Annotated in this window: 49 protein-coding genes and 7 tRNA genes (2 of these 56 cut by a window edge); 29 read left to right on the forward strand and 27 right to left on the reverse strand. The window is 40.9% G+C overall.

Features of this window, described 5'->3' with window-relative positions; all coding sequences use genetic code 11:
- Both DS2_RS05625 and yfbV read left to right on the forward strand, forming a co-directional pair.
- A protein-coding gene (locus DS2_RS05625; protein WP_035013691.1) for a VolA/Pla-1 family phospholipase crosses the window boundary here: on the forward strand, nt 1-1,040 show its 3' portion. 1,429 nt of this gene lie to the left of the window's left edge; the window shows 1,040 of its 2,469 coding nt (coding positions 1,430-2,469); its start codon lies beyond the left edge, outside the window; the stop codon is at nt 1,038-1,040.
- Between the two features lie 148 nt (nt 1,041-1,188).
- The gene (yfbV, locus tag DS2_RS05630) at nt 1,189-1,635 is read left to right on the forward strand and encodes a terminus macrodomain insulation protein YfbV (RefSeq protein WP_035013692.1); all 447 of its coding nucleotides are present in this window, start codon (nt 1,189-1,191) and stop codon (nt 1,633-1,635) included.
- On the opposite strand, the gene DS2_RS05635 is transcribed toward yfbV, so the two are convergent.
- From DS2_RS05635 to cmoA, 6 genes are all read right to left on the reverse strand, one after another.
- The gene (locus DS2_RS05635; protein ID WP_051479647.1) at nt 1,632-2,036 is read right to left on the reverse strand and encodes a response regulator; all 405 of its coding nucleotides are present in this window, start codon (nt 2,034-2,036) and stop codon (nt 1,632-1,634) included. The two genes, yfbV and DS2_RS05635, sit on opposite strands and share 4 nt — an antisense overlap.
- Nucleotides 2,036-4,666, reverse strand: a complete 2,631-nt coding sequence (locus DS2_RS05640; protein WP_035013693.1) for a hybrid sensor histidine kinase/response regulator — start codon at nt 4,664-4,666, stop codon at nt 2,036-2,038. The genes DS2_RS05635 and DS2_RS05640 overlap by 1 nt, the downstream gene beginning before the upstream one ends.
- A complete protein-coding gene (locus DS2_RS05645) occupies nt 4,663-5,727 on the reverse strand; it encodes an ABC transporter substrate-binding protein (protein ID WP_035013694.1) in 1,065 nt (354 codons plus the stop codon). The genes DS2_RS05640 and DS2_RS05645 overlap by 4 nt, the downstream gene beginning before the upstream one ends.
- 83 nt (nt 5,728-5,810) lie before the next feature.
- Complete coding sequence (locus tag DS2_RS05650) at nt 5,811-6,221, reverse strand: hypothetical protein (protein ID WP_035013695.1); 411 nt, start codon at nt 6,219-6,221, stop codon at nt 5,811-5,813.
- A gap of 21 nt (nt 6,222-6,242) precedes the next feature.
- Nucleotides 6,243-7,202: a tRNA 5-methoxyuridine(34)/uridine 5-oxyacetic acid(34) synthase CmoB gene (cmoB, locus tag DS2_RS05655; RefSeq protein ID WP_035013696.1), complete on the reverse strand. Its 960-nt coding sequence runs from the start codon at nt 7,200-7,202 to the stop codon at nt 6,243-6,245.
- A gap of 3 nt (nt 7,203-7,205) precedes the next feature.
- Nucleotides 7,206-7,937 (reverse strand): carboxy-S-adenosyl-L-methionine synthase CmoA, encoded by a 732-nt coding sequence (gene cmoA / locus DS2_RS05660; RefSeq protein ID WP_035013697.1) that lies wholly within the window; start codon nt 7,935-7,937, stop codon nt 7,206-7,208.
- Nucleotides 7,938-8,161: 224 nt separating this feature from the next.
- Between cmoA and DS2_RS05665 the strand changes: the two genes are divergently transcribed.
- The 20 genes from DS2_RS05665 (at nt 8,162) to DS2_RS05760 (ending at nt 28,679) form a co-directional block, all read left to right on the forward strand.
- A complete protein-coding gene (locus tag DS2_RS05665; RefSeq protein ID WP_051479648.1) occupies nt 8,162-9,316 on the forward strand; it encodes an efflux RND transporter periplasmic adaptor subunit in 1,155 nt (384 codons plus the stop codon).
- Nucleotides 9,313-12,432 carry an efflux RND transporter permease subunit gene (locus DS2_RS05670; RefSeq protein WP_051479649.1) on the forward strand — a complete coding sequence of 1,040 codons (3,120 nt, stop codon included), beginning with the start codon at nt 9,313-9,315 and terminating at the stop codon, nt 12,430-12,432. Before DS2_RS05665 ends, DS2_RS05670 begins: the two co-directional genes overlap by 4 nt.
- Before the next feature lie 93 nt (nt 12,433-12,525).
- Nucleotides 12,526-14,298 carry an aspartate--tRNA ligase gene (aspS, locus tag DS2_RS05675; RefSeq protein ID WP_035013698.1) on the forward strand — a complete coding sequence of 591 codons (1,773 nt, stop codon included), beginning with the start codon at nt 12,526-12,528 and terminating at the stop codon, nt 14,296-14,298.
- 57 nt (nt 14,299-14,355) lie between these two features.
- Entirely contained in the window at nt 14,356-14,877 is a 522-nt protein-coding gene (gene ruvC, locus DS2_RS05680; RefSeq protein ID WP_035013699.1) for a crossover junction endodeoxyribonuclease RuvC, read from the forward strand.
- 8 nt (nt 14,878-14,885) lie between these two features.
- Nucleotides 14,886-15,503, forward strand: coding sequence for a Holliday junction branch migration protein RuvA (ruvA, locus tag DS2_RS05685; protein WP_035013700.1), 618 nt, complete (start codon nt 14,886-14,888; stop codon nt 15,501-15,503).
- Between the two features lie 2 nt (nt 15,504-15,505).
- Nucleotides 15,506-16,525: a Holliday junction branch migration DNA helicase RuvB gene (ruvB, locus tag DS2_RS05690; protein WP_035013701.1), complete on the forward strand. Its 1,020-nt coding sequence runs from the start codon at nt 15,506-15,508 to the stop codon at nt 16,523-16,525.
- Entirely contained in the window at nt 16,525-16,932 is a 408-nt protein-coding gene (ybgC, locus tag DS2_RS05695) for a tol-pal system-associated acyl-CoA thioesterase (RefSeq protein WP_035013702.1), read from the forward strand. Before ruvB ends, ybgC begins: the two co-directional genes overlap by 1 nt.
- A complete protein-coding gene (gene tolQ / locus DS2_RS05700; protein ID WP_035013703.1) occupies nt 16,922-17,617 on the forward strand; it encodes a protein TolQ in 696 nt (231 codons plus the stop codon). The genes ybgC and tolQ overlap by 11 nt, the downstream gene beginning before the upstream one ends.
- Nucleotides 17,618-17,623: 6 nt before the next feature.
- The gene (gene tolR, locus DS2_RS05705; RefSeq protein WP_035013704.1) at nt 17,624-18,049 is read left to right on the forward strand and encodes a protein TolR; all 426 of its coding nucleotides are present in this window, start codon (nt 17,624-17,626) and stop codon (nt 18,047-18,049) included.
- Entirely contained in the window at nt 18,049-18,948 is a 900-nt protein-coding gene (gene tolA, locus DS2_RS05710) for a cell envelope integrity protein TolA (protein ID WP_051479650.1), read from the forward strand. The genes tolR and tolA overlap by 1 nt, the downstream gene beginning before the upstream one ends.
- Before the next feature lie 18 nt (nt 18,949-18,966).
- Nucleotides 18,967-20,310: a Tol-Pal system beta propeller repeat protein TolB gene (tolB, locus tag DS2_RS05715; protein WP_035013707.1), complete on the forward strand. Its 1,344-nt coding sequence runs from the start codon at nt 18,967-18,969 to the stop codon at nt 20,308-20,310.
- 46 nt (nt 20,311-20,356) lie between these two features.
- A complete protein-coding gene (gene pal, locus DS2_RS05720) occupies nt 20,357-20,911 on the forward strand; it encodes a peptidoglycan-associated lipoprotein Pal (RefSeq protein ID WP_035013709.1) in 555 nt (184 codons plus the stop codon).
- Nucleotides 20,912-20,933: 22 nt separating this feature from the next.
- Nucleotides 20,934-21,725 carry a tol-pal system protein YbgF gene (gene ybgF / locus DS2_RS05725; RefSeq protein WP_035013710.1) on the forward strand — a complete coding sequence of 264 codons (792 nt, stop codon included), beginning with the start codon at nt 20,934-20,936 and terminating at the stop codon, nt 21,723-21,725.
- Nucleotides 21,726-21,917: 192 nt separating this feature from the next.
- A tRNA-Lys gene (locus DS2_RS05730) sits at nt 21,918-21,993 on the forward strand.
- Nucleotides 21,994-22,016: 23 nt separating this feature from the next.
- A tRNA-Lys gene (locus DS2_RS05735) sits at nt 22,017-22,092 on the forward strand.
- 21 nt (nt 22,093-22,113) lie between these two features.
- Nucleotides 22,114-22,189 (forward strand) — tRNA-Lys (locus DS2_RS05740).
- Nucleotides 22,190-22,210: 21 nt separating this feature from the next.
- A tRNA-Lys gene (locus tag DS2_RS05745) sits at nt 22,211-22,286 on the forward strand.
- A 380-nt stretch (nt 22,287-22,666) separates the two neighbouring features.
- The gene (locus DS2_RS05750) at nt 22,667-24,424 is read left to right on the forward strand and encodes a sodium:solute symporter family protein (RefSeq protein WP_419177434.1); all 1,758 of its coding nucleotides are present in this window, start codon (nt 22,667-22,669) and stop codon (nt 24,422-24,424) included.
- Between the two features lie 4 nt (nt 24,425-24,428).
- The gene (locus DS2_RS05755; protein WP_035013712.1) at nt 24,429-26,873 is read left to right on the forward strand and encodes a GH36-type glycosyl hydrolase domain-containing protein; all 2,445 of its coding nucleotides are present in this window, start codon (nt 24,429-24,431) and stop codon (nt 26,871-26,873) included.
- Nucleotides 26,874-26,912: 39 nt separating this feature from the next.
- Nucleotides 26,913-28,679, forward strand: a complete 1,767-nt coding sequence (locus tag DS2_RS05760) for a glycoside hydrolase family 9 protein (RefSeq protein ID WP_035013713.1) — start codon at nt 26,913-26,915, stop codon at nt 28,677-28,679.
- Between the two features lie 17 nt (nt 28,680-28,696).
- Here DS2_RS05760 and DS2_RS05765 read toward each other — a convergent pair whose 3' ends face one another.
- Both DS2_RS05765 and DS2_RS05770 read right to left on the reverse strand, forming a co-directional pair.
- Entirely contained in the window at nt 28,697-30,094 is a 1,398-nt protein-coding gene (locus tag DS2_RS05765) for an ATP-binding protein (RefSeq protein WP_051479651.1), read from the reverse strand.
- Nucleotides 30,087-30,773 carry a response regulator transcription factor gene (locus DS2_RS05770; protein WP_035013714.1) on the reverse strand — a complete coding sequence of 229 codons (687 nt, stop codon included), beginning with the start codon at nt 30,771-30,773 and terminating at the stop codon, nt 30,087-30,089. Before DS2_RS05770 ends, DS2_RS05765 begins: the two co-directional genes overlap by 8 nt.
- A gap of 183 nt (nt 30,774-30,956) precedes the next feature.
- Here DS2_RS05770 and DS2_RS05775 point away from each other — a divergent pair, with 183 nt between their 5' ends.
- The gene (locus tag DS2_RS05775; RefSeq protein WP_035013715.1) at nt 30,957-31,868 is read left to right on the forward strand and encodes a hydrogen peroxide-inducible genes activator; all 912 of its coding nucleotides are present in this window, start codon (nt 30,957-30,959) and stop codon (nt 31,866-31,868) included.
- A gap of 68 nt (nt 31,869-31,936) precedes the next feature.
- Here the strand turns inward: DS2_RS05775 and ruvX are convergent, their stop codons facing one another.
- The 6 genes from ruvX to DS2_RS05805 form a co-directional block, all read right to left on the reverse strand.
- Nucleotides 31,937-32,380, reverse strand: coding sequence for a Holliday junction resolvase RuvX (gene ruvX, locus DS2_RS05780; protein WP_035013716.1), 444 nt, complete (start codon nt 32,378-32,380; stop codon nt 31,937-31,939).
- Nucleotides 32,381-32,434: 54 nt separating this feature from the next.
- Entirely contained in the window at nt 32,435-32,992 is a 558-nt protein-coding gene (locus DS2_RS05785) for a YqgE/AlgH family protein (protein WP_035013717.1), read from the reverse strand.
- Between the two features lie 85 nt (nt 32,993-33,077).
- Entirely contained in the window at nt 33,078-33,995 is a 918-nt protein-coding gene (locus tag DS2_RS05790; protein ID WP_035013718.1) for a LysR substrate-binding domain-containing protein, read from the reverse strand.
- 72 nt (nt 33,996-34,067) lie between these two features.
- A complete protein-coding gene (locus DS2_RS19690; RefSeq protein WP_051479652.1) occupies nt 34,068-35,396 on the reverse strand; it encodes a response regulator in 1,329 nt (442 codons plus the stop codon).
- The gene (locus tag DS2_RS05800) at nt 35,397-35,729 is read right to left on the reverse strand and encodes an Hpt domain-containing protein (RefSeq protein WP_035013719.1); all 333 of its coding nucleotides are present in this window, start codon (nt 35,727-35,729) and stop codon (nt 35,397-35,399) included.
- Nucleotides 35,722-38,472 carry an ATP-binding protein gene (locus DS2_RS05805; RefSeq protein ID WP_035013720.1) on the reverse strand — a complete coding sequence of 917 codons (2,751 nt, stop codon included), beginning with the start codon at nt 38,470-38,472 and terminating at the stop codon, nt 35,722-35,724. The genes DS2_RS05800 and DS2_RS05805 overlap by 8 nt, the downstream gene beginning before the upstream one ends.
- A 247-nt stretch (nt 38,473-38,719) precedes the next feature.
- Between DS2_RS05805 and DS2_RS05810 the strand changes: the two genes are divergently transcribed.
- Nucleotides 38,720-40,441: a putative bifunctional diguanylate cyclase/phosphodiesterase gene (locus DS2_RS05810; protein ID WP_035013721.1), complete on the forward strand. Its 1,722-nt coding sequence runs from the start codon at nt 38,720-38,722 to the stop codon at nt 40,439-40,441.
- Between the two features lie 30 nt (nt 40,442-40,471).
- Nucleotides 40,472-42,523 (forward strand): ATP-binding protein, encoded by a 2,052-nt coding sequence (locus DS2_RS05815; RefSeq protein WP_051479653.1) that lies wholly within the window; start codon nt 40,472-40,474, stop codon nt 42,521-42,523.
- An 18-nt stretch (nt 42,524-42,541) separates the two neighbouring features.
- Here the strand turns inward: DS2_RS05815 and gloA are convergent, their stop codons facing one another.
- The 12 genes from gloA to DS2_RS05875 all read right to left on the reverse strand — a co-directional run bounded on the left by gloA (nt 42,542) and on the right by DS2_RS05875 (nt 51,521).
- A complete protein-coding gene (gene gloA / locus DS2_RS05820; RefSeq protein WP_035013723.1) occupies nt 42,542-42,940 on the reverse strand; it encodes a lactoylglutathione lyase in 399 nt (132 codons plus the stop codon).
- Nucleotides 42,941-42,948: 8 nt separating this feature from the next.
- A complete protein-coding gene (nth, locus tag DS2_RS05825; protein WP_035013724.1) occupies nt 42,949-43,584 on the reverse strand; it encodes an endonuclease III in 636 nt (211 codons plus the stop codon).
- Nucleotides 43,585-43,600: 16 nt separating this feature from the next.
- A complete protein-coding gene (locus DS2_RS05830) occupies nt 43,601-44,296 on the reverse strand; it encodes an electron transport complex subunit E (protein ID WP_035013725.1) in 696 nt (231 codons plus the stop codon).
- Nucleotides 44,293-44,916, reverse strand: a complete 624-nt coding sequence (gene rsxG, locus DS2_RS05835; protein WP_035013726.1) for an electron transport complex subunit RsxG — start codon at nt 44,914-44,916, stop codon at nt 44,293-44,295. Before rsxG ends, DS2_RS05830 begins: the two co-directional genes overlap by 4 nt.
- 15 nt (nt 44,917-44,931) lie before the next feature.
- Nucleotides 44,932-45,987, reverse strand: coding sequence for an electron transport complex subunit RsxD (rsxD, locus tag DS2_RS05840; RefSeq protein WP_035013727.1), 1,056 nt, complete (start codon nt 45,985-45,987; stop codon nt 44,932-44,934).
- On the reverse strand, nt 45,987-47,888 hold the full coding sequence (rsxC, locus tag DS2_RS05845; protein WP_035013729.1) for an electron transport complex subunit RsxC: 1,902 nt from the start codon (nt 47,886-47,888) through the stop codon (nt 45,987-45,989). The genes rsxD and rsxC overlap by 1 nt, the downstream gene beginning before the upstream one ends.
- A 26-nt stretch (nt 47,889-47,914) precedes the next feature.
- Nucleotides 47,915-48,478, reverse strand: a complete 564-nt coding sequence (gene rsxB, locus DS2_RS05850) for an electron transport complex subunit RsxB (protein WP_035013730.1) — start codon at nt 48,476-48,478, stop codon at nt 47,915-47,917.
- On the reverse strand, nt 48,475-49,056 hold the full coding sequence (rsxA, locus tag DS2_RS05855) for an electron transport complex subunit RsxA (protein WP_035013731.1): 582 nt from the start codon (nt 49,054-49,056) through the stop codon (nt 48,475-48,477). Before rsxA ends, rsxB begins: the two co-directional genes overlap by 4 nt.
- A 120-nt stretch (nt 49,057-49,176) precedes the next feature.
- Entirely contained in the window at nt 49,177-51,096 is a 1,920-nt protein-coding gene (locus tag DS2_RS05860; RefSeq protein ID WP_035013732.1) for an EAL domain-containing protein, read from the reverse strand.
- 146 nt (nt 51,097-51,242) lie between these two features.
- Nucleotides 51,243-51,319 (reverse strand) — tRNA-Asn (locus tag DS2_RS05865).
- A 24-nt stretch (nt 51,320-51,343) separates the two neighbouring features.
- Nucleotides 51,344-51,420 (reverse strand) — tRNA-Asn (locus DS2_RS05870).
- A 24-nt stretch (nt 51,421-51,444) separates the two neighbouring features.
- Nucleotides 51,445-51,521 (reverse strand) — tRNA-Asn (locus DS2_RS05875).
- A gap of 942 nt (nt 51,522-52,463) precedes the next feature.
- On the opposite strand from DS2_RS05875, the gene DS2_RS05880 reads away from it, so the two are divergent.
- The 3 genes from DS2_RS05880 to DS2_RS05890 are packed head-to-tail and all read left to right on the forward strand — an operon-like array spanning nt 52,464 to nt 56,917.
- Entirely contained in the window at nt 52,464-53,786 is a 1,323-nt protein-coding gene (locus DS2_RS05880) for an MATE family efflux transporter (RefSeq protein ID WP_051479654.1), read from the forward strand.
- Between the two features lie 8 nt (nt 53,787-53,794).
- A complete protein-coding gene (uvrB, locus tag DS2_RS05885) occupies nt 53,795-55,813 on the forward strand; it encodes an excinuclease ABC subunit UvrB (RefSeq protein ID WP_035013734.1) in 2,019 nt (672 codons plus the stop codon).
- A gap of 27 nt (nt 55,814-55,840) precedes the next feature.
- Complete coding sequence (locus DS2_RS05890; protein ID WP_035013735.1) at nt 55,841-56,917, forward strand: AI-2E family transporter; 1,077 nt, start codon at nt 55,841-55,843, stop codon at nt 56,915-56,917.
- A gap of 36 nt (nt 56,918-56,953) precedes the next feature.
- Here DS2_RS05890 and bcp read toward each other — a convergent pair whose 3' ends face one another.
- On the reverse strand, nt 56,954-57,430 hold the full coding sequence (bcp, locus tag DS2_RS05895; RefSeq protein WP_035013736.1) for a thioredoxin-dependent thiol peroxidase: 477 nt from the start codon (nt 57,428-57,430) through the stop codon (nt 56,954-56,956).
- Between the two features lie 214 nt (nt 57,431-57,644).
- On the opposite strand from bcp, the gene dapA reads away from it, so the two are divergent.
- A protein-coding gene (gene dapA, locus DS2_RS05900) for a 4-hydroxy-tetrahydrodipicolinate synthase (protein ID WP_035013737.1) crosses the window boundary here: on the forward strand, nt 57,645-57,671 show its 5' portion. It continues 858 nt past the right edge of the window; the window shows 27 of its 885 coding nt (coding positions 1-27); its start codon is at nt 57,645-57,647; its stop codon lies beyond the right edge, outside the window.

A 57,671-nucleotide genomic window follows, 5' to 3' on the forward strand; every position in this document is an offset into this window, starting at 1 on the left:
TTGATATGGTTTTGCATGGTGAGCGTGGTTTTGATATCACTGGCGATGGAGAACTTGATGTCGTTGCCAGTAGTGACAAGGGGGCTGTCGCTTATATGAATTTACAGAATGGCCGCGCGATGCGAGACAATATGCGCCAGAGTATTGTGGATTTACTGAGACTGCGCGCCGCAATTGCCAGTTTAGCTGGGCAGGAATTTGATGGACATAAATTAGATGTGAGTAATGTTTCGTTTGTCGGCCATAGTTTAGGTGGCATTGTAGGTGCAAGTTTTACCGCAATCGCCAATACCGACTTTGCGACGCTTGGTTCACAAGAGTTAACTCAAGCAGGGGCCGATGCGTTATTCAAGGTTAAAGCAAGCGTATTTGCTAATGCTTCTGGTGGGGTTGGCAACTTTTTATTAGATAGTGGTGCATTTGGCCGATTTATTAAAGGCAGTGTATTACTGGCTGGTTTAACTGGCGATGATGCACAACTGGCTCGGCTTGCTCAGGGATACCTGCAACATCTAACTACGAATGGCGCTAATCCAGCTGCACTGAGCGCAACTGATCACAATCAATATTATGATGCCTATCTAGCGACACTAGATTCAGCTGAGGAAGCGTATTTAGCTGGTGTCATTACTCAGTATGTGTTTGCAATACAAACCCTGTTAGATGAAGGCGACCCAAATCGTTATGCTGCTTGGTTGACTGCAAGTGGAACGCCAGTTTTACTAACAGAAATTTATGGCAATGGCCAAGACCCAGCGACTTGGGATCAAGTTATTCCTCCATTTGCGAGTAACTCACCAACAGCAGGTACCGAGCAATTCGCTCGATTACTTGGAATTTCTGCTGTTACGGCAGACATCAGCGGCGACAATCCTGTATCTGGTTTAATTCGCTACAACACAGGTGGACACAGTTCGTTATTAGACCCATCGGTTAATGCAAGTGTAACAACTGAGATGCAAACCAGTATTGCGACCTTCTTAATGTCTGGGGGAACCGAACTAGACATTAAAGAAGATTCAACTGTGGTTGTGAAGTAGCATAGTGACATTCAAAGTGCCAAACTAAGGTCGGTCGATCCTAACTAAGTTTGGCACTTTTACGACTTTTACCACAAATAACCTTGATCCTGCCCAAAGATGACATATTATAAAAGTTACAGCGCAGCTGTTTATGAGGTAATCCAATATGTTGTCCAATTTATTTCATGATGTCGTTACAGGGCACCAGTACAGTAAAAAGTGGCCTGTTAAACCCCAGCTATACGCAATTTTCCCTGAGTGCAGAGTGATTAAAGCAACTCAGTTTGCCGTGATGGTATTGCCAATTATTGCAATTGCCTCGTTCTGTTTGCAGATAGTCGTGTTAGGCTATGAGTTTATGCCACAAGCTTTAGCTATGGCGTGTTTAATTCTCAGTATGCCGCTACAAGGCTATTACTGGTTAGGAAGACGCGCGCAGCAACCGTTACCGGTCAGTTTAGTTAATTGGTATGGACAACTTGAGGGCAAGCTGCTCGAACGTGGCGTAACGGTTGAAACTAACTCAGCAAAACTAAAATATGCGGATATGGCTACTCTCCTAAACTTGGCGTTTAAAGAGCTAGAAAAAGGCTGGTGGCAAGAATGGTTTTAGCCAACAAACTTACAGCCCATGTTTTTTAGAGTGACGAATAGTTTTTTGGGTTGAAAAGGTTTTACCAAAAAACCTTTTGCACCAAGCAGCATAGCTTTTTTTACATTGTCAGCTGTGGAATGCGCGCTAATGATAGCGACTTGTGCTTTGGCGTCTTTAGCAAGTAGTTGTTCGAATACCTGCAGGCCGTCTTCTTCATCAAGCATAATATCAAGAAATACCAAATCTGGTTGTTCAGATGCATATTTACTTAACGTTTCATCTGCACAATCAGCTTCGACAAAACGGCTAAACCCCATTTCTAACAGCATTTGGCGTAAGTAATCACGCATGATCCGACAATCATCAACTATCATTACTTTTTCACCGCGAAGAGGGGTTATTTTTTTGCTGTCGTTCATTAAGCTTCCTTGAAATTTGGTTTTTCAATGAGTAGTTTGATAATAGCCAACTTTTCTTCTACCAGATTCATGTTACAAGAATTCGCTGCTTGTTCAAGTTGAGCAGCTGGCATGGTTAACTGGTGATTACCGAAACTAGCACTGTTGCCTTTAAGCGTATGTGCAATAAGCGCCAGCTTTTGAAAATCTTGGTTGCCTGCTGCGCTTTGCAACTCTGTCAATTGACTTGGCAGTTTGCTGGTGAACTCATCAGCTAATTGCTGGACGCCTTGGCTATTTTTAAGGGTAGCTGCAATTTGGTCGAAGTCAATGGATTCACTGTCTCGAGCTTGATCTAGTAAATATTTTGCTAAGATTTCTAATAGCGCTGCAGAATCAATAGGTTTAGCGATATGACCGTTGCAGCCCTGTTGCAAATAGTGAGTTATTTCTTCACGCATCACATTAGCTGTAACGGCAAGAATAGGCTGCTCAAAGCCGGTTTGTCGGATAAGTTGCGTGGCCTCTAATCCGCCCATAATCGGCATTTGCATGTCCATCAGGATTAAGTCATAGTCATGCACTAGGCTCTTTTCTAATGCCTCTTGGCCGTTATTAGCGATATCTATCTTTATGTTTGTTGGTTCTAGTATCAGCTGGATAAGACGTTGGTTGTCTGTATTATCTTCAGCTAACAGAATACGAGCAGATGAAAAATCGAGTTTGGGTTTAGCTTTGTTGTTTGTTTGAGGTACAAGCTCAATGTTAGTAAGATTATTGACTGTCTGTTCAGACAAGTCCAATGTTAGGGTAAATATAGAGCCTTGGCCTTCTTGACTTTTTACCGTTATTTTACCTGCTAAACATTCAGCTAAAGATTGGCTGACCGCTAAACCTAACCCTGTGCCGCCATAATTTCGAGTGGTGCTAGAGTCCGCTTGGATAAATGGCTTGAATAACTTTTGCTGCACTGAATCAGACAGACCAATGCCAGTATCTTGTATACTGAATGATAGGTTTTGGCTAAGGGGATTATAATCGATAGCAAACTCAACACTCCCTTGGTTGGTAAACTTAGCCGCGTTGGAGATTAAATTCATCAAAATTTGTTTTAATCGTGTCGGGTCTGAGTTAAATGTTGCAGGCAGTGCTGGGGCTAATCTGACGTCAAATCGAATCGACTTTTGTTGGCATAATTTTTCGCCGATGTTAGCTAACTCAGTTACCATTTGACTTAAATCGATTGCAATAGATTCAACCTCTAATTTGCCCGATTCAATTTTCGATAAATCTAAAATATCGCTTAGCAGTGACATTAAATGGTTACTGCTGCTTAAGACTTTTTGCAACAGTTCTTCTCTTAGTTGGCCATTATTTTGATGGAGTAGGGCTTGTTCGGTAAAGCCACAAATAGCGGTCAACGGGGTTCTAATTTCATGGCTCATATTTGCCAAGAAGCGGCTTTTGAGCTCACTGGCTTGCTCTGCGATGATTCTTGCTTGGGTCAGTTCCTCGTTTGCACTTTGCAAAGCAAGTGTACGAGATTCTACTTTTTCTTCTAAGTGATCTTTGTAATCTTCTATGCTATTGCGTGCCTGTTTGATTGAATTGACCATACGGTTGAATGATTCAAATAAACGGCCCATCTCGTCTTTACGATTGTTCGGCAGCCGCATCGCTAGTTTGCCAGAGGCAATTGATTTACTGGCAGCATTTAACTGGGCAATAGGCTTTAGTATCAGTTTTTCTAGTGCAAAAAATGCTAACCAACTGGTTAGCAACATCGAGATTATAATAGTGTATAACATCACATAAGAAATATGTTTTGTAATGGCTAGCTCGTTAGACGGCACCGCGGTGGCTAATATAAACTCATCCCTTATAGACTTCTTTGCAATGATAAGATCTTGATCGTTAAAATAGGTTTGCAGTAACTTACTAGCGTTATTTTGCAATTGGTTGTGTAAGTATTTCGGCAGTTGCTTGCTCGGGTAATTAAAACTGGCAACTAAAATCTCACCATTATGATCCGTAAGAATATTCAGCCCGTTGTCACCAACTGTGTTGTGAATGACATTGTGAATCGTTTCAGGGTTAACTTGAATGAGCAAATAGCCCCAATGCGACGCATCTGCTTGCTTTAACGAGCGTATCGCATACAAATTGGGAAACAGTGACTGGCGATTATCAAAAATAAACTGAAATTCCACATTCGGCTTTAACTTTTTAAACCAAGGGCGATTGGTTAACCATTGGTCGTTCATTGGACTGAAATCAGCCGCTAAGCGTGCATCAATGAGTCCATCTGCTCTAACGAGTTGTATTTCAATTATCTTAGGGTATGACTGAATGTATTGGGCAAAGTTGTCTAAAACTTGTGGCAGCAACAGTGCATACCTTTGTTCGTCTTCAGAGCGTTTAATGTATTCGAACAAGCTTGAGTTTTTGCTGAGTAACTCTAAAACCGAATGTGTATCTGCAAAGTAATGTTTTAAGGTAAAGGCTTGTTGTTCTGCCTGATTATTTAGCCGATTGTTAAATTGGTGGCGGTTGTTGTCGACCGACATATAAATAGCGTACAAACCTATCCCTGCAATAGGTAACGCAACCAGTATTAGTATGAGTGCAACTAATTTTTGGCTCAATTTCATGGTTTGTCCTGCGCCAGCTGCTTATGTGCGAATACAAGTTGTTTGTAAGTTATTTGAAAGTAACGCTCGGTGCTGGGCGCAATAACTTGGTTCAATTGCACGTTTTTTGATAGTTTAGGATATAGAGTGTGATTTTGTCGAATCGACAGCGGCAGTTGTTTATACGCTGTTAAATTTGGCGTTGGATACTGTAATTGTTGTGCCAGTTCCAACGCATTTTTTGGCAAAAGTAAAAAATTAATAAATTGGTGTACGCTGTTTTTGTGCCTGCTTGCTTTGCTAATGGTTAAGCAGTCTAACCAAGCATTGGTGCCATCTGTTGGTTGAATAAATTCAAGGTCAGGATTGAGCGATTTGAGGTATAGCGCATCACCATTGTAGGCCATTGAAATCCATATTTGTTCATTGTTTAGTCGATTTTCTTGTTCAAGGCTCAAAGCGCTAAAACTGTTAATGTGTGCCAAGTGCTTGTGGATCAGTGTGGCTGCCTGGTTAATTTCTTGCTGTTGATTGGAATGACTATTAAAGCCTGCGGCAATTAGCGCCATGGGGAGCAGCGTGCGCGAATCGTTGAGTAAATTTACTTTGCCAGAATATTGGGGCAACTGATTGAAAAAAACTCGCCACGAGGTGGGTGGTGAGGAGATGTATTTTTTATTGTACAGTATGCCGATGGTGCCCCAAAAATATGGGATGCAATATTGCCCAAATTCGTTTGCTGCTTCATGCCACTTTGGTGATAGATGTTGTATGTTTGGTAGTTTGCTTTGTTGATAGGTCTCTAGCCAGCCTAGTTGAATATACATCGGCAGCCTGACTCTGCTGGTTAATATAACATCGTAACCATGTCCGCGGCTTAAATTAAGTAACTTGTCTCTTGCGTCATCAGAATCATAATAGACTTGTTTTACTTGAATATTTGACTGGCGATAGAACTCATCTAATACAGACTGAGAAATATAATCAGGCCAAGTCAATAGCGTTATCTCTGCCGCCCGCAATGAAACCAAGCTGGTCAAGATAAATGTTAGTGCGACAGTGACAACTCGTTGCTTGAGCATAACGTCCAATTTGTTTGAAATTTAACTTGTTTGTTCAGTATATATAAGAATCAGTAAAGTTATAAATTTGTCCGATTATTTTTTTATTGGGTCACATTGCTAATCGCAAGCTCAAAATAGCGACGAACATTAGTATTTACATCGACAACTAGCTTTTGGTAACAGATGCCTGGAAATGCAAATGTATGACCAGAGAATGCCAACATAACAGTTGGAGCACTTGGGTCAGAGTTATCATAAATCCATTCCCCCCCGATATGCTTACGGAAGGTTTCACCCATATACGCCCCCAACATATTGCAAATGACAAATATAAAATCTTGTTTGCGGTCGGTTTCATCTTTTAACTTGGCAATGCTCCACAAAATAGCTTTGTCGATTTGCGCTATGCTCTCGACAGAGTAATCAAGCTCAACCGCATATTCTTCGTTAATATATTTCACCGCATCGTGAGCTGATTCTTCCATTAATTTAGTTATTTCAGCTTGGTTCATTGTTGTTATTCCTATGTCAGGTTATTTGTTTGCAATTATAACGGCTCGAATCGGCGCTGGGTAACCTTCTATGGTTTTACTTCTGTCTGCTGGGTCTAAAAAGTCAGCTAAAGATTCATTTTCCATCCATTGTGTTTTTCTTTGTTCATCCAGTGTGGTGACCGTCTCATCGACAACTCTAATATTTTTAAAGCCAATACGGCTCAGCCAATGACAAAGTGCCTTGCTACTTGGGATAAACCAGACATTGCGCATTTTTGCATATCGCTCGCCTGGTACTAATACTGTGTGTTCATCACCTGGAACAACAATAGTTTCTAGTACTAGCTCTCCACCTGATTTTAGTTGGTCTTTTAGCTGTTGTAAAAACTCAAAAGGATTTCGCCTATGATATAAAACCCCCATAGAGAATACAGTGTCAAAAGCATGACTAGCTGGTAGCTGTTCAACGCCTAGCGGCAACAGGTGAATACCTGGTTGTTGTGCATATTTTTGTATTGCTTGGAACTGCACAACAAATAGTTGTGAAGGGTCCGCACCGACAACAAATTTAGCACCTTCGCCTAACATTCGCCACATGTGATAGCCATTACCGCAGCCGACGTCCAGCACGGTCTTATTAGCTAAGGGCTGGATATGCGGTAATAGTCTGTCCCATTTCCAATCACTGCGCCATTCGGTGTCTATATCTAAATTGAACAACTTAAATGGGCCTTTGCGCCACGGCATAAATTGTTTTAATAATACTTCTAAACGTTTTTGTTGGCCGGTGTTTAACGTATCGCTCGAATCAATTTCAACTCCTTGTTTCAATTCAACGACATCGGCAGCGATTGTTGGAAGGTTTTCAATGGTTTTTTGCCAATTTTTGAACTCCCCATGGAGCGCGTTTTTATGCCAGTCGGCTAATACTGTTGGCATGGTTTCAATCCAGCCCGAAAGCTGGTTCGTTAGTATATCTTGATAAAATTGGTTAAACATGGACTAGTCTTTAATTGCAATGATGGAACAAAAGTTAAAACATTGATACCACTGGTTATATTGCTTAAATCCAGCTTGTTTTAACCTATTATAATGCGTTTTGAGCGAGTCGGGTTTCATGACATTTTCAATCGCGGTACGTTTTTGGCTGATTTCAAGCTCGCTATAGCCATGGGCGCGTTTAAAATCTAGGTGAAGCTCGTTTAATGTTTGATGAATTTTATCATCAGGAAAAGTTAGTTTTTCTGACAAGACTAAAATACCACCCGGTTTGAGTCCTTGATAGATATTTTCTATCAATTGGCTACGTAATTCAGCAGCAATAAATTGCAGTGTAAAGTTAAGCACGACCATAGACGCATTTGTTATGTCGACCTTTAGCGCATCGGCACACTGTACTTCAGTCGCAACACTTGATTTGTAACTGAGCAGATGTTTTTTACATTTTTCGGCCATTGGTTGTGAATAATCAATCGCATAAAGCGTATTGTTGCTGCTTTTAACATTACGTCTTATAGACAAACTTGCAGCCCCTAGCGATGCGCCTAAATCGTATATATTGCTGTTGTCAGTAACGTATGATTGTGCTAAATGACCAATGGTTGAAATAATGGTTTGATAGCCAGGTACTGAACGCTCAATCATGTCTGAAAACACATCAACGACACTGTCGTCGAACACAAAATCTTTTACCTGCTGTTGCGGATTTGCATAAATATTGTCTTTTTTAGTCATGTTGAATTGAATAAGGCTCAAGATTGCTTAGATGTGGCGATTCTACCCTAATCGAAGCGGAATTGCTGCAAAGTATCTGAATTTTACCCTTGCTACAAAAGTTGTTGCTTTAGTTGTTAAATCATAAAGTTAATTCTAAGCTTATAGCCATTAATTATGATAATTGTGCATTAAGCGCAAGCTGACTATTGTATGCACTTGGTTACAGATTAGGACCACCACTGATGCGAGATAGCTTTCCTTTAGTTTTGCTGACCTTGTTTAGTTTATTTATTGCTTTGTATTGGTTGACTGACGATGATGAACATTTAGTTCAGTTGCCCAAAAAGGCACAACTAAACGTTGAAGTTCGAACGGTCAATAAACAAAGTTTTACGCCAGTGATTACTTCGTATGGTCGTGTACAAGCACGAACCCAAGGGCAGGTTGTCAGTCAGATTGGCGGACAAATTACCTATTTAAACTCAGGCTTTTTCAGTGGCGGCTTTTTTAAACAAGGCGAGCTGTTGGTGGCGATAGATAAAAGAGACTATCAATCAGACGTCGATGTAGCAAATGCTGGATATTTAAACGCAAAACAAAATTATTTGCAGGAGTTGGCGAAAGCACAACAAGCAAAGCAAGATTGGCATAGAGCACAAGGCGACAAAGTTCCATCAGATCTTGTGTTGCGCAAGCCTCAGTTAGCTGCCGCAGAGGCTAACTTAATTTCAGCAGAAGCTAAACTCAATAAAGCAAAATTAAATTTAGAGCGCACTGAGATCACTGCGCCTTACGATGGTTATACACTGAAGAAAAATGTAGCGATAGGCCAAGTTGTTGGTCGCGGTAATGTCCTTGGTGAGATTTATGCAATCGATGCCTTTGAAGTAAGGCTGCCGTTGAATAATGAAGATTTGCCTCTGGTTGAGCTGCCGAACGTGGTCAATAGACAACAAGGCAGAGTTGTAACAACTCATGTCACCATTGAATCTAATCTAGGAAAAACTTCGCAATGGCAAGGTCAATTAATTCGAACAGAGGGGGCAATTGATAATGCAAGCCAGCAACTACATGTAATTGTTTCTATTCCAAAACCTTACGAATTAAATCAAGGTGAACAACCGTTAAAAATTGGGCAATATGTTACTGCCTACTTTAATGGGATCTCGGTTGATGAGGTATTTGTTATCAAGCCTCAGGCTGTGTATCAAAATGAGTACGCCTATGTGGTTGAACAAAATAAATTGATTAAGCGTAAGTTGGATATTGTTTGGCGCGACCATCAGCACGTTGTTGTTAAAAACGGATTAAAACAGGGAGATTCTCTGGTCGTGACACCGCTTGGTCAAGTGCCTACCAATATCCATGTTAATGCTTTTGCGTTGGGTGCACAATGATAGCTTGGTTTGCTAAAAACGATATCGCAGCCAACTTGTTGATGGCATGTTTGTTGTTGGCCGGCGCTTGGTCTTTAGTTTATCAGATACCGCAACAAGTCCTACCCAAGTTAGAATCTGAGCAAATTGAAATCAGTGTGCGCTATCCAGCAGCCGTACCATCAGATGTTGAGTTAAAAGTGACAACGCATATTGAATCTGCGCTACGTGAATTGGCGGAAGTTGCACAGATTCATAGTCAATCACGCCAGGAGTATAGTCATGTCATTGCTAAACTTCACAATAACGTTGATGTGAACGAAGCAATGCAAAAAATTCAATTGAAAATCAACGCAATTAACACGCTACCGCATGAGATAGATAATCCAAAAATTCAAATCAAAAATGAATTTACCCCAGTTTTGGGTATCGCTGTTTATGGAGAGCAACCGCAACAGGTGTTAAGGCGCTACTCAGAGCAACTTTTTAGTGAATTGGCGACTTTGCCAGAATTAAGAAAGCTATTAATGAAGCATGCACCAGATTATGAGATTTCGATTGAAGTTCCTACCGAAAATCTGCAGAAATATAGACTGAGCTTCGAGCAAATTGCTAATGCTATCGCTGAAAATGCCCAAGACTTATCGGCTGGTTATTTATACTCGCCGAATGGCGATATTATAATCCGCTCACAAGGACAGGCCTACACGGGTGATGCACTCAATAATATTGTTGTTAAATATCAGCCAGATGGAAGTACATTAAAATTGCATCAAGTCGCGCAAATTGACGATGGATTTGCTGAGTTGGCGCTAAACACAAGATTTAACGGTTACCCAGCGGTATTTATCGAGATATTGCAAACTGAGCAGCAAAACGCCATACGTATTGCGCAATTAGTCAAAGAGTTTTTAGCGCGTAAGCAAGAAAACTTGCCCGAGGGGATTTTCATTAGTCATTGGAGTGATAATGCAGAGCGCCTAAAAAATCGTATCTCTGGAATGGTGAGCAGTGCTGTGTACGGCAGTATATTAGTCTTGTTAATGTTGACATTGTTTTTACGACCTGCAGTGGCATTTTGGGTGTTTTTGGGGATCCCGCTGAGTTTTCTTGGTGCATTTGCCGTGATGCCATTTTTTGGTGTGAGTCTTAATTTGATTAGCATGTTTGGTTTTATTTTGGTTTTGGGTATGGTGGTGGATGATGCCATCGTCACTGGCGAAAATGTTTATAGCCATTTAGAGCATGCTGAATCAGGTTTACATGCCGCAATTGCCGGTACGAAAGAAGTCGCTCAACCAGTGACACTAGGGTTATTGACGACTGTTGTTGCCTTTATCCCGCTGTTTTTTGTTACGGGCACGCAAGGTATTATTTTAAGCCAAATTGCCGCTGTGGTAATCCCCGTACTGCTATTTAGTTTAATTGAGACCAAGTGGGTTTTACCCGCTAGGCTCAAGTTTGTTCAATTACAAACAGGCAATCAGGTAACAGGGCTAGCTCGTTGGCAACAAAAAATCAACTATGCATTTGCTTATCATAGCGAGCGTTATTATCGACCTGCGTTAAGTTGGTGTATTGAATACAAATTTAGTTGTTTGGTGATATTTTTTGGTTTCTTCTTAGTGGTTGTATCTGCTGTGTTTACCGGTGAAAATAAATTTATCTTTTTCCCGAAAATCAGCAGTGATCAAGTTAAAGTTGTACTCACCATGCCAGCTGGAACCAACACCCAAATAGTTGAAAAAAATATTCAGCATATTCAACAGCAAGCGCAACAGCTACAAGCCAATTATATCGATCCAAGTAGTGGCCTAAGTATTGTACGTAACATAGTGTCTGTGTCTGGCGCTGCCGGTGACGAAGAGAATAATCCCTACATGGGATATGTTAGCTTTGATCTAATGCCAGCAGAGCAACATAACTTGCCAATTACAAGTCTTGAATTAGAAGATGAATGGCGAAGTTTGATAGGCCCGGTGATTGGCGCTGAAAGTTTGGTTTTTGAATCTCAAGCGGGTAAAACCAACAACATTATCGATATTCGTGTGTCAGGCGAAAACTTAAATGAACTGCAAAAAGTCGCTCAGATTGTCAAAACTAAACTTGCAACAATTCCTTATGTTGAAGATGTTGCTGATAATTATATCCCAGGTCGGCAGCAACTGTTTATAGAGCTTACGCCCTTGGCTAAATCACTTGGGGTAACGCGCTCTGAATTGCTCAAACAAGTCAGAGCGGGTTTTTGGGGCATAGAAGTGCAGCGGATAATTCGCCATGGTCAGGAAGTCAAAGTAAAAGTACGCTTGCCGTTAAATGAACGCAGTAGTTTGCCTGATTTGCAACGATTTATGATCCATCTAAACGGTGGCAAACATGTACCGCTATCGCAATTGGCAAATTTTACTATTGATACCGGTCCACAAATTATTAGACGTGTTGATCATCAACGTAGTATTGATATTACCGCTGATTTCTCTGATCCTAAAATCGATATTCGAAAGTTGAACAATTTATTAGAAGAATATTTACACGAATTGGCTGAAGATTTTCCGCATCTAAGCTTTAAGCTGGTCGGGGAAAGCAGCGAACTTAAACAAACATTGGAATCGTTAAAGTGGGGGATATTAGCCGCGCTGATTGTAATTTATGGATTGTTGGCTATTCCATTTAAGTCTTATATACACCCACTTATTGTCATGTCAGTGATCCCTTTTAGTGTTATCGGCTCGATGGCAGGGCATTGGTTAATGTCAATTGAATTAACCATGATGAGTTTTATCGGACTAATTGCGCTTGTAGGGGTTGTTGTGAATGATGCGGTGGTATTGGTTGAATTTATTAATAAACAGTACCACAAAACACATTCTTTACTTGAATCTGTCATGAAGGTCACGTCAACTCGGTTGCGACCTGTAATGTTGACGTCTATGACGACCTTTTTGGGTCTTTTTCCTTTAATTATCGACGGTTCTTCGCAAGCAGCATTTTTAGTACCTATGGCTGTCTCACTTGGTTTTGGCATCTTGTTTGCGCCATTCGTAACGTTGTTTTTGGTTCCAATTAATTATTTATTACTACAAAAATGCTTAAGCTGGTGGTATAGCGTTGAAGCAAAAATGACAATGCGCCATTAGCTAGTATATAATCCAGCGCAATTTTGATTAATTTAGACTTTTGTGACCATGGTGGGGCAAAAGTCGATTTTCTAGCTAGGAATTGTACTGATTATGCGAAGCCATTATTGTGGACAAATTGATGAATCGTTAGTTGGCCAAAATGTGACCTTATGCGGTTGGGTTAACCGTCGCCGAGACTTAGGTGGTCTGATATTTTTAGATGTTCGAGATGTTAAAGGTATTGTCCAAGTTGTTGTTGATCCCGATTTTGAACAACTGTTTAGCACTGCAAATAAATTAAAACACGAGTTTTGTATTCAATTAACTGGCGCTGTGCGTGCTCGCCCTGATAGCCAAGTTAACAAAACTATGGCAACAGGTGCGGTTGAAATATTAGCATCAGAGTTAACCATCTTAAATGCTGCAGCACCTTTGCCTTTGAATATGGATGGTCATCTTAATAATTCTGAAGAGCAAAGACTCAAATACCGTTATTTAGATTTACGTCGCCCAGAAATGGCGCAGCGATTAAAGTTTAGAGCAAAAGTTACCAGCCAAATTCGCAATTATCTTGATAGCCATGATTTTATGGATATCGAAACCCCAATTTTAACCAAAGCAACTCCAGAAGGTGCTCGCGATTATTTGGTGCCGAGCAGAACGCACAAAGGTCAATTTTTCGCCCTACCTCAGTCACCACAGCTATTTAAGCAATTGTTGATGATGGCAGGCATGGACAGATATTATCAAATCGTTAAGTGCTTTCGTGACGAAGATCTACGTGCTGATCGTCAACCTGAATTTACTCAAATCGATATTGAAACTTCTTTTATGTCGGCTGATGAAGTTATGTCGGTGACCGAAGACATGACGCGTCAATTGTTTAAAAACCTATTGGACGTTGATTTGGGCGAATTTCCTCGCATGACATATCATGAGGCTATGACAAAATATGGCAGTGACAAACCTGATTTGCGCATTCCGTTAGAAATGGTTGATGTAGCCGATTTGCTTCAAGGTGTAGAATTTAAAGTATTTTCAGGCCCTGCTAACGATCCTAAAGGTCGAGTCGCTGCGTTAAAAGTGCCACAAGGCGCGGACAAATTTTCTCGCAAAGACATTGATGAACTAACCAAATTTGTCGGTATTTATGGTGCTAAAGGGTTAGCTTGGATTAAAGTAAACGATGTAAGCAAAGGGGTAGAAGGACTACAATCGCCTATTCTTAAATTCTTGCCTGAAGAGGTTGCGTTAGCGATTATCGACCGTACAGCAGCAGAAACAGGCGATATCTTATTCTTTGGTAGTGACAAGTACACAGTCGTCAGTGAAGCAATTGGTGCATTACGTCTAAAAATTGGCGAATCTTTAGGCTTGGTCGCAGATGAATGGAAACCGCTTTGGGTTGTTGACTTCCCAATGTTTGAAGAGCTTGAAGATGGCGGATTAACGCCACTGCATCATCCGTTTACTGCACCTGTAGGAGTAACGGCTCAAGAACTTAAACAGCAACCTGAAAAAACACTTTCAAACGCATACGACATGGTTTTAAACGGGGTTGAAGTTGGTGGTGGCTCTGTTCGTATTCATGACCAAGATATGCAACAAGTTGTATTTGAAATTTTGGGTATCGGTGAAGAAGAAGCTCAAGAAAAATTTGGATTTTTACTTGATGCACTTAAATTTGGTGCTCCTCCGCATGCAGGTTTAGCATTTGGCTTAGACCGCTTGGTGATGTTAATGACTGGGGCATCTTCTATTCGTGACGTTATGGCCTTTCCAAAAACAACCACGGCAGCATGTCCATTAACCGACGCACCAGGAAATGCTAATCCTCAGCAACTAGCGGATTTAGCGATTGAAATTAAACTGCCTGCCAAATAAATTTAATCTGTTTTAAAAAGGCGGTGACTTCACCGCCTTTTTATTATTGAGGCTGTCTTGAGTATTATTTTAGGTATAGATCCTGGTTCGCGTATTACCGGGTACGGTGTGGTACGTCAGCATGGACGCCACTTTCAATATATGGGAAGCGGTTGTATCCGTTTGGGCAATGATCCGCTAGCTGAGCGTCTGATTGTTATTTTTAATGCAGTTAGTCAGCTTATTGAACAATACCAACCTGATTTGTTTGCCATAGAGCAGGTGTTTGTTGCACACAACCCTGATTCGGCGCTGAAGCTCGGCCAAGCACGAGGTGCCGCGATTGTGGCTGCTGGTCATGCTAAATTGCCTGTTGCAGAGTATTCTGCTCGACAAATTAAACAAGCAGTCGTTGGTAAAGGTAGTGCTGAAAAAACACAAGTCCAGCATATGGTCAGCCATATTTTAAAATTAACCAAAGCCCCTCAAGCAGATGCTGCGGATGCATTAGCTGTTGCTTTATGTCATGGGCATACACAGCAAAGCTTAATCAGTTTAGCAGGGCAAGCACGTAAAACCGTGCGTGGACGTTTGCGTTAGGAGACAAAATGATTGCTAAGTTAACCGGTAAAGTAATTGAAAAACTGCCCCCTGAATGTATTTTAGACGTGGCAGGTGTTGGTTATGAGGTATTTTTGCCTATGACCAGTTTTTACAAGCTACCAGAATTAAACCAATCTGCATCTATTTACATACACCAAGTCATTCGCGAAGATGCACATACCTTGTATGGTTTTCACAATCGACTGCATAGAGACTTGTTCCGTGAACTATTGAAAGCAAATGGTGTTGGACCAAAACTAGCGTTGGCAATATTGTCAGCCATGAGCGCAGAAGAGTTTATATCTATCGTGCAAAGTGAATCTGTTGGTCTGTTGGTAAAAGTGCCTGGTGTAGGCAAAAAAACCGCCGAACGATTGTTGTTAGAAATGAAAGACAAGCTGGTCAAATGGTCGGCACAAATGGTTTCTAGCGGCATCATGCTTGAGTCGACCTCAGAGCCAATGATTCAAAATACTGAACCGTCGAGTGGTCAAGACGCAATTGAAGCTCTGGTTGCTTTGGGGTATAAAACAAATCAAGCTGAAAGTGCGGTGAAAAAAGTTGCAAAAACAGGTTTGTCGAGTGAAGAAATTATTCGCCAAGCCCTCAAGAGTATGTTGTAAACATGATTGAAGCAGACAGAATTATCAGTGCCAGTGCACAATCAGATGAAGAAATAATAGATAGGGCAATACGTCCAGAAAAGCTCGCTGATTACACTGGGCAAAAGCGTGTGGTTGAACAGATGAATATCGCAATTGAAGCGGCACGCAAGCGCGCAGATGCGTTAGACCATGTGCTGATATTTGGCCCGCCAGGGTTAGGTAAAACGACACTTGCACGTATTATCGCCAATGAAATGGGCGTGAATATAAAAACAACCTCAGGGCCTGTTTTAGAAAAAGCTGGTGATCTAGCTGCATTGTTAACCAATCTTGAACCGCATGATGTGTTATTTATCGACGAAATCCATCGATTAAGTCCAGTGGTGGAAGAGGTTTTATACCCAGCAATGGAAGATTACCAACTAGACATTATGATAGGTGAGGGGCCTGCCGCTCGTTCAATTAAGTTAGATTTGCCTCCGTTTACACTGGTCGGAGCGACAACACGAGCCGGTTCATTGACCTCGCCATTGCGTGACCGTTTTGGTTTGGTGCAAAGACTCGAGTTTTATACGGTAGATGAGTTACAGTCTATCGTTAAGCGCTCAGCACATCATTTGGCAATGGATTTAAACGAGCAAGGTGCACTAGAGGTTGCCAGACGTGCTCGCGGGACACCTCGTATTGCGAATCGTTTATTGCGACGTGTGCGCGATTTTGCTGACGTAAAGTCAAATGGTAAAGCCGATGAGAAAATTGCCGCTCAAGCGCTCGATTTACTTGATGTTGATAGGAAAGGCTTTGACTATATGGACAAAAAATTATTAGAAGCCATTATTGAGAAATTTGCTGGTGGACCTGTTGGTTTAGACAACTTGGCCGCAGCAATAGGGGAAGAAAAAGATACTATCGAAGATGTGATTGAACCTTTTTTAATCCAACAAGGGTTTGTTCAACGCACACCAAGAGGACGTATTGCTACTGCCAATGCTTATGTGCACTTTGGCTTGCAATACCCTGCAAGTGGAGAAAATAATTAGTGGGTGCAGCGGAATTTAAATTTCCAGTTCGGGTCTATTATGAGGATACTGATGCTGGTGGATTGGTTTATCATGCAAATTATTTGAAGTATTATGAGCGTGCTCGAACGGAGTTTTTATCAAATTTGGGCATAGAACAAGATGGTTTACTCGCAAAGCATATTGGTTTTGTGGTAAAACGTATAACTATAGATAACGTTTTGGCAGCAAAGTTTAATGATAGGTTAACTGTGGTGACCAAAATACATGCGCTAAAAAGAGCTCGAATTGAATTTGAGCAACGTATCGAAAGAAGCGAGCGAGTCATTAATACCGCAATTATTGAAATTGCTTGTGTAGATTTGCAGCAACTTAAACCGATACGAATACCAGAATTTATTTTAGGGGAATTACAAAGTGTCTGCTGATATGTCTTTTATCGGTTTATTTTTACAAGCAAGCTTGTTAGTAAAAGCGGTAATGCTGTTGTTATTAGCTCTGTCAATTATATCTTGGGCAATGATTTTCCAACGCAGCAGTATTTTAAGCAAAGCTCACAAAGACAGTCGAAGTTTTGAAGATAGGTTTTGGTCAGGTGTTGAGCTGGCTAACTTGTATCATGAAGTTTCGCATAAAATCGGTGAATCAAATGCAAGTGAAAGTGTATTTAAAGCCGGTTTCAAAGAATTCGCTCGAATGCGTAAAACCCCTCATTGTTCTCCTGAAGCCATCATGGATGCTACGCACAGAGCAATGCGAGTTTCCATGTCAAGAGAAGTCGATAAGCTTGAATCGCACTTACCGTTTTTAGCAACAGTTGGTTCTATTAGTCCTTACATAGGTTTATTTGGTACCGTTTGGGGTATCATGAATGCATTTATTGCGCTTGGTGAAGTAAAACAAGCGACATTGTCTATGGTTGCACCAGGCATAGCAGAAGCACTTATTGCAACCGCAATGGGTTTATTTGCCGCGATACCTGCGGTAATTGCATATAATCGCTTTTCCAACAGAGTTGAGAAAATAGAAAATGGTATGATTAACTTTATGGAAGAGTTTTCATCTATTATTCATCGTCAGGCCATTGCAAAAATAGAAAAAGGCGGAGAATAGTCTGCTATGTACCAGCGCAAGCGCCGTCGTCCAGTTTCTGATATTAATGTCGTACCATATATAGACGTTATGTTGGTGTTGTTAATTATTTTCATGGTGACAGCTCCACTGATTACCGCAGGGGTAAATGTAGATTTACCAAAAGCCGAGGCTAACCCGTTGGCTGAAGATAGCAAACCGCCGATAGTGGTTTCGGTAACACAGGATTATGAATATTTTGTAACGGATGGATCTAAAAAAGATGGTCCATTAAATCCAAGTGAAATTGCCACCATCGTTGCCGCTTTTCTGCAAGTAGAACCTGACAGACCCATAATGGTAGAAGGGGACAGAAAGGTAGATTATGATGCTGTCGTGAGTTTAATGGTGCTGTTGCAAAAGCAAGGTGTCAAGTCGGTGGGTCTTATGACTGATCCAGTGGGAGAGCAATAATGCAATTTCCAATTGCTTTAGTTGTATCGATTGTTTTGCATTCGGCTATGTTGCTAGTATTGGTTTCTAGTATGGAGTTTGTCACGCCAAAACATACGCCGCAGCCGATGCAGGCGGAAGTTGTAAACGCTGTATCAGTCGATAAAACGGCTTTAGCCCAACAAATTAAAAAGTTAGAGCAACAAAAAATGGCGAAGCAGCAAGCTGAAGAGCAACGTGTTGCCGAACTAGAACGCAGAGCTCGTGCAGCGGAACAAAAGCGCCGTGCAAACGAACAAAATATTGAAAAATTATCCAAACAAAGAAAACAAGCAGAAGCAGAAGCGCGGGCGGCTAAAGAGCGCCAAATTAAAGAAGCAGAACGTGCGAAAAAGCTAAAACAAGAAGTCGAGAAGCAAGAGGCTGCAAAACGCCGAGCTCAAGAGCAGGCTAGAAAAGCTGCAGAAGAAGCGAAAAAAGCCGAAGCTGAAGCTAAGCGGAAAGCTGAAGCATTGAAAAAAGCAGAAGAAGAGCGCAAACGTAAAGAGCGTGAAGCACTTGAAAAAGCAGAGCAGCAAAGGCTATTAGAACAACAAATGAAAGCTGAAATGGAAGCGCGTAATGCCCAGCGTCAACAATACATTATGAGCGAACGTGACAAATACGTTGCATTAATCCGTTCAGCAATTCAAAGCAATTTGTTTACTGACCCATCATTGGCAGGAACAAGTTGTAAGTTAAACATAAAATTGGCCAATAACGGGTTTGTCACACAAGTTAAAACTTTGTCTGGTCATCCCCAAACTTGCCAAGAAGCAGAGCGTGCAGTGTACAAAACTAATCAGATGCCTGTATCGGAAGATCCAGAAGTCACTGCACAGCTTAGAGATATAAACTTAACCGTTGCACCTGAAAAATAGAATTTAGAGCGTTAAATAATGAAAAAAGTTTTTACCCTAATTTTTGGATTGTTGTTTATAACCCCAAGTTTTGCAGCGATTGAAATTTTAATAACCGAAGGTTTAGACGGTGCTAAACCAATTGCAGTGATTCCTTTTTCTTACGATGGCATTCAAACATTGCCTGTTGGATTGGCTGATGTAATCTCAGCAGATTTGGCACGCAGTGGTAAATTTAACCCAAAAGCTGTCATGGAAATGCCTCAACAGCCAATGACAGATAAGGATGTAGATTTTACCGCATGGGCTGAAAAGGGCATAGACACCATTATTTTAGGGCAAATCCGTGATGCGCGCCCGGGAGTGTTCACAGTAACCTATCAAATTATTGATATTATTCGTGGACAAATTACTGGCGGCGGTGCACAAATGTTGAGTGATGGTCAGCTTGTCACATCCAACGATCATGTGATGTTAGCTAGTAAACCAATTCAGTTTGAGAGCAACGATTTTCGCCGGGTGGCACATGCAATCAGTGATAACGTATTTGAAAAGTTAACTGGCATAAAAGGTGCATTCCAAACTAAGATAGCTTATGTTTTGGTAACGGATCAACCGCAACGTCCTTATCAACTCGTAGTAGCAGATTACGATGGTTATAATGAACAGGAAGTGGTGAGAAGCAACGAACCACTAATGTCGCCGACCTGGTCGCCAGATGCAACCAAATTGGCTTATGTAACGTTCGAAAATCGTCAAGCTCAGATTTTTATTCACGATTTGTATTCAGGTAGCCGCGAAATGATTGCATCATTTCCGGGCATTAACGGTGCACCTCGTTGGTCACCTGATGGTTCAAAAATGGCTATGGTGTTGAGTAAAGATGGTAATCCTGAAATATATGTCATGGATTTATTGACGCGCAAATTAACTCGCGTCACCAACAATCGCTCTATCGACACAGAGCCGTCATGGTACCCTGATGGGCAATCATTGGTGGTGACTTCCGAGATAGGTGGTCGACCACAGTTGTATCAAATTGATTTACGCACAGGTAAAAAGAAACGTTTAACATTTACTGGTGAAATGAATTTAGGCGGCTCTATTACCCCAGACGGTAAAAGCTTAATCACAGTAAACAGAACTCGAGGAAACTATCATATTGCGCGCCAGGATTTGCGCACAGGAGCTATACAGGTGCTAACTAAAACATATTTGGATGAGTCTCCTAGTGTATCTCCGAACGGAAATATGATAATTTATAGTACATTACATGGCCAAAATCAGGTACTTGCGCTGGTATCTGTCGACGGACGCTTTAAAGCTCGCTTACCTTCAGGTATCGGGCAAGTTAAGTCACCGGCTTGGTCACCCTATATGTAATGGGGTATATTAACTTTTAAAATTAACTAATAATAAGGAAAAGCAGATGCAGCCTACCCAATTATTGAAGTATTTAGTTGTAGCTCTACCTATGTTAACAGCAGCTTGTAGTACCACTACTGGCGATGATGAAACCGCAACCTCAACCAATGCGACTGAAACCGCTACTACAGGTGCGACAGCTGGTAACAATGGTGACACAGTTGAAGTAATGACGTTAGAGCAAAAACGTCAAATGCAAGTTGAAGAAGAAAAGCGTAAGCAAGATACATTGCGCAAAACCAATACACTTTTCTTTGATTTCGACGATTCTCAAATTCAAGGCAAATATTTTGAGATTTTAGAAGCTCATGCTGCTTACTTACGTGCTAACCCAACTGCTAAAGTTGTGGTTGAAGGTCACTGTGATGAGCGTGGTACACCAGAGTACAATATCGCTTTAGGTGAGCGTCGTGCTAAAAGTGTTGCAAAATACTTACAGAATTTAGGCGTGATGTCTTCACAAATCTCAACTGTAAGTTACGGTGAAGAAAAACCTTTAGATAAGTCTCGCAGCGAAGCGGCATTTTCTAAAAACCGTCGAGCAGTATTAGTTTACTAATCAACTTAAAAGTAATAAATATATGGCTAAACTAAGTAAATTAGTGGCTATAAGCATGGGAGTGGCGTCTTTGGCGTGCGCTCCTTTTGTTTATGCAGAGCAAAGAAATTTATCACTAAGCGAGCGCTTAGACATGATAGAAAGGGCAAATGACGCACGCGGGCGCTCTCAAGTTGAGTTAGCGCAACAAGTTGATTATTTGCAAACGGAAATTAGTCAATTACGTGGGATCTCGGAAGAGCATAACTACAAGCTTTCACAAATTTTAGAGCGTCAGCGAGAGTTATATCAAGAGCTTGATAAGTTAGCGCAATTGGCTCAACAAATGAGTGAGCTTAAAAGCCAAGCTCCGACATCCAGTTCAAGTCAGCTGCCTTTGATCACAGATAATAAAGTGGTTAATCCTGTACAGGCTGGCGCGGCTTCTTACGCAGAAAATTTGGATGAGAATCAAGCGTATGATAAGGCCGTCAACCTGGTCCTTAAGGATAAGTTATACGATAAAGCAATTCCTGAATTTCGGGCATTTATCACTCAGTTCCCAAATTCAATTTATCAACCGAATGCACATTATTGGCTTGGACAGTTATTGTTTACCAAAGGTGAATTTGCTGACGCTGAAAAGAGTTTTGAAACTGTCGTTGAGCAGTATCCAAATTCAAATAAACGTGCCGACGCGATTTTCAAATTAGCTATGGTTGCACAAAAGCAAGGTGATAAAACCAAAGCAAAAGCTAAGTATGAGCAGGTAATTAGCCAATATCCTGACTCAACTTCAGCTAAACTTGCAGCTGGTCGACTCAATGATTTATAGCTGTTGAAAACTACTAAATAACTAGATTTGTACAAAAAATAACTTGGTTTGTTTAGATATTCAGCAAAGTATCTAGATTACCAAAAAAAACTAAAAAAAATTGAAATATTTGTTGCGTTCAGCCGTTATATCAGTATTATACGCCCCGCGTTGGCAAGCAGGGTTCTGGTAACTCGGCTTGAAAATGAAAGTGGGTCATTAGCTCAGCTGGTAGAGCAGTGGACTTTTAATCCATTGGTCGCAAGTTCGAATCTTGCATGACCCACCACTTTTATTTACTCGCTATAGGATGGGTCATTAGCTCAGCTGGTAGAGCAGTGGACTTTTAATCCATTGGTCGCAAGTTCGAATCTTGCATGACCCACCATTCTTTTAGCGATTCCCTGACGGGTCATTAGCTCAGCTGGTAGAGCAGTGGACTTTTAATCCATTGGTCGCAAGTTCGAATCTTGCATGACCCACCATTCTTTTAGCGATTCCCTGACGGGTCATTAGCTCAGCTGGTAGAGCAGTGGACTTTTAATCCATTGGTCGCAAGTTCGAATCTTGCATGACCCACCATTCTCTATTTAATTCAAATATTCCCTTTGTGCTCTGTAGATTTTCTTTTTCCCAGAGTGAGTTCGATAGTTATTTATTCGGCGCTTGTTTGTCCATTCCTTGTATTAAAGCCACTTTGTTAGTTGTTCCGTGAATATAAAACCTGCTTGTATATTTGATGTAAATTTTTTGTGTTTTGCTATTGAAAACGTTTTCTTAATTGGCTATTTTATTTATGAGTTTGTTATGGCTTATGCCACTAGCAGCTTTTTGAACAAACATAATAACAATATACAGGCACTAATATGACAATGTCGTCGATAGACATCTTTATAATTTTAGCTTACTTAGCGAGCACTATTATTATTGGCATCCTACTGAAGCGTAAAGCAAGCAAGGATATGAAAAGCTACTATATGGGCGGGAACAAACTGCCTTGGTACATGCTTGGGTTATCCAATGCATCGGGTATGTTTGATATTTCAGGCACCATGTGGCTGGTAACACTGTGTTTTGTTTATGGCATGAAGAGTGTGTGGATCCCTTGGTTGTGGCCTGTATTCAACCAGGTGTTTTTGATGATATTTTTATCAGCATGGGTTCGCCGGTCAGGCGTATTAACTGGAGCTGAGTGGATACGGACGCGTTTTGGCGATGACACTGGCGGTAAGCTGTCTCATATGGTTGTTGTACTATTTGCGGTGATCAGTGTTTTAGGCTTTTTAGCTTATGGATTTATTGGCATTGGCAAGTTTGTTGAGATTTTTGTACCGTTTTCTGCTGTTTCGGCCTATGTGCCTTTTGACATTGCACCAGAGTACGTACCACATTTCTATGGGATCATTTTTACCAGTATTGCTACTTTTTATGTCATGTTAGGTGGCATGATGAGTATTGTGTGGGCGGACGTAGTTCAGTTTTTAATTATTACCATTGCTTCACTTGCAATTGGCTTTATTGCAATGACACAAGTCTCGCCTGAGGCGTTACAAGCCGCAACACCTGAAGGTTGGGGTAATCCGTTTTTTGGATGGAATTTAAACCTAGATTGGTCGGGTATAGTTGACGAGGTGAATCAGAAAATCAATACAGATGGCTATAACCTGTTTGGTTTGTTTGTGATGATGTTATTGTTTAAGGGGATTTTAGTCAGTGCCGCTGGACCTGCACCGAATTACGATATGCAAAAAATTCTAGCGACTAAATCACCTAAAGAAGCTTCGCTTATGAGTGGTTTTGTCTCAATTGCACTGATGCCCATTCGCTACTTTATGATTGCGGGTTTTACCGTGCTAGCGATTGTTTATTATCAAGAACTTAACTTGTTGGTGGGAGGCAAACTCGACTTTGAAGGTATTCTACCAAGTGCCATTTTACAATTTGCGCCAACCGGTATTTTGGGCTTGTTGCTTGCTGGGCTATTGGCTGCATTTATGTCAACCTTTGCTTCTACTGTCAATGCTGCGCCAGCTTATCTAGTAAATGACATCTACAAACGTTACATCAACCCTAATGCTTCAAACAAAAGGCTGATTCATGCGAGTTATCTAGTCTCGATTTTGGTTGTGGCAATTAGTACGTTTATTGGATTTGCGATTACTAGCATTAATAGTGTCTTGCAATGGTTAGTATCAGGATTGTGGGGCGGGTATGTCGTCTCAAACGTACTCAAATGGTATTGGTGGCGGTTAAATGGATTTGGATATTTTTGGGGGATGTTAAGTGGGATTATAGGCGCTATGGTGTTTCCAATTGTATTCGGCGATTTATTCCCCACTATCGCTAGAGATATTTTACCATTGTATTTATTTCCGCTGTTACTTGTTGTGTCAATTGCTGGTGCCGTTGGCGGCAGCTTGTTGACTAAAGCTGAAGATCCTGAATTGCTGAAAGATTTCTATCGTAAAGTTCGGCCGTGGGGATTTTGGGGGCCCATTAAACAAGCGGTATTGGCTGAGCAAGCAGATTTTCCCGTCAACAATAATTTTAAGCGCGATATGTTTAATGTCGCCGTTGGAATCGTTTTGCAAACTAGCTTAGTTGCATTGCCTATATACATAGTAATGAAGAATTGGTCAGCCGTGGCTATTACGTTGTCGCTATTAGTGTGCTCGGCCCTGACGTTAAAAATAAATTGGTACAATAAATTAGAAGATTAACTTTATGACACATAAATCAGAAACATCGTATGGCTATTTTGATGATGACAATAAGGAGTTTGTGATTACTTCGCCTTATACCCCTTTGCCTTGGATTAATTACTTAGGTAATGACGGTTTTTATGGATTAATATCAAATACGGCTGGCGGGTATTGTTTTTATAAAGATGCCAAATTTCGACGCTTAACAAGATATAGATACAATAATGTACCTATGGACAGTGGCGGTCGTTATTTTTACATTAATGACGGTGGGGTTATTTGGAATCCAGGTGGCCGCCCTAGCGAGACGCAGCTAGATTTTTATCAGTGCCGACATGGTCTAGGTTATAGCAAATTTATCGCGCGTAAGAATCAATTACAGGCTGAACTAACCGTAACTATCCCTTTGCAGATGAATGCCGAAGTGTATAAACTTAAATTAACCAATACCAGCAAGCAGCACAAGCGTATCGGGTTATTTTCATTTATTGAATGGTGCTTGTGGAATGCGCAAACCGACGGTGAAAACTTTCAACGCAACCTGTCGACTGGCGAAGTCGAAATTGACGGGAATTTTCTTTTTCATAAAACTGAATACCGCGAGCGCCGGAATCATTATGCCTTTTTCACCTGTAATAAGGACATAGATGGTTTTGATACTGACAGAGACGCATTTATTGGTATGTACAATGGTTTTGAGCGTCCACAAGCGGTTGATAAAAATCAGTCAAGTAATAGTGTTGCGCATGGCTGGTCACCAATTGCATCACACCATCATAAGTTAGATTTGGCTCCAGGCCACAGTGAAGAAATTGTCTTTATGTTGGGTTATTGTGAATTGGAACAAACCAATAAGTGGCAAGCGTTGAACCAAATTAATCAATCTCCTGCGCGTGATTTGTTTACTCATGTTGATACCAGTCAAAAATTCGACCATCAATGTAAACGATTACGGTCTTATTGGCAGGCGTGTTTAAGCATATGTCAGGTTGAAACTCCTGACGTTAAGTTTAATCGTTCGGTTAATATTTGGAATCAGTACCAAAACATGGTGACTTTCAATATGTCGCGGAGCGCTTCGTACTATGAATCTGGCATTGGTAGGGGGATGGGATTCCGAGATTCCCATCAAGATACCATAGGCTTTACTCATATCGCACCGACCGCTGTGCGGCAGCGCCTATTAGATTTATCTGCGACACAAAAACAAGATGGTTCAGCTTATCATCAGTATCAGCCCTTAACTAAAAAGGGCAACGCAGATATCGGCGGTAACTTTAATGATGATCCAATGTGGATGATCTTAGGTACAGCGAATTATATTAAAGAAACGGGTGATTGGTCTATTCTAGATGAAGCAATTCCGTTTGATGACAATTCTCAAGCAGAGAGTCACTTTGAGCACCTCAGACGCGCTTTTTATCATATTGCCAATAAATTAGGCCCTCATGGTTTACCGCTGATTGGGCGAGCAGATTGGAATGATTGTTTGAATTTAAACTGTTATTCAAACGATCCGAATGAGTCGTTTCAAACTACTGAGCACAAACAAGACTCAGTTGCTGAGTCACTGATGATTGCAGGGCAATTTGTTTTGTATGGTCAAGAGTTTGTGCGTTTGTGTGAGCAATTAGATAAATTGCAAGAAGCTAAAATAGCGCAAGCTCATATCGATAATATGGTTAAAGCAGTTGAAGATCATGGTTGGGATGGGCAATGGTTTCTACGTGCATATGATGCTAATGGTAATGCTATCGGTAGCCACAAAAATGAGGAGGGTCAAATATTTATTGAATCTCAAGGTTTTTGTGTGATGGCTGGTATTGGCATAGAAAATGGCAAAGCGCAAAGCGCTTTAGACTCGGTGGAAAAACATTTAGCATGCGACTTTGGCATAGTATTACAACAACCAGCCTTTAGCCGTTATCATATTGAATTAGGCGAAATATCTTCTTACCCTCCAGGATATAAAGAAAACGCAGGGATCTTTTGCCACAACAACCCATGGATTTGTATAAGTGAAACTATGTTAGGTCGCGCGGATAAAGCGATGGCGTATTATCAGCGTATTAATCCGATATATCTGCAAGACTTGCAACAAACACACAAGACAGAGCCATATGTTTATTCACAAATGATTGCAGGTAAAGACGCAGCTACGCCTGGTCAAGCTAAAAACTCTTGGTTAACTGGGACTGCTGCTTGGAGTTATTATGCTGCCGTGCAATATATTTTAGGTGTACGGCCTGATTATCATGGGTTGATTATTGCCCCATGTATTCCAAATGAGTGGGCTGGTTTTTCAGTTAAACGAAAATTTAGGCAGGCAGAGTACCATATTCGAGTTCACAATCATGCAACTGATAAACGCGGTTTGTATGTAGATGGTCAATTTGTTGAAGGTCAGCAAATTGAATACACTAAATACCAGCAAACTCATAAAGTTGACTATTATAAAAGCGCATAGCAGTGGATTTTTTGCTTACCAATAGGAAGGACAATAACAATGAAAAAACAACTTTTTAGCGGTTGTGCGATTGGATTATCAGCGGTACTGCTGATTGGCTGTCAGGGCACGGACAATATAGCCAGTGAGTCGTCTATCCAAGCGCCTAGCAAGCCTAAACAGCAGCCTGCAGACGAGGTAGCTGCTGTTTTGTACAACCAAATCGGCTACCAAGCAAACATGGCGAAATTGATTTATCTGCAGGCTAACAATGCATTAACCGTTGATGTTGTCGACAGAAATAACCAACAGTCGGTGATAAGCAAACTAACTTCTGAAGCGCAGTTTTGGCCTCACGCGGGTAAAAATTTTGTCGAACTCGATTTAACCGAATTAAGCCAAGTAGGTGAATATCAAATTGTAATTGATGGTGAAGTTCTGGCGAGCTTCAGGGTTGCAAATGATGTTTATACCCGAGCGACTAAAATTATTGCTCAGGGGTTTTATTTTAATCGAGCGAGCCATGAAATATCTTTTGAATATGGCGGTAAGTTTAACAGAGCTGCCGGCCACATGGATCAGCAAGTGAAGATTCATCACTCAGCAGCGTCAGCGCATAGGCCTGAAGGCACTGTTGTTCCTTCACCCAAGGGCTGGTACGACGCTGGTGATTACAATAAATATACGGTAAACAGTGCCATTAGCATGTATACCATGTTGCGTGCTTACCTCAAACATCCAAGTTTTTTTCAACAGCTTAAATTAAATATTCCTGAGCAGTTTAATAGTACAGCGGATATTTTAGATGAACTGTTTTGGCAGTTAGATTGGTTTTTGACCATGCAAGATCCAAATGATGGTGGGGTATACCATAAGGTGACTACGCTCAATTTTTCAGGGAAGATAATGCCAGAAGCAGGATTGGAACCTAGATATATGATTGCAAAATCAATAGGTGCTAGTTTAGATTTTGCAGCGACTACCGCTTATTTTGCCAGACATTTACAAGATATTGATGCCGAACGCGCCAAATTATGTGCGCAGGCGGCCGAACAAGCTTATAAATGGGCCAAAGCTAATCCTGACAAAATATATGTGCAACCAGATGACGTGAAAACCGGTGCTTACGTGGTAACAGGTGATGACTATTCGGATGAATGGTTTTGGGCCGCGGCAGAATTAGCTTTGACCTTTGATGCGAAAGATTATTGGCAAGATTTAACTCAATTACAAGCAATTGAGATGTCAGTGCCCACTTGGTCAGATGTGCAAGGCTTAGGTTGGATTTCTCTCGCCGAAGAAGCAAACGCACAGCAATGGCAGTACAAGGCGCAACAAAAGCTTAAAGCACTGGCTGAACATATGTCGATAATGGCTAACCAATCAGCTATTAAGGTTAGTTTAGGGGTATTTGACGACGATTTTGTTTGGGGCAGTAATGGTAATATGGCCAACCATATTATGGTTTTGGATGCGGCCAAAGCCTATGTGGCTGATCCAGCTAGTTTAAATCGTTTGATCGCGACTAACTTAGACTACATCTTTGGTACCAACCCAACAGGTTATAGTTTTGTTTCAGGTTTAGGTAGTCAAACCCCGATGCATTTGCATCATAGAGTATCTGAAGCAGACGATGTGTTAGACCCAGTGCCCGGTCTGGTTGCGGGTGGCCCGCATGCTGGTCAACAAGATCAATGCGACTATCCATCAAAGTTTCCTGCGCTTTCGTATGTCGATGATTGGTGCAGTTATGCCACTAACGAAACCGCAATTAATTGGAATGCACCATTGCTTTATGCTGTAGCGTCAGTGGCTTCCGAGGAGTAGATCCTCGGAATGCCGATTTAACCTACAATTGCGGGCAACCTGATTTCGACTGTTAAACCAGGATCTTGCTCCTTGTTGAACGCACTGATTGTGCCTTCATGTCGAGATATGGCTTTTTTGGCGATGCTTAAGCCTAACCCCGTACCGCCAGATATACGATCGCGATCTTTTTCCACTCGGTAAAATGGGTTGAAGATTTTATCAATGTCGTCGTCTGGAACGCCTGGACCACTGTCGCTCACTTGAATCAAGATAGCATGTTCGACTGTCTTTGCAGTGACTTTAATATTACTGTTTTGCGGTGAATATTTTATTGCATTTCTAACAATATTCTCTATGGCGGTGCTCAGTAGCATTGCATCACCATTAACCATTAATGTCCCATGAGTTGTGACATTGAGCTGAATGTTTTTAGTGTCACATTCTAGTTGAGCGGACGTACAGATATCGGTTATTAATGGCTGTAGATTAATTGCAGTAAATTCCAATTGAGCATCGTCGTTTTCTAGTTTAGCCAAGCGCAATACGTTGCCGATCATTTCATCTAGCTTGTCGAGTTCAAGTTCCATACGGTCAATTTGCGCTTGCATATTTTGTGGATTTTTCGCCAATAGAGCCAAGGCTAAACTAAGCCGAGTGAGTGGTGTTCTCAGTTCGTGTGATACATCGCCCAACAACCTTTGATGCAGTGCGAGATTTCCTTCTATCTTTTCTGCCATATAGTTGAAGTCTTTAGCTAATTGTCCGACTTCGTCAGCTCGAGCTATCACTTGTTTGGGAACTCGATAGCTTAATTTACCTTCAGCTAAATTCCTAGCCGATTGAGTTAAAGCTTTGATTGGAATGGTAATGCCACGAGCAATTAACCAGCAAGGCAGAATGGTTAATAAGCCAGCAATTAAGAACTTGAGCCATTCAGGAGAATGCCACAGAGCACGATAAAAATCTGCCCGAGGCGTGGTTTTATAGACCATCATCATCTTATATTCTTTGCCATTGACGGAAACCGATTCAGGGCCAAATAAGACATGTTCTTTCACTCTAACTTGTAATGGTTCGGCTTCATAGGCTAGTTGTTTTAACTCAACATTAGGGCAATTTAACGGCGATTTATTTTTAATAAGTTTACCTGTTTCAGTATCACGTAACACTATCCAGCGCTTTGGCCGATATTGACTTTGTAGGCGGCTGATTTTCTTTTCTAACTGCTGATAGTTATCAGCTCTTGCTAGCTCTTTTCTGGCATGTTTAAGCTGGTGTTTATGATAGCTTTCAATTGGTTGAACATTATTGTACTGGTTAAATTGTTGATTAATTAAAAAAGTCGCGGCTAATACCAGCAATACAGTCCCCCAAAAGCCAATAAATATTCGGCCAAACAGGGTACTGAACGGATTAAATTTAGAATTAATCATGTGTCACCAATCTATAACCAGCTCCTCGGACAGTTTTTATCTCAATGCTTTCATCCTCTTTAAGCTTCTTGCGCAGGTTACTGATATGCATATCGATACTGCGGTCGAACTGCATCAAGCGTCGACCTAAAATTTGTTCGCTCAAGGTTTCTTTACTGATCAGTTGACCAAGATGCCGAATTAAGAAATCGAGAAATTGAAACTCGGTACCCGTAAGTTCAATTGCTTGTTGGTTGATATAGACACTATGAGTATTGTGGTCGATATTAAGTTGGCCAATTTGCACTGGCGCTTGTTGACTCAGCGTTTTTGCATAGTCAAATCGGCGTAGTATAGCTTTGATACGAGCAAGTAATTCTCTGTGATTAAATGGTTTTGGCAAGTAATCATCTGCGCCCAATTCTAAACCGAGTATGCGGTCATAGTCGTCACCGCGAGCCGTCAACATGAGTACAGGGGTTTTATCCGTCTTGCGAAGGTTTTTTAATGTTTCAAAGCCATCCATTTTTGGCATCATGACATCAAGCAGGATTAAATCAAATGAATGCCTTTTTAGCATCGCAATGCCTTCTTCGCCATTTGACGCACTCGTGCAGTTAAAATTTTCAACGGCTAAAAATTCACTTAGCAACTCTACTAGTGCATCGTCGTCGTCAATAATTAGGATATTCGTTTGCATTTCGTCTCAATATTTTTGCCTGTACAAATTCATTTTAACCAGCTCATTGGGCTTCAACAAACTCTTTACCGAAACTTTACACACTTTTTGTCGATTACAGAATAGTTAGATTGGCTATTGTCATGGCGCTTGATTATGCTCTAAAGTACATACACAGAACCAAATTTAACTATAGATAATTCAATGGCTAAACTCCCTAGTATTCGTAATTTACAGTATTTAATTAAGTTATATGAACTTAAAAACTTTAACCGAGCGGCTGAAGCTTGTTTTGTTAGCCAGTCTACTTTGAGTGCTGGCATTCAGAATTTAGAAGAACAGCTTGGTGGACAGTTAATTGAAAGGGACCAGAAATCATTCGTTTTTACCGAGATGGGTGAAGTGATGGTGGAGATGGCTAAACAAATTGTTCAGCAAGTGAGCGAGTTAACCGAAATAGCCAGTGAAGCTCAAAACCCGTTGGCAGGGCGAGTGAAAATAGGCTGTATCCCAACGATAGCCCCTTTTTTGTTTAAAGATTTCTATCTTAACGTGCAACAAAGTTTGCCTGACTTACAACTGCAGCTCAAAGAAGATACTACGGAAAATTTACTTAAGAGTTTAGATGCAGGTGAATTAGATTGTTTGATTTTGGCGCTGCCAGTCGATATTGGCGCTTTTCACAGCAAGGTGGTTGGAGACGACAAATTTTGGATGGCGGCACATAATGACTATCCGGTTGATCATACAGATAAAATTGACTATGCAGCTTTGCCTGATCACAGTATATTTTTATTGCAAAAAGAGCATTGCCTGACCGAGCACGCGGTTTCTGCTTGCCGTTTAGTCGACAATCGTAAGATTAATCCCTTTTCCGCAACTAGCTTACATACACTTATGACTATGGTCGAATGCCAAGCTGGCGCGACTTTTGTGCCGCAAATGGCCGTTAATGCAGGTCTGCTTGATGGCAGAGATATAAAGTTGGTTAATCCGGCTCAAGAGGCGGCGAGTCGTCAAATTGGATTGGTTTGGAGACAAACAACTCGCAGGGCAGTGATTTTTAATAAACTCTCTGACATTTTGCGTGAATTGTTGATGAGTATACAAGAGTAGCTTAGCAGATAGGGCTATCTTTATAGCCCTTTAAAAAGCCTGTTGACACGATATTATGGAAAATAGAGCTATAGTGCCTGATTTTCAAACCAGCTCATTAGGATGATTTCAGCTGACTTTGAATCAATTTTATCTTTGGCTAAGTTTCGATAACCACCAACTTCAAACAAGTACGCTTTCGCATCGACCGTGGTTAACCTTTCATCCCAAGTTTCAACAGGGTAGCCAAAGCGACCATGCAAACGGTTGGCGAATTTTTTGGCTCTTTGGGTGATAGCTTGCTCAGTACCGTCCATATTTAGTGGCAATCCAACTAACAGTAAATCTGGCTGCCATTCTTTTAACATCTTTTCGATGAGCGCCCAGTTGGGAATGCCATCTTGTGCTTTAAGCGCTGACAAAGAACGGGTTGAATAGGAGAGTTCTTGGCCAATCGCCACACCTATGCTTTTTAAGCCAAAATCGAAAGCCATGACATTGCGCTGACCGACATTGGTAGAAGATTGTGTCATCTTAATAATTCTACTGTTGCAAACTAAGAGGCTAGTTTAACAAATATCCTCTCGTTATGCGTGTCCAACTTGGTTGCTAATTTGCCATGTGGCTATGCCGAGCACTTCGGCAGCGCGTTGCCAGCGTAAATGAATTGGCGTTGAATATATCAGCTCTGCATCAGCAGGTATGGTCAACCAGGCATTATCTAAAAGTTCTTGTTCTAATTGGCCTTTTTCCCAGCCTGCGTAACCAAGACAAATCATATAATCATCTGGCTGGTGTTCTGTGCCAATTGACTCTAACAAATCTCTTGACGTTGTTATCATGATATCTGGGGCGAGTTGCATTGAGCTTTGCCATTGCGCTTGAGGTTTATGTAACACAAAACCTCGTTCAGGACTGACGGGACCACCAGCATAAACAGGGATATCGCCGTTAATTTGTTTGTTATCTAGCGGAACTTTAATTTGATTGAGTAAATCAGTGACTCTCATCTCGAGTGGTTGGTTTATAACAATCCCCATAGCACCATTTTCGTTGTGCTCACAAATATAAGTGACACTGCGTTCAAAGTATCCATCTTCAAGTGATGGCATCGCAATTAGGATTTGGTTCTGCAGGTTTTTCATTTCCACTCTTATAGTTAACGTTGAAAGAAATCTCCTTAATTATGGTCGATGATCAGAAATTTTGCAGCACCCTCAACTAGAAAAATTATTTGATTGGTGTTACGTCTGTTAAGTTTGTCAAACTTGTTCGTTGGCTAATTTCGAAAAATGACTTGATATAGCCTAAGTTTTTTTGTCTTTGTTTGACCGCAGCAAATAATTTACTGGTTAGACCTTGTTGGCCAATTTTTACCGTTTCGACTAATCCCTGTTGTTGATATTCGGTGACGGCCCAAGACGGTAAAACAGCAACTCCTAAATTTGCAGTGACCATTTGTAAAATCATTAGAGTTTGGTCGACTTTTTTAACGTGTTTAGGTTGGCAGTTTGCTGGGTGCAAAACATATTTGTATATGTCTAACCGAGCGGGTTCAACTGGGTAGGTTAATAATGTCTGTTGGGTTAAGTCAGTAGCATCAATGTAAGATTTATTTGCTAATGGGTGATCCGGTGCGGTGACCAATACCATTTCAAAGCTAAATAAAGGCTCAAAGTAAAACTCATCAGACTCAAAGGTATCAGCTGTTATAACTAAATCAAGTTCACCTTCGGTTAAACCTGGTAGTGCGTCAAACATATATTCATTGTTGAATGACAGTTCTATCATTGGCCAACGTTTGTGAAATTGGCTAATGGCTGGCATTAACCACTGAAAACAACTATGACATTCAATCGCTAAACGCAGTTGCCCTTTGCTTTGGGTACGCAAGTCTTGTATACGGGTTTCTGTATCTTGCACCAATGGCAAAATTTGTTCTGCCAGTTGCAGAATCAGTTCGCCTTCTGGGGTAAATTTTACAGGTTGAGTTTTGCGAACATATATTGGATGACGGATACGTGCTTCTAACTCTTTAAGTTGATGAGAAAGGGCGGAGCTAGTGGTATGCAGCCAATTTGCCGCTTTTGCGAGAGAGCCTGTATGAGCAAGCGCACGAATGGTCTTTAAATGTTTTATTTCTAACATGAATTTAATTCAACAAAATAGAAGCGGTATTGCGATATTTTCATTGTAAAGCGCGCATAGCCAGATGCAATATCATGCACCTTCTTTTTTCGCGCGCATTTCTTTTTTACTTAGTGCTTCTTCGACTGCTTCGATGATTTTTTCTTTGCTAGATGGTTTCATTATGTAGCCATTGATGCCCGATGATACCCACTTCATCACCAAGTCTTTGTTTTTGTTGCCAGTTAACGCCAAAATGGGCAAATCTTTTTTACCCATACGTTTTCTAAATTGTTTAGTCGCGTTTAAGCCATCTAGCTCAGGCATAAATAAATCCATTAGAATTAGATCAAACTTAATTTTGGCGGATGTTTTTATTGCTTCCATGCCATTACCAGCTTCGACGACTTCGTATCCACCCCCGGTTAGAATCTTTTTGATCATGTCTCGGTAGATATGATTGTCTTCAACGACTAGAATTTTTTTCGGTTTAGGTTTTTCGACGGATTCGACAGCGCCTTCATCACCTAACAAAATGTCCTCGTTTAATAGGGCTTGCTCCGCGAGTAAACGTGCAGCCTCTTCATCTTGTTGCTCGGCTGCTTGCTCTAATAGTGCATCCGACGGCGGGGAATCCGATTCTGCTTCTAGTGCTGTTTCATCCTCCATTGGGATATCTTTAATGAATTTGCATTCTGGCGTGACAGACTTTTTCAACGCTTTGTTATGCACTTGATTAGACTTTTTCTGTTTGGTGAGGTTTTCGATAAAAGCTTGTAAACTTTTATGTACTTCATCTTCGATTTGTGAAATGAGTGGCGATAATACTTCGGTTACATCTTCACCGCCACCAGTACCTGTGTTAACTAAAGCAGTACGACAGTTTTTAATACTATTTTGAATACTGTCCTGAAAACTATTGGCTTCGTCGATGAGCTCATCGATGTCGGTATCCAGCGCATTAATATAGCTATCGTTTAAGGTGGTTGCTTCTTGTTGTATATCTAACATTTTTGTTAGATTGTTAAGAATAGATTTTAATCTAAATTTTTCATATATAGGGCGAGAAACAAAATAGTCGTAAAATGTACCTTTTGCACATACGGCGTACGCTAAACCAGCTTCTTTGTTGCCGCACAAAAGTACAACCTGGTGAGGGTAGGTTAGTAGGTTATGTTCTTTGACTAAGCTGACATAAAAAGCGATGCTTTCTTTTACTGAGTTGAGCTCTAGTAATAATATTTTTGGCTGAAATTCTTTAATTGCCTCAATCGCTTTTTCACCTTCTTTAAAAGCTCTAAAATCTTCCATATGTTGCGAGACGATGACCGCCGCACCACTTTCTAAATCAACAGAATGAATGAGTAATATTTGTGGGTGTCGGCTTGCCAATGCACTTTTGACCGAGCTTTTGCCTGCCATTTACCTAAACTCCTTTTTTAAATCTCGTATATCTGTTTGCAGCTGAGTGATATGCTGTTTTAGTTCAGCTCTTTGTTCGGCAAGGGCGCTATCTTCTATCGCTTGTAGTCGATTAGCACAGCGCAGAGCGCCCACTGCTTTGGCTGAGGTTTTTAAATAATGCGCCGCTTCTTTGACAGCTGTTTTGTCATTTTTATTAAAGGCGGCGGCAATTTCGCGCAAACTAGGCACACATTGTTTTAAGAATTCAGATTTATACTCTTGAATACTTTGCTGGTCATCGCCGATTAAACTGGTGAGCACGTTTGGATCATATACAGGTACATCACTCATGCCATTTCTCCACAATTGCTTTTAATTTATGTGTTTCGATTGGTTTGGGTAAAAAGTCATTCATACCCGATTGAATACACTTCTCTTTATCGCCAGTCATAGCTGCGCCTGTTATTGCAATTATAGGTGTAGTTTGCAAACCTTGCGATGTTTCATACTCTCGAATATTTTTGGCCATACTATAACCATCCATTACTGGCATGTGACAATCCGTTAAAATGAGTTTATAGCTGTTTTGAGTAAATAGGTTTAAGCCATTGCGCCCATCGTGGGCCAAGTCTGCATTCAGGCCTAACACTGCTAATTGTTTTAGCAATAACTTTTGATTAAGTGGATTATCTTCAACCAATAGTATGCTGGCTTTTTCTGGTGCGGTAGAGTTTGTTGCTCTGTGATTTTCGGCTTGTGAAGATGAATCTGTACCCAAGTCGACACGCTCAAAAGCATAACGTGTCATTGGATCACTGGCGATTATTTTTAACTCTGGCCATGTTTTCCATAACGGGGTTCTCAGTGTTCGAGGGCAGACCAATAAGATTTGAGCCGTGCAAAACTCTTGTAAAGCTTGATCTATATTTCGTTGAATATCGATAAGTTGATGCGTTTGATTGGCTAATATCAGCACGATATCTGCTTGGGTTGCTTTATCGACTCTTTCTGCCCCAAGCTGTTCTAAACGCTCACTTATCCACGCCAGTTGACTATCAGAGGCTGATAGGTTCTGCATATAGACTAGTTGACCAAACAACATAGAAACATCGGCCAGTTGTTCCGTTTCCCAAAGCGGCAAGCGAATGGTAAATTTCGAGTATTCGCCAACTTGGCTATCTACTTGTATTTGACCACCCATTAATTCGCATAAACGTCCACATATGGCTAATCCTAGACCTGTGCCACCGTATTTTCGAGTGGTCGATGCTTCTGCTTGAGTAAAAGGTGAGAATAATTTATCTATGGTTTTGGCGGTCATGCCAATGCCATTATCTCGCACACTAAAAATGACGGATTTTTGCGAGCTAAACGACTGGCTTTCATCAATTGATACCTGAATATGGACATGGCCAGCTTTCTGTTCGCCACCACAAAATTTAATTGCATTTGAAACAAAATTAATCAAAATTTGCCTCAGTCGCACTGGGTCTGTGTTGACCCAGTTGGGAATTGAATTGCTTTCTTCTACGGTTAGTTTGACGTTTTTATTGTCGGCAATAGATAAAAACATATTAACTACATTATCTATGGTTTCAGAGATGGAGACATTGGTTGACTCCAATTGCATTTTACCCGCTTCAATTTTGTTGAGGTCTAAGATGTCATTCAAAATATCCACTAGATTTAGCGCAGAGGTTTTAGCAGTATGAATCAAATCAAGTTGTTCTGAATTGAGCTGTGAGCGTTCTACTAAGTCGAGTGCACCAATGACACCATTCATTGGAGTGCGGATTTCATGGCTCATCATAGCTAAAAAATTCGATTTAGCGATACTACCTGATTCCGCTAAGTCTCTAGCTTTTATTAATTCTTTAGTGCGTTGTTTTACCGTACGTTCAAGTGCTTCATTGAGCTCTTTTATTTTTTGACTGGCAATGCGCTCTGCAGAATTATCATGGCATATGCCGTCTATTCGTTTAACATTGCCCATAATATCTTTAGTGACATTGCCTTTAATGACAACAAAGTGAATCCCTAAGTCTCCTAGGTCAACTTTTACCTCACAATCAATATTGGCATTGCCATTGGTGGCGTTTCTAAACTGGTCTATCAGTTTTTTCTTATCGTCGTTTTGCACATTGTTGAGCAAGTCCGCTAACTTGCCTTGATATGTTGCACCTAAGTTCATTATCGCTGCGACATTACTATCCCAGGTCCACAGATCGTCTAAACTAGTGCCTGACCAAACACCGATACCGCTGGTCTCAAGTGCAAGCTTTTTGGTATTTTCTGACTCTAATATCGAGTTGAGCATTTCTTTTTGTTCAGTACATTCAAATACACTTCCGCACATTCTAAGTGGTAAACCTTGCTCATTAGATATAGATTCACCTCTAATTGTGTACCAGCGATAAGTTTTATTTAAGTCAGCAATACGGCAGTCAAAATTGAGCCTGATGTTATGATATAGGTTGCCTAAAAACATTTGTTCAAATGTCACTTGGTCATCTGGATGTATGCGATTAAATACAGTACGCCAAGTCGTCTCGCGGAAACTGCGTAATGACAGGATATCTTTAGCGGTTTGTGAAAAAAACACAAATTGGTTGTCTAGAATGTGCTGGAAACAATCGCTTTCATCCATGACCCTAGGTTCGTCAATAAATCGAATGTCCCATACGCCAATTAATGTTGCATCGGCGGCTATTTGATAACTGTTGGTTAAATGCGTGGCTATTGCAATCGGTGATGAGGTAAAACTGACACACAATATCGTCTGGCCATTGAGCTGGGTTGGGAAACAGCTAATGTCCCAAACACCGCACGTTGGGATTTCGGTTGGCGGTAATACTGCATGGCGGGTAAACTGCCAACTCGCATGGCGTAGTTTCTCAAATGTTTCTTTACCAATTAAATGCAGTAAGATATTTTGTGATTTATTGGTTTTGCATAACTTTTCGAGCCTTTCTAACAGTTTGTCAGACTGAATGTCAGGCAGATCTGCAATTAGGCTACCATCTTGAGCAAATAGGAAATTGTAGTTTTCTTGTTGTTCAAAGTTATAGTTTGTTGCCAATATCATTTCAGACATGAATAAACATCTCAATAACCAGCGGAATCTGATTTGATCTCTGTTTGCAATTTCCTTAATGAATCGTGCCCAGTAGCTAGCTAAGCGCAAACGTCCTTAGTTTGCAGGGTTAAAGTACCTTAGGCTTAAGTGTAGTAGAGAAATATCAGACCGCAACAACACTTTTTTACTTACGAAATTTGCTAAATATTAGATTATGTCAAACAATTAACGGGTCAATTTTTATCTATTAAGGTCTGGTTATGGTATGAGGGTGCTGTTAGTTAATCATTTTTACCAACAAGCAAAAGCTCTGCTTGAACAGCTATCCTTTGACTTAAAAGATACTTCTATCGTGGTCGTGAATGACGGTGAGCAGGCTATTAACCATATGACCCGGACCCATTTTGATATCGTCATTTTGCCTTTAGTTTTACCCGATCTTGATATCTTAACCCTCGTTGATATGACTCAAAGTAAGCTTGCAGGAGGCACTGCATTTATAGCTGTGACTGAAAATGTTAGCGATAGTTTGATCAATAAATGTTTGACGCGTGGAATTGATGAAATAGTTAGTGCCGAGCAGCTGAACAAAACCCTATTGTACAAAGTGTATGCTAGAACTGTTTCTCGGCTAGGGTTATATCAAGCGTTAAATATGCAATCGCAAGATATTAAACACGTAACCCGTACTGACAAATTGACAGGTTTAAAGAACCGCGATTTCTTTTTAACTTCGTTAAAAGCTTTGTTGCAGCGAGCTCATCGAGAACAAGTAAAAGCCAGTTTAATCTTAATTGACGTCGATAATTTTAAATCATGTAACGACTATTATGGCCATTATGTTGGTGACTTGTACTTACAAAAAGCAGCCAAGGAGTTGCTCAAGGTCTGCCGAGATGATGATTTAGTGTGTTATTTTGGTGGAGATGAATTTGCAATTCTAGCGAATGACCTTGATACAGGTACAGCTTTGTTTAACTTCGCGAATCGATTGCAAAAAGTTTTCTCTAGCCCAATTGAGTGTTTAGGGCACAAGCTTGAGTTAGGCGCAAGTATCGGTGTGGCGATGTTTCCCGACAGCGCTGCAGATGATAAAGAGCTGCTAAAAGCTGCTGAAATTGCAATGTATAAAGCCAAACAAGCGGGAAAAAATAAATTCTATTTTTACTCCAAGTTATTGCACGAGCAATTAGAAGAGCAGTTGGAGGTGGAAAACTCACTGTTGGACGGCATCAAAAACAATGAGTTTAGGCTGTTTTATCAACCACAATTAGCAGTGAATCCGACTCGAGTTGTAGGTGCTGAGGCGCTTATTCGTTGGTATCACCCCACTTTAGGGCTGTTGTCCCCCGACCGGTTTATTCCATTTGCCGAAACATCAGGAAAAATTATTCAGTTAGGGCAATGGGTTATTCAACAAGCCTGTAGTCAATTAGTGTTATGGCGACGAAATAATGTGGTTTCGGAAGAGTTTCGGGTATCCATCAACATTTCTGCAGTGCAGCTAGCTGATGAAACTTTCACAGACCGGTTTTTTGATTGCTTGCGACAATTTTCATTGCCGCCAAATGTGATTGAGCTAGAAATTGTGGAAAGTGTGTTAATTCACGATATGGAGCTTGTGCGTAATACGATTGCTGAATTAGTCGATGCGGGTGTTGGTTTTGCCGTTGATGATTTTGGCACAGGTTACTCTTCTCTTGCTTATTTACGTGATTTGCCCGTGACCACATTAAAAGTGGATCGCTCTTTTGTAATTGGTTTACCGAGCGATGTGAAAGGTTGTAATCTGCTAAAAGCGCTTATTTCTATGGCATCTAGCCTAGAAATGAACGTTGTCGTCGAGGGTGTAGAAACACTAGAGCAGGCATCTCTATGTGAGAAGTACAAGGCGCAAGTGTTGCAAGGCTATTATTTTTCTAAACCCATTGGTGATTTAACTGACTTTGAATCATTTTGCCGCAGTTTGCAAAAATCAGAGCTATAAATTTGTTATATATCTTAGGTTGTACAACTTATGAAAATTCAACGTGCAACAAGCATTAGAAACAAGCTTTACTTAACTCAAACCATTTTGCTATTTGTCTGTATTGGCATTCCGAGTGCAGCATTTTTGATTTTTTATGCGCAAGAGCCATCTAAAGCAGCTCAGCAGTTGATTGAAGTGGTATTTTACAGTTTTCTTGCCGCATTAGTTTTGGGAATATGGCTGTCACTATTTTTAGTAAAGCATATTTTAAGTCCGCTATATAAGGTGACCAAAGGTGCCGAACGTATCACTCAGGGCCATATTGATCACAAAATTGAATTGCAACGGGATGATGAGTTTGGCCGCTTAGCCGATTCTGTTAATCGACTGACAACTGCGTTAATTAGTGCGAACCAATCGCTTGAGCAGAAAGTACATGAAAAAACAGCTGAACTAGAGGAATTAAACAGTAACTTAGAGCAAATTGTTGAAATTCGCACAGAAGAAATGCAACAAGCAATTGAGCGGGCAAAACAAGCGAGTACAGCTAAGTCTGATTTTTTAGCTATGATGAGTCACGAAATTCGTACGCCGATGAATGGAATAGTCGCTTCGTTAGATTTACTTAAACACACTCAAATAAATTACGAGCAAATGGATCTTGTTGATACGGCCAAGTCATCTGCGCTGAATTTAGTTGCGATACTCAATGATATTTTGGATATCAGTAAAATTGAGGCTGGTAAGTTTGAATTAGAGCAAACCGAATTTTTATTGTCAGAAACCCTGGATAGCGTAGTTAAAACCTTTGTTCCATCCACCTTGGAGCTTGGACTTATTTTTGAAGTTCGCGAGCAAAGTGATATGCCGGATAAAATGATTGGAGATCCGGTTCGTATACGCCAAGTCCTGTTTAATATTGTTGGCAATGCGATAAAATTTACCGCAAAACAAACCAGCCGGGTCGGCAAAATAGTGGTTGATGTATCGATAGAAGACGAAAGCGACACTAACTACACACTTGCGTTTAGAATTAAAGATAATGGTATTGGTATACACAAAGATGTGCAGGCTAAATTGTTTCAACCATTTAAACAGGCTGAAAAATCGACTAGTCGAAAATTTGGTGGCACTGGCTTAGGTTTGGCAATTTGTAAGAAACTCGTAGAGATGATGCATGGTGACATTACCTTAACCTCAAAAGAAGGTGAGGGCACAGAATTTTGCATTTACTTAAATTTAGGCAAGGTAGAAGCTTTAGATGAAGATTTACCGCCTTTATTTGGGCGTGAATTGCACTTTATTGAATGTAATCCATATTTACAAAAATTGGCGCGTAGGTTGGTTGATTATGCCGAAAGTGAAGGTGGTGAAGCGTATTGTCATGATTGGCAAGCCATAGCCCAGTCAGACCAATTGGCAACTATGGCCGGGTCGGTTATTTTAATGTTGGGGGAAATTGAACCTTATCAACACATATTAAGTGCATTTGAGCAATTACCTTGCCCTGATGGTTATAAAATGGTCGCAGTTGAACGCAATGATTTAGAACATTTACGCAATTTGCACCCGACCATGCCTGCATTACCGATTAAGCCTTTAACCAAGTTCCAATTTATTAAGTACGTGATGGCTGAAGAACAAGCCGATGAATTGTTGCAATCTGATACTAGCATTCAAACTGCAGTGCAAACCCAAGACCTCGACCAAAAGCTTAATGTTGGCGATGAAGAGGTTTTATTAGTCGAAGATAACCCTCTTAATCAGAAGTTGATAAAAAAGCAGCTTAAAGTCCTTGGCGTTGACCCAGCCGTTGCAAATGATGGCTATGAGGGGTTACAAGCATTTAAAAATCACAGTTATAAGTTAGTTATTACAGATTGCCATATGCCTAATTTAAGTGGCTACGACATGGTGCATTTGATTCGACAGTACGAGAATGAGCAAGGTTTAACACCAACGCCCATTGTTGCTTTAACGGGCGCGGCGATGGCTGGTGACAAAGAGAAGTGTTTGAAAGTAGGTATGAATGACTTTTTGTCAAAACCTGTCCAAACCGATGAACTAAAAAAGGTCGTCAACCAGCATTTATCAGATTAAAGCAATGGCCTTTTAGCGTTACAGTTTATTATCTGATTTCTTTTGAATAAGCTCTAACGCGTAGTTGTCTGGGTCACGGACAAAAGCGATTTCTGTTGTGCCACCCTTAACTGGACCCGGTTCACGCGAAATTGTACCACCTGCTTTGCGGATTTTCTCACAAGCTTGGTATACATCATCCACTTCAATAGCAATATGGCCGTAGGCTGTTCCTAAATCGTACTCGCTAACACCCCAGTTATAGGTTAATTCAATCACAGCTTGTTCTGACTCGTCAGCGTACCCGATAAAAGCTAACGTGTATTTGTATTCAGGGTTGTCATGTTTACGCAAAAGCTTCATGCCCATCACTTGAGTATAAAACTCGATTGATTTATCTAAGTCAGCGACACGTAACATGGTGTGGAGAATTCTCATATCTAATCCTATATTTCTGTCTTTTCTTTAAATTCGCACAGGTCCTCGATAATACATGAACCACAACGAGGTTTACGTGCTACGCAGGTATAACGGCCATGTAATATTAACCAGTGATGAACGTCAACTTTAAACTCTTTTGGTACAACTTTAAGTAACTTTTGTTCGACTTGGTCAACGTTTTTGCCCATCGCAAATTTAGTGCGGTTAGAAACTCTAAATATGTGGGTATCAACAGCTATGGTTGGCCAGCCAAAAGCGGTGTTCAATACAACATTGGCAGTTTTGCGGCCAACGCCTGGTAAAGCTTCTAAAGCTTCTCGACTCTGGGGTACTTGGCTGTTGTGTTTTTCGACCAGCATCTTGCACGCTTTCATAACATTTTCTGCTTTGCTGTTATACAAGCCAATGGTTTTTATGTAGCTTTTGAGTCCGTCTAAACCCAATTCAATAATTTTCTCTGGTGTATTAGCAACAGGGAAGAGTTTACGTGTCGCTTTATTTACGCCAACATCGGTCGCTTGCGCTGACAGAGTAACTGCAACCAGTAATTCAAACGGGGTTGAAAATTCCAGCTCAGTGGTTGGGTTTGGATTAGCGTCACGCAGACGCTGGAGTATTTCTAAACGTTTTTGTTTATTCATCTTAGCTGTTATCGTTTTACTCTGTGGTCACTCTTGCTCTTTCAATCGTTTGTTGTTGGCGTTCACCAATCACGAGCTGTTCAATGCGTTTATCAAATTTGTTTTTTACCGCTATTATCAAGCCCATAATAATAAATGCGCCTGGGGGTAAAATTGCAAGTAGAAAACTTTGTTCAGGGGTAAACAAATGGATGGTCCATTCTGCTGCAACATCTCCAAACAACTGTTCAGCACCTTGAAAAATGGTGCCATTGCCTAGAATTTCTCGAACAGCGCCTAATATAACCAGTACCAATAAAAAGCCGCTGCCCATCATTAATCCGTCGAATGCAGCAAAAGGGACTGAGTTTTTTGATGCGAATGCCTCGGCTCGACCAATAATGGCGCAATTAGTTACAATGAGTGGGATAAATATCCCAAGTGTCTGATACAACTGATATGTATAGGCGTTCATCAGTAATTGAACCATAGTAACTAAGGATGCTATGACCATTACAAATACAGGAATGCGGATTTCATTGGGGATCCAGTTTCTAACGATAGATACTGTTACATTTGAGCCGACTAAAACAAATAAGGTCGCTAAGCCTAAACCGATTGCATTAACAACTGTATTGGTCACAGCTAATAGTGGACACAAACCAAGCATTTGAACCAATGCGGGATTATTTTTCCATAACCCTTGCCAGCTGATTTCTTGGTATTGGTTCATTGTTGATCTCCACATTCAAGTCCGGGCTGAAAAAGTGATTGGTCTTTTGCCCACTCCAAGGTATTTTTCACAGCAGCAACAACAGCACGAGGGGTAATGGTTGCACCTGTAAACGCGTCAAACATGCCTCCGTCATTGCGAACTGCCCAATTTTTTTCATTTTGTTCGGTTAAAGACAGCCCTGAAAAATGAGTTATCCAATTTGATTTTTTCAGTTCGATTTTATCACCTAACCCAGGCGTTTCATTATGTTTGACCGTTCTAACACCTAGCACTTTGTATTTGCTGTCCAGTGCGACCAATAAATCTATTCGGCCATTGTAGCCATTTGGTGCAATTGACTCGATGACTGTGGCTACTGGAGTTTGCTCTAATCTAGCTCGAAACACTCGAATCGTTTGTCCGTTTGTGTCTTGTTTAATGATACAGTCTTGGGCAATCGCATTATTATACAAATCAGCGGGTACCAGCTGATTTATCGTTTGCTGAATTGCATTTTCTTGAGCTTGCGCGATGGTATCTTTAGTGAGTAAGTGCGTTAAAGCCACTAAGCCAGTTGTGACCAAAGCAAATGCCGCCAAAATTAAACTCGCTTTACTAATTGGGTTAATGTTAATCATGCTAAAGTGTTCTCTTTATCGTGCTGCATGACCATACACCCGAGGTTTGGTGTAGTAGTCTATTAATGGTACACACATATTGGCTAGCAGCACCGCAAAGGCGATTGCTTCAGGGTAACCGCCATACTGACGAATTAAAAATACCAGTAACGCGACCAGTAATGCAAAGATGATTTTTCCTCTTGGTGTTGTGGAAGCTGAAACCGGATCGGTCAAAATAAAAAATGCACCAAACATAGTTGCACCTGATAACAGATGCAAACTGGCACTAGCCGCTCCATCAGGGCTGACGACATGGGCAACCCAGCTTAATAAAAATAAGCTGACTAAAAAGGTTAGTGGGATACGCCAGCTGATAACCTTCATCCAAATCAGTACTAGACCGCCAAATAAATAGGCTAAATTGACCGCTGTCCAGCCGATGCCGAGTTGCTCGGAGAATATTTTCAACTGACTGAGTTCAGAAAAGGTTTGCTGATTGGTTAATCCTGTTTTAACCGTATCTAATGGCGTGGCCATGGTAAATCCATCAAGGTCAACGCGCAGCTGCGCCAATGAATAACCTGTTTCACTATAGCCAGTGAAAATAAGCATTAAGGTATCGAAAAGGGTTATGTCGTATTCAACCAAACTCAATGGGGGCAGCCATAGAGTCATAGATAGTGGAAAAGATACTAATAAAGCGACATAGCCAGCCATGGCTGGATTAAAGATGTTTTGCCCTAAACCACCATAGATTTGTTTGGCTATTATAATTGCAAATAAACTGCCGATGACAGCTATCCACCAAGGGGCTAGGGGAGGCAGACTGATACCTAATAATAGCCCAGTCAACAACGCACTATTGTCTTTTAGACGTTTTTTAACCGGGTAGTCACGTTGTTGTAAGCACAATGCTTCTGCAATGATTGCGGTAGAAACTGCGAGTAATATTTGAAACAGTGTGCCAAAACCGAAGTACCAAACTTGGGTGATAATGCCTGGAATACAAGCTAGCGCCACTAGTGCCATCACCCGAGATGTTTTGTTTTTCACGTGGTTATGCGGTGAACTGGCGACTCGAAAATTCATTACTGATCTTCTCCAAGTTGTTTACGTTTGGCCTTGGCTTTGGCAATTGCGGCCTTAATTCGGGCGTCTTTGTCTAAAGCTGCTTCAGGCTTGTCTGTTTGTGTCGGTGGCGTATCTGTTGAGGCAGATTGTTGTGTTTTGGCTTGTTCAGCTTTCCGTGCTTTTGCTCTTGCAATGGCGGCCTGGGCTTTAGCTTTTGCATCGTTTGCGGGTTGCTCTGCTTGCGCAGGCTCAGCTGGTTCAGCCTCAGATTGTTGTGCTTTGGCTTGTTCAGCTTTCCGCGCTTTTGCTCTTTCTATTGCTGCCTGCGCTTTTGATTTTGCATCATTTTGTGAAGCAGGTTCGGGTTGAGCTGCAGAATCAGTTTGCTTCTTCTTAGCTTGAACACGTGCTAGTGCTTCAGCAACTTTGTCTTTAGCGCCTTGATCTTTTTCCATCGCCGCTTTACGTGCTTGAGCGGCTTGTTTGTGTTTGTCCAACCGAGCTTGTTTTTCTTTTTCTAAGCGCTCGTTTCGAGCATTAAATCTCTCTTTCGCTTTTTCGGCTTTTTCATGTTCAATTTGTTGGGTTTTAATATCAGCTTTAGCCACACGGTAATATTGTACGAGCGGTATTTCACTTGGGCATACATATGCGCAGGCGCCACATTCAATACAATCGATCAACTTATATTCTTGTGCTTTTTCATATTCTTTGGCTTTAGTGTGCCAATATAGTTGTTGTGGCAACAAGTTAGCTGGGCACACATCAACACAATAACCACAGCGAATGCAATTCTGTTCGTCTTCTGGTAAAGGTAATTCGCTGGTACTAGGGGCTAAAATACAATTGGTAATTTTACTGACGGGCATTTGCTTATTTGGGATATTAAAGCCCATCATTGGCCCACCCATAATCAAATGTTCAGGTCGCGCTGCTTGATAGCCGGCTTGTGCTAATACAAATTCAACAGGAGTTCCTAACTTCACCCAATAATTGCCAGGTTTGCTAACTTGTTCACCCGTAACGGTAACGACTCGTTCAGTCAATGGCTCGCCATGAACCACGGCTTTGTAAGCAGCATATGCTGTGCCGACATTCTGGGTAACAACTCCAATATCAGATGGAATACCACCTGTAGGTACTTCTAAACCAGTGACAACTTGAATCAATTGCTTTTCGCCGCCAGCTGGATATTTGGTCGGAATCGCTCGGACATGAAATTGAGTTTTCCCTTCACAAGCTTTTTCTATTGCGGCAATTGCTTCAGGTTTGTTGTTTTCGATAGCGATAACCACAGCTTTGGGATGGAGCAAGTGGGTAAAAATTTCCACACCAGAGACAATTTCAGCTGCATATTCACGCATGAGCCTGTCGTCTGCAGTGATATACGGCTCACATTCAACACCATTGATAATCAGCACTTCAACTGGTTGTGAATTACTGTGTTTTACATATGTCGGGAATGCTGCGCCACCTAAACCAGCAATGCCAGCACTTTTTAGTTTATCGACCAGTTCAACCTTAGTTAATTCATGGTAGTTCGCGGTTGGCTGTTTTTCTACCCAAGTGTCAAGCCCATCAGGTTTGATAACAATTGTTTCAGCAGACAGGCCCGAAGCATGGGCGATCGGATGCGATTTAATATCTACTACTTCACCTGAAGTTGGCGCATGAATGGGCAGTTCCATGGGCCCTTGAACCGCACACAATGTCTGGCCTGCTTTTACTTTATCGCCCTTTTGCACAATCAAATGGGCCGCTTTGCCTATATGTTGTTTGGTCGTAACATACAGCAGTTCGGGTAGTGGAAGTTTACCTATCGCCTGCTCATTCGACAGTGATTTTCGTTCTGGTGGGTGCACCCCCCCAGGAAAGTCCCATAAATACCCAGATTTAATTTTTTCAATTAAAGATTCCACGAATTCTCCAACTTAATGCGACGTATTTATATGGTTTTCACAGGAATAGACTGTAACTTCCAGCGCCAAGTTTCTGGTTTTGTTTCTACTGGTAACATATCAATGCAGTCAACAGGGCAGGGCTCAACACATAAATCACAGCCAGTACACTCGTCAATAATAACTGTGTGCATATGTTTAGCTGCGCCAACAATCGCATCAACTGGGCAGGCTTGAATGCACTTAGTACAGCCGATGCACTCATCTTCTCGTATATACGCGACTTTTTTTACAGGCTCTTCTTCAGCATTGTCTTCGCTTCCAACCAAAGGTTTGGGTTCAACACCCATCATATCCGCTAGTTTTTTGATGGTCGCGTCTCCGCCTGGTGGACATTTGTTAATATCGTCACCATTTGCAATTGCTTCAGCATAGGGGCGGCAGCCTGGATAACCACACTGGCCGCACTGGGTTTGTGGTAGTATCTCGTCTAATTGATCGACTAAGGGATCACTTTCTACTTTAAAGCGAATTTGTGCGTAGCCTAGTAAGGCTCCAAAAATGATCGCTAATGCGCCAATAGCGATTAAAGCGTAAATAAATATAGTCACAGCTTGATTAACCCTGTAAATCCTAAAAATGCCAGTGACATCAATCCTGCTGTTACCATTGCAATTGCACTACCTTTAAACGTGGCTGGGATATCCGCAGCGGCAATACGCTCTCGCATTGCTGAAAACAGAATTAGAACCAACGAAAAGCCAATCGCTGCCGCAAAACCATATACGGCGGATTCAATTAAGTTGTGTCGCTCATTTAAGTTTAACAAAGCAACACCCAGTACTGCGCAGTTAGTGGTGATTAAGGGTAAAAATATCCCAAGCAGTCGATATAATGCTGGGCTGGTTTTTTGCACAACCATTTCAGTGAACTGTACAACCACCGCAATAACTAAAATAAAAGCCAGAGTTCGCAAAAATGTAATATCGAGCGGTTGTAATATGTACTGCTCAACCAAATAACTGGCGATTGATGCCAGTGTTAGCACAAAAGTAGTGGCCATCGACATGCCTATAGCGGTTTCTACCTTGCCAGAAACCCCCATAAAAGGACACAAGCCTAGAAACTTAACTAAGACAAAATTATTTACCAAAACGGTAGCAACAAATAACAGTAGATATTCAGTCATAACCTTTACGGAAAAATTGTATTTTTGGCTGAACCGCCAAATTAAGCGCGTATTATCGTTATTTGTTCGGCAATTAACAACTTGTGTTGCACATGGTTTTTAAATTAATTGCCGAATATTTTACAGTTCGCTTGGTTTACCGATGAAATAACCCTGTGTTCCATCGACAAATATGTGTTCTAAAGCATGCTTTTCTTCTTGAGTTTCGACACTTTCGGCCAATACAGAAATACCCAAGCGGTGGGCGAGGTCAACGATAACACGTAAGAAATATTGATTGTTTTTGTCTTCATCAATATTACGGCTATAACTACCGTCGACTTTGATGAAGTCTGGTTTAATATCTCTAAAGAATTTAAACGAGGTAAAGCCAACGCCAAAACGTTCAACTGTCAGGCGCGCACCTGTTCGATGCAACATGCCAATGAACCTTTGCGAGGCTTGAATATTTTGTTGTAAGCCGAACTCGGAAACTTCAAATACCAGTTTGGCGCTAATCATTGAATCTCTTAACAAGCGGCGCTCAAGCCAAACGCAAAATTGTTCGTCGTGCGCTGAGCGAGCAGTTAGATTAATCGCAAAGAATTGGTTGTTTAAATTTTTATTTTGAATTGTTTTAATCGTTGCATCTACAACTAGTTTGTCGATATCGATAATCTTATCCATTTTTTCCGCCATCGCGACAAAAGAGGCGGTGGGTAATACGTCTCCTTGAGCATTAACAAAGCGCGCGAGGATTTCGGAATAAACTTTAGCGGTTTTATTCGCAGGCTGTATCGGTTGGTAATAGAGTTTTACATGCTGTTTGTCGATTACCTCATCAATTATCGATTTCCAGTTTTGGTTACCATATTTGGCACTTACACTGTTCAAAATCGATTTGTCGTTTTGAATGTGCCAACCATTGGTCTGTTTGGTTAATGCAATGCTAATTCCGGTATCCGCTAGGGCTAATAACTCACCCATTGAATCGCCAGCTTGGTAGGGGACAATACCGCTATAACCAATACTATTGGTTTCTAATATCTGCTGTAGTTCAGTAAAGCGGCCGAATAAGTTTTGTGCAAAGTTATGTGCTTCTTTAATGGTTACATGCGGTATGAGCAAAGCAAAATCAGAGCCATTTATTCTGTACAAACGGACATTTTTATAGTTATTGGCGACACGTTGAATGTTTTGTGCGACATCACAAACATATTGGTCACCTGTTTCATATCCACGATTTTGATTGATATTTTGCAGTTCAGAGGCCCGGGTAACAACTAGCACACCAAAATTTTCTTCTTCCTCATCTGAAAGCAGGTTTTCAAGATCTTCGACAAAACTTAAACGGTTCCCTAATCCTGTGAGCTCGTCTTTAGTTGCTTCATGCCGATAACTTTCGGCAGATTGTTGCCAATGGTCAATCTGTCCTTTTAGTTGTGAGCGTAATTCATTTAATTGATCTGCTAATTCTCTAAACTCACCAGGCAATACGTGAGTTGGGATTTTCTCTGGCTCATTGCCTTGAGTTCGGTTAAATGACCGCACGATATGATGGACAGACTTGGCAATAATTCGACTTAAGATACTTCTGCTGATAATTGCATTGATAAAAGTTAGCGCTAAAAACAGTAAGGCGAGGGCATATATCAATGAATCAATCAACTGGTATTCGGTACGGCTCGACAAAACAAAGCTAATACGAATATCGGCCAATTGGTTTGCATAGGTTTGTGATTCTATTTTTGAACCCAAAAGCTCGGCTAACATTTTTGATAAAATAAAGCCTTGTTGGTTAGCGTCATAAATATGCTCAACTTCACCACTCAGGCGTTCAACTTTCAACCATTGATAATCAAAACTGGTTTTTAAGTTTTTGACCAGTTGTTTAGGTGTGCTTTTATCAAATTCAAATAGGCGATTTAACTGAGTGACATGATCAAGTTGTCGTTGTTGCAGGTGATTTTCATAAACAGTGCAAATAGTGATCGCACTGCAACTGACTAATATAAGAAGAAAAACTAGATTTTGAATTAGGATCCGTTGAAATATGTTCATTAAACTTAATACTCCATCACACGTTTATTGTTATGAGGTCGTTCCTTGTGATAACTGAAATGGTATCTTTTGTTTGTTTTTAACGCAACTGTATTCTTTTAAACTAACAAATTACAACAAAATGAGAAGAGGTCTTGGAAGATTATTGGCTCCCCCTCCCCGACTCGAACGGGGGACCTGCGGATTAACAGTCCGTCGCTCTAACCAACTGAGCTAAGGGGGAACAATAAATTAGCAGTTAACAAGTTGGCTCCCCCTCCCCGACTCGAACGGGGGACCTGCGGATTAACAGTCCGTCGCTCTAACCAACTGAGCTAAGGGGGAACAATAAATTAGCAGTTAACAAGTTGGCTCCCCCTCCCCGACTCGAACGGGGGACCTGCGGATTAACAGTCCGTCGCTCTAACCAACTGAGCTAAGGGGGAACATCTCGTCAACGGAGGCGCATCTTAATGATAGTCGTGGGTGCTGTCAACAAAGTTTTTTACAAAAATCTCAAAATAATTGCGAACGCTTATTTTTTACGCTCTACTGTTCGATTGTTGTGCAGTTTTAGCATGATTGTCGGAAATTAAGTTATTTTTAAGCCTGATTAATTTATAAACACGCTATATTGGCTGCAGCCGCCTGTTTCCGCATTGCTTTAAAGCCTGTTTAGATAAACCTTGGTTTTTTGCTACCTTCAGCTTAAAAATCTAACAAGCTATTCATTAATAGCAGTTTTCTATTGGCAATTTCCGAGTAAAGATAAAAGTTGCACTAAATTGGTTATTGACTAATAGATATTTAGAAACAGTCAAATTGTGTACAAAAAGTTTCAGTTTAGCTTGCTAGACTATATGGATACTGGGGTTGCTTTGGTTATCCACTAAAGTTGTGGATAACTGTGTGAACAAAACGGAATATCTTTAGCAATGCCCCATGGCTACTGTGTCAATAGTTATTTTTGAAAAAATAGATTGAATTTAAAAAAGTTAATAAAAACATGGGTTTGTGATTTTTTAATCTATACCGAGCAAAATCGTTGCTTTAGTACCCAGTCGTTCAAAGTTTGCACGTATCTTGTGCATATATCCGCCGTCAAGGCTTAACTATAAATTATTTGGTTACACTATATTGGCTAGCTTAGTCGCTCTTTGTTAAAACAGTGATTTAGCTGTGTTACTCAATATTAACAATTGCTACAGTTGGTAAAACAGTTAAATAACCGCCTTTGACCCTCATTCTCTAAATATTTCAACGTAAATTAAGCTTATTAAGGTTGACCACTCGCTGATTTGCCTTATATCACGTAAACTAGCGCCATCAGAAACAGAGCAAGCACATTTTGGTGGTTTTTAGTGTCAAGCAGTCGAAATAGCAGAGATATGCTTACAGCGCCGATAGGAAAAACGTTAAAAGATATGACCATTCCTATGGTGATGGGCATGATCGCATTAATGTCTTTTAATTTAGTTGATACCTTTTTCATTAGTTTATTGGGAACACATGAACTGGCCGCAATTAGTTTTACCTTTCCAGTTACTTTTACCGTTATTAGTTTAAATATAGGTTTGGGTATTGGCACGTCTGCCGTTATTGCTAAAACCATAGGACAAAAACATTATCATTTAGCCAAAGATCAAGCGACAACCGCTTTAATTGTGGCTGTTTTGTTGGTAGCGGCTTTATCAACCATAGGTTGGTTTATTATTGACCCCTTGTTTAAGTTGCTTGGCAGTGATGATAATACTCAGCCGTTTGTTATTGCCTACATGAAAATTTGGTATTTTAGTTCGGTGTTTCTGGTGATCCCTATGGTCGGAAATGCCATTTTACGAGCATCTGGTGATACAAAAACTCCTAGCATGGTGATGGCATTGGGCGGTGCAATTAATGCAATGTTAGATCCAATACTGATTTTTGGTATTGGCTCGTTTGAAGGTTGGGGTATTGAAGGAGCAGCAATAGCCAGTTTAATCGCATGGATGATTGGTGCCGCTACTATGCTGTATTTATTGTCTAATCGTCGCCAGTTAATCGACTTAGCTGTACCCAAAAGCAGTGCATTTGTACAAGCAACAAAAACCATACTCAAGATAGGTCTACCCGCGGCAGGCGCCAACATGTTAACACCAATTGCAATGTCGATACTGACAGCAATAGTGGCTACATATGGCCATGAAGCCGTTGCTGCTTTTGGGGTTGGGAGCCGCATAGAATCAATTGCATGTATGTTGGTTTTAGCATTGTCGATGACATTACCACCGTTTATTAGTCAGAATCTAGGGGCAAGCCAGCACGGACGTGTGCAGCTTGCATATAAACTCTGCTGCAAGTTTGTATTGCTTTGGCAATTGGGGGTTTTTATATTGCTTGCGATTTTCGCACCTATTATCGCCAGTGCATTTGCTCAAGAGGTTGAAGTTCAACAAACAATTCAAACTTTTATGTGGATAGTGCCACTAGGTTATGGGTTGCAAGGTATCGTTATCTTAACCAATTCATCGTTTAATGCGCTGCATTTGCCATCTACCGCTCTTAAACTAAGTGTATTGCGCTTATTTGTATTTTATGTGCCGTGTGCATACATTGGTGGTTTGATGTTTGGAATTTTAGGTCTGTTTATCGGCTGTGTTGTTGGTAATATACTGATGGCAGGTGTGTCTTATGTTAGTTTTAACCGCTATTTTCGTACAGTTGAAGTGTAGGTGTAGTTATGACCTCTAAAACGTTTGAACTCGTTTCTGATTATGTTGCAAGTGGTGATCAACCCGCTGCGATAGCAAAGTTAGTTGAAGGTTTAGAGTGTGGCTTGGCCCACCAAACTCTATTAGGGGTTACCGGTTCAGGTAAAACTTTTACCATGGCGAACGTGATAGCTGAGTTAGGACGACCTGTCATTATGTTAGCGCCAAATAAAACACTCGCCGCGCAGCTTTATGGCGAGATGAAAGCATTTTTCCCAAATAATGCTGTGGAATATTTTGTCTCTTATTATGATTATTATCAGCCAGAAGCTTATGTACCTTCTACCGATACCTTTATAGAAAAAGACGCTTCAATAAATGATCACATTGAACAAATGCGTTTATCTGCCACAAAAGCCTTGATGGAAAGACGTGATGTTATAATTGTTGCTTCTGTTTCGGCTATTTATGGTTTGGGTGATCCTCAGTCATATATGCAAATGTTGTTGCATTTGCGCCAAGGTGACATTATTGAGCAACGTGGCATATTAAGGCGTTTGGCTGAAATGCAATACACTCGCAATGATGTAGATTTTCAGCGTGGTACTTATCGCGTCCGTGGCGATGTCATCGATATCTTTCCAGCAGATTCTGAGCGTGATGCAATTCGTGTTGAGTTATTTGACGAAGAAATAGAGCGCATTAGCGTATTTGACCCGTTGACGGGAGAGGTATCGCGCAATTTAGCCCGTACCACGGTTTATCCTAAAACACACTATGTTACACCTCGAGAGCAGATTTTAGATGCAATCGATAAAATAAAACTTGAGCTCAAAGAGCGCTTAGCTCAATTTCGTGACATGAATAAGTTGATTGAAGAGCAGCGCATAAGTCAAAGAACCCAATACGACTTAGAAATGATGCTTGAATTAGGCTATTGTTCGGGAATCGAAAACTATTCGCGATACCTGTCGGGTAGAGCAGAAGGCGAGCCACCACCAACTCTCATCGATTATTTGCCAGAAGATGGCATTATGATCATTGATGAATCTCATGTTACTGTGCCTCAGTTAGGCGCAATGTACAAAGGGGATCGAGCGCGCAAAGAAAATTTGGTCCAGTACGGATTTAGGTTACCGTCAGCTTTGGATAATCGTCCGCTTAAATTTGAAGAATTTGAGCAGCTTGCACCTCAAACCATTTATGTGTCGGCAACACCAAGTGCCTATGAAGTTGAAAAGTCGCAAGGTGATATTGCTGAACAGGTTGTTAGACCAACGGGGCTAATCGACCCAGAAATTGAAGTTAGGCCTGTCGCCACCCAAGTAGATGATTTGATGTCAGAAGCGCGTAAGCGTATTGAGTTGGGCGAAAGGGTATTGTGTACCACGCTAACCAAACGAATGGCTGAAGATTTAACAGATTATCTAAATGACCATGATATTAGAGTGCGATATTTACACTCTGATATAGACACAGTTGAACGAATGGAGATTATTCGAGACTTGCGCCTCGGCAAATTTGATGTGTTGGTTGGCATCAACTTACTGCGAGAAGGGTTGGATATGCCAGAAGTGTCTTTAGTTGCGATTTTAGATGCTGATAAAGAAGGTTTCTTACGCTCAGAACGCTCGTTAATCCAAACCATAGGGCGGGCCGCTCGTAACTTAAACGGTAAAGCGATATTGTATGCAGACTCTATTACTAAATCGATGAAAAGAGCGATTGATGAAACTGATAGAAGGCGCGAGAAGCAGCAAGCATATAATGTGCAACACGGTATTACCCCACAAGCGCTCAACAAAAAGATCACGGATGTTATGGATCTTGGGTATGATGATGAGCCTGCAAATGCACAGCAAGTTAAATTGCGCAAAGTAAGCGATAAAAAAGCTCAATATACGGTGAAAACAGTTGAAGAGTTGACTAAACAGGTCAAAGAACTAGAACAACAAATGTTTGAATGCGCAAGAAATTTAGAATTTGAACAAGCGGCAAAATATCGAGATGATATTCAAGCGCTGCAAGCTCAATTGTTAACTATGTAGACAAGCGTCTACCCAGGGAAGTTATTTATGTTTGATTTGATAAAACAATGGTACAACAATCGATTTTCTGATCCAGATGCAGTTACTTTAGTTTTTATACTATTGTTCTTATTTGCGGTTGTATTGTATCTAGGCGACATACTTGCACCAGCCATAGTCGCGTTGGTGATAGCGTACTTGCTCGAGTGGCCGGTAAGCAAGCTAGTAGATTTGGGCGTGCGTCGTAGTATTTCTGTTGTCAGTGTTTTAGTTGTTTTTGGATGTATTGCATTTACTTTATTAGTGGGGCTGACGCCACACATATGGCAACAAATGACCAACTTAATTTCTGAAATTCCGATTATATTGCAGCAAGGACAAGATTATCTGCTGAATTTACCGCCTGAATATCAAGGTTACATAAATGCAGAACAAATTAAGAACATAGTCGACTCATTAAAACAGCAGCTGGTCGACACGGGGAAAGGGTTGGTCACTGCTTCCCTGAATTCACTGGTGACTATTGTTACTTTATTAGTTTACCTTGTACTTGTGCCTTTGTTGGTATTATTTATGCTGCTCGACAAAGATAAATTGTTGCGCCAAATGCGTATTTTGTTACCCAAACGCCGTCGCTTAGCAATTAGAGTGTGGGCTGAGATGAATCAACAAATTGGTAATTATATACAAGGCAAGGCAATTGAAATTATCATAGTTGGCACTGTATCAGTCATTGCATTTTTATTACTGGATCTACGTTATGCCGTATTGCTCGGTGTCGGAGTTGGTTTATCTGTATTGATCCCTTATATAGGTGCTGCGGTGATAACGATACCCGTCGCCGTGGTGGCGTTATTTCAATTTGGTGTTTCACCTGAGTTTTGGTATGTAATGATTGTTTATGCGGTCATTCAAGCGTTGGATGGTAATGTGATTGTACCAGTGCTGTTTTCTCAAGCGGTTAATTTGCACCCAGTCTTTATTATAATTGCTGTGCTGTTTTTTGGTGGCATTTGGGGCTTTTGGGGGGTATTTTTTGCGATTCCATTGGCTACTTTAGTCAAAGCAGTCATTAATGCGTGGCCAACAATAGAAGAACCAGAACATACGGCAGATGCTATATAGGTCAGTGTTAGGGCTAATGAGCCCTAACAAACAGAGTTAGGCATTCTCGTTTAAAAAATCTAATACAACTTGGTGGTGGTCTTTAGTTTTAAACTTATCAAACACTTTTTCGACAACCCCTTGTTGGTTGACTAAAAAACTGATTCGATGAATACCGTCATATTCCTTGCCCATAAACTTCTTTAATCCCCAAACGCCAAAGTCGTCTGCGACTTTGTGGTCTATATCCGATAACAAATCAAAGTTTAGATCGTGTTTTTCTTGGAATCGACGCAGTTTTTTAGGTTCGTCTGGACTTAATCCAAATACAACCGTATTGTGTTTTTCTAATAACTCAGCCTTGGTATCACGCAAAGAGCAGGCTTGGGTGGTACAGCCAGGTGTTAATGCCTTTGGATAAAAATAAACTAAAACCTGGTGATCTTTCAGTGTTTCCGCCAAGTTGACTGATTTTTCGTCTTGGTTTAACAAAGTAAAATCTGGTGCTTGGCTACCTTGTGCTAAATATTGCATAACTTAAGAATCCTATATTGAGTTATTGTTCAGTTAATTCTACCTTAATTGCAGCCAAGAAGTTCACTGTGAAGTGCTGTTTGCACGAAAAATGTACCGTATGATTGCATTTTTAACAAAAAACTATAATTAATCTTTTCAAAATGCAGGTTAATTATTGTCTTTCTGCTCGCTCACCATTACCATAGAGCGCTTGATTTTATGGGGGCATTAAATGATCCGAGGAAGTATTGTTGCGTTA

Source organism: Catenovulum agarivorans DS-2 (genome assembly GCF_000568405.1).
GTDB lineage: Bacteria > Pseudomonadota > Gammaproteobacteria > Enterobacterales > Alteromonadaceae > Catenovulum > Catenovulum agarivorans_A.

Excerpts from the sequence above, each read along its gene's own strand:
- DS2_RS05760 (WP_035013713.1), top strand. The coding sequence starts at position 26,913 with ATGAAAAAACAACTTTTTAGCGGTTGTGCGATTGGATTATCAGCGGTA.
- DS2_RS05805 (WP_035013720.1), bottom strand. The coding sequence starts at position 38,472 with ATGTCTGAAATGATATTGGCAACAAACTATAACTTTGAACAACAAGAA.
- DS2_RS05810 (WP_035013721.1), top strand. The coding sequence starts at position 38,720 with ATGAGGGTGCTGTTAGTTAATCATTTTTACCAACAAGCAAAAGCTCTG.
- DS2_RS05645 (WP_035013694.1), bottom strand. The coding sequence starts at position 5,727 with ATGCTCAAGCAACGAGTTGTCACTGTCGCACTAACATTTATCTTGACC.
- DS2_RS05665 (WP_051479648.1), top strand. The coding sequence starts at position 8,162 with ATGCGAGATAGCTTTCCTTTAGTTTTGCTGACCTTGTTTAGTTTATTT.
- rsxG (WP_035013726.1), bottom strand. The coding sequence starts at position 44,916 with ATGATTAACATTAACCCAATTAGTAAAGCGAGTTTAATTTTGGCGGCA.
- ybgF (WP_035013710.1), top strand. The coding sequence starts at position 20,934 with ATGGCTAAACTAAGTAAATTAGTGGCTATAAGCATGGGAGTGGCGTCT.
- DS2_RS19690 (WP_051479652.1), bottom strand. The coding sequence starts at position 35,396 with ATGGCAGGCAAAAGCTCGGTCAAAAGTGCATTGGCAAGCCGACACCCA.
- ruvA (WP_035013700.1), top strand. The coding sequence starts at position 14,886 with ATGATTGCTAAGTTAACCGGTAAAGTAATTGAAAAACTGCCCCCTGAA.
- DS2_RS05765 (WP_051479651.1), bottom strand. The coding sequence starts at position 30,094 with ATGATTAATTCTAAATTTAATCCGTTCAGTACCCTGTTTGGCCGAATA.
- DS2_RS05800 (WP_035013719.1), bottom strand. The coding sequence starts at position 35,729 with ATGAGTGATGTACCTGTATATGATCCAAACGTGCTCACCAGTTTAATC.
- DS2_RS05670 (WP_051479649.1), top strand. The coding sequence starts at position 9,313 with ATGATAGCTTGGTTTGCTAAAAACGATATCGCAGCCAACTTGTTGATG.
- DS2_RS05755 (WP_035013712.1), top strand. The coding sequence starts at position 24,429 with ATGACACATAAATCAGAAACATCGTATGGCTATTTTGATGATGACAAT.
- ruvX (WP_035013716.1), bottom strand. The coding sequence starts at position 32,380 with ATGACACAATCTTCTACCAATGTCGGTCAGCGCAATGTCATGGCTTTC.
- DS2_RS05635 (WP_051479647.1), bottom strand. The coding sequence starts at position 2,036 with ATGAACGACAGCAAAAAAATAACCCCTCTTCGCGGTGAAAAAGTAATG.
- DS2_RS05750 (WP_419177434.1), top strand. The coding sequence starts at position 22,667 with ATGAAAAGCTACTATATGGGCGGGAACAAACTGCCTTGGTACATGCTT.
- cmoA (WP_035013697.1), bottom strand. The coding sequence starts at position 7,937 with ATGACTAAAAAAGACAATATTTATGCAAATCCGCAACAGCAGGTAAAA.
- ruvB (WP_035013701.1), top strand. The coding sequence starts at position 15,506 with ATGATTGAAGCAGACAGAATTATCAGTGCCAGTGCACAATCAGATGAA.
- rsxD (WP_035013727.1), bottom strand. The coding sequence starts at position 45,987 with ATGAATTTTCGAGTCGCCAGTTCACCGCATAACCACGTGAAAAACAAA.
- cmoB (WP_035013696.1), bottom strand. The coding sequence starts at position 7,202 with ATGTTTAACCAATTTTATCAAGATATACTAACGAACCAGCTTTCGGGC.
- DS2_RS05775 (WP_035013715.1), top strand. The coding sequence starts at position 30,957 with ATGGCTAAACTCCCTAGTATTCGTAATTTACAGTATTTAATTAAGTTA.
- DS2_RS05860 (WP_035013732.1), bottom strand. The coding sequence starts at position 51,096 with ATGAACATATTTCAACGGATCCTAATTCAAAATCTAGTTTTTCTTCTT.
- yfbV (WP_035013692.1), top strand. The coding sequence starts at position 1,189 with ATGTTGTCCAATTTATTTCATGATGTCGTTACAGGGCACCAGTACAGT.
- tolA (WP_051479650.1), top strand. The coding sequence starts at position 18,049 with ATGCAATTTCCAATTGCTTTAGTTGTATCGATTGTTTTGCATTCGGCT.
- tolB (WP_035013707.1), top strand. The coding sequence starts at position 18,967 with ATGAAAAAAGTTTTTACCCTAATTTTTGGATTGTTGTTTATAACCCCA.
- uvrB (WP_035013734.1), top strand. The coding sequence starts at position 53,795 with ATGACCTCTAAAACGTTTGAACTCGTTTCTGATTATGTTGCAAGTGGT.
- gloA (WP_035013723.1), bottom strand. The coding sequence starts at position 42,940 with ATGAGAATTCTCCACACCATGTTACGTGTCGCTGACTTAGATAAATCA.
- DS2_RS05640 (WP_035013693.1), bottom strand. The coding sequence starts at position 4,666 with ATGAAATTGAGCCAAAAATTAGTTGCACTCATACTAATACTGGTTGCG.
- DS2_RS05830 (WP_035013725.1), bottom strand. The coding sequence starts at position 44,296 with ATGAACCAATACCAAGAAATCAGCTGGCAAGGGTTATGGAAAAATAAT.
- DS2_RS05785 (WP_035013717.1), bottom strand. The coding sequence starts at position 32,992 with ATGAAAAACCTGCAGAACCAAATCCTAATTGCGATGCCATCACTTGAA.
- DS2_RS05770 (WP_035013714.1), bottom strand. The coding sequence starts at position 30,773 with ATGCAAACGAATATCCTAATTATTGACGACGACGATGCACTAGTAGAG.
- DS2_RS05815 (WP_051479653.1), top strand. The coding sequence starts at position 40,472 with ATGAAAATTCAACGTGCAACAAGCATTAGAAACAAGCTTTACTTAACT.
- DS2_RS05890 (WP_035013735.1), top strand. The coding sequence starts at position 55,841 with ATGTTTGATTTGATAAAACAATGGTACAACAATCGATTTTCTGATCCA.
- tolR (WP_035013704.1), top strand. The coding sequence starts at position 17,624 with ATGTACCAGCGCAAGCGCCGTCGTCCAGTTTCTGATATTAATGTCGTA.
- DS2_RS05880 (WP_051479654.1), top strand. The coding sequence starts at position 52,464 with ATGCTTACAGCGCCGATAGGAAAAACGTTAAAAGATATGACCATTCCT.
- pal (WP_035013709.1), top strand. The coding sequence starts at position 20,357 with ATGCAGCCTACCCAATTATTGAAGTATTTAGTTGTAGCTCTACCTATG.
- rsxA (WP_035013731.1), bottom strand. The coding sequence starts at position 49,056 with ATGACTGAATATCTACTGTTATTTGTTGCTACCGTTTTGGTAAATAAT.
- DS2_RS05650 (WP_035013695.1), bottom strand. The coding sequence starts at position 6,221 with ATGAACCAAGCTGAAATAACTAAATTAATGGAAGAATCAGCTCACGAT.
- nth (WP_035013724.1), bottom strand. The coding sequence starts at position 43,584 with ATGAATAAACAAAAACGTTTAGAAATACTCCAGCGTCTGCGTGACGCT.
- bcp (WP_035013736.1), bottom strand. The coding sequence starts at position 57,430 with ATGCAATATTTAGCACAAGGTAGCCAAGCACCAGATTTTACTTTGTTA.
- DS2_RS05790 (WP_035013718.1), bottom strand. The coding sequence starts at position 33,995 with ATGTTAGAAATAAAACATTTAAAGACCATTCGTGCGCTTGCTCATACA.
- aspS (WP_035013698.1), top strand. The coding sequence starts at position 12,526 with ATGCGAAGCCATTATTGTGGACAAATTGATGAATCGTTAGTTGGCCAA.